Source organism: Ralstonia sp. Ralssp135, from assembly GCF_047304345.1.
GTDB lineage: Bacteria > Pseudomonadota > Gammaproteobacteria > Burkholderiales > Burkholderiaceae > Ralstonia > Ralstonia chuxiongensis.
This window is the reverse complement of sequence record NZ_JBGLYZ010000014.1, coordinates 1-57,671: the sequence shown is the minus strand read 5'-3', so window position 1 is coordinate 57,671 and position 57,671 is coordinate 1. Positions and strand designations below refer to the sequence as shown.

At 65.1% G+C, this 57,671-nt stretch carries 45 protein-coding genes and 1 riboswitch (1 of these 46 running past the window's edge); of the genes, 26 read left to right on the top strand and 19 right to left on the bottom strand.

The features are described 5' to 3' along the window. The 4 genes from cphA (ACCD03_RS12120) to ACCD03_RS12105 all read left to right on the top strand — a co-directional run. Nucleotides 1–2,228, top strand: partial view of a cyanophycin synthetase gene (cphA, locus tag ACCD03_RS12120; RefSeq protein WP_413411735.1) — the 3' portion only. Its footprint begins 445 nt before the window's first position; 2,228 of the gene's 2,673 nt are visible here — the last part of the coding sequence; its start codon lies beyond the left edge, outside the window; its stop codon occupies nucleotides 2,226–2,228. A 53-nt stretch (nucleotides 2,229–2,281) separates the two neighbouring features. Further along, complete coding sequence (gene cphA, locus ACCD03_RS12115) at nucleotides 2,282–4,849, top strand: cyanophycin synthetase (protein ID WP_253535286.1); 2,568 nt, start codon at nucleotides 2,282–2,284, stop codon at nucleotides 4,847–4,849. Nucleotides 4,850–5,456: 607 nt separating this feature from the next. Beyond that, a complete protein-coding gene (locus tag ACCD03_RS12110; protein WP_045202160.1) occupies nucleotides 5,457–6,071 on the top strand; it encodes a flavin reductase family protein in 615 nt (204 codons plus the stop codon). Then, nucleotides 6,068–6,580 carry an N-acetyltransferase family protein gene (locus ACCD03_RS12105; RefSeq protein ID WP_413411733.1) on the top strand — a complete coding sequence of 171 codons (513 nt, stop codon included), beginning with the start codon at nucleotides 6,068–6,070 and terminating at the stop codon, nucleotides 6,578–6,580. The genes ACCD03_RS12110 and ACCD03_RS12105 overlap by 4 nt, the downstream gene beginning before the upstream one ends. Nucleotides 6,581–6,584: 4 nt before the next feature. Here the strand turns inward: ACCD03_RS12105 and ACCD03_RS12100 are convergent, their stop codons facing one another. The 8 genes from ACCD03_RS12100 to ACCD03_RS12065 all read right to left on the bottom strand — a co-directional run bounded on the left by ACCD03_RS12100 (nucleotide 6,585) and on the right by ACCD03_RS12065 (nucleotide 15,597). Beyond that, the gene (locus ACCD03_RS12100; protein WP_413411731.1) at nucleotides 6,585–7,970 is read right to left on the bottom strand and encodes an amidohydrolase family protein; all 1,386 of its coding nucleotides are present in this window, start codon (nucleotides 7,968–7,970) and stop codon (nucleotides 6,585–6,587) included. Between the two features lie 19 nt (nucleotides 7,971–7,989). Then, on the bottom strand, nucleotides 7,990–9,333 hold the full coding sequence (locus ACCD03_RS12095) for a nucleobase:cation symporter-2 family protein (protein ID WP_413411729.1): 1,344 nt from the start codon (nucleotides 9,331–9,333) through the stop codon (nucleotides 7,990–7,992). 75 nt (nucleotides 9,334–9,408) lie between these two features. Further along, the gene (locus tag ACCD03_RS12090) at nucleotides 9,409–10,515 is read right to left on the bottom strand and encodes a CobW family GTP-binding protein (protein ID WP_413411727.1); all 1,107 of its coding nucleotides are present in this window, start codon (nucleotides 10,513–10,515) and stop codon (nucleotides 9,409–9,411) included. After that, complete coding sequence (locus tag ACCD03_RS12085; protein WP_413411725.1) at nucleotides 10,512–11,153, bottom strand: UbiX family flavin prenyltransferase; 642 nt, start codon at nucleotides 11,151–11,153, stop codon at nucleotides 10,512–10,514. Before ACCD03_RS12085 ends, ACCD03_RS12090 begins: the two co-directional genes overlap by 4 nt. Then, entirely contained in the window at nucleotides 11,150–12,541 is a 1,392-nt protein-coding gene (locus ACCD03_RS12080) for a UbiD family decarboxylase (RefSeq protein WP_413411723.1), read from the bottom strand. The genes ACCD03_RS12085 and ACCD03_RS12080 overlap by 4 nt, the downstream gene beginning before the upstream one ends. A 61-nt stretch (nucleotides 12,542–12,602) precedes the next feature. Beyond that, nucleotides 12,603–13,526 (bottom strand): amidohydrolase family protein, encoded by a 924-nt coding sequence (locus ACCD03_RS12075; RefSeq protein ID WP_316672965.1) that lies wholly within the window; start codon nucleotides 13,524–13,526, stop codon nucleotides 12,603–12,605. Nucleotides 13,527–13,554: 28 nt separating this feature from the next. Then, entirely contained in the window at nucleotides 13,555–14,466 is a 912-nt protein-coding gene (locus ACCD03_RS12070; protein ID WP_045202142.1) for an amidohydrolase family protein, read from the bottom strand. 237 nt (nucleotides 14,467–14,703) lie between these two features. Next, nucleotides 14,704–15,597 (bottom strand): LysR family transcriptional regulator, encoded by an 894-nt coding sequence (locus ACCD03_RS12065; protein WP_413411721.1) that lies wholly within the window; start codon nucleotides 15,595–15,597, stop codon nucleotides 14,704–14,706. A 134-nt stretch (nucleotides 15,598–15,731) separates the two neighbouring features. On the opposite strand from ACCD03_RS12065, the gene ACCD03_RS12060 reads away from it, so the two are divergent. Genes ACCD03_RS12060 through ACCD03_RS12050 form a run of 3 tightly spaced genes read left to right on the top strand, consistent with a single transcriptional unit; the run spans nucleotide 15,732 to nucleotide 19,333 of the window. Next, complete coding sequence (locus ACCD03_RS12060; protein ID WP_045202138.1) at nucleotides 15,732–16,196, top strand: (2Fe-2S)-binding protein; 465 nt, start codon at nucleotides 15,732–15,734, stop codon at nucleotides 16,194–16,196. Then, nucleotides 16,193–18,397 (top strand): molybdopterin cofactor-binding domain-containing protein, encoded by a 2,205-nt coding sequence (locus tag ACCD03_RS12055; RefSeq protein WP_413411719.1) that lies wholly within the window; start codon nucleotides 16,193–16,195, stop codon nucleotides 18,395–18,397. Before ACCD03_RS12060 ends, ACCD03_RS12055 begins: the two co-directional genes overlap by 4 nt. A gap of 6 nt (nucleotides 18,398–18,403) precedes the next feature. Continuing rightward, nucleotides 18,404–19,333, top strand: a complete 930-nt coding sequence (locus ACCD03_RS12050) for a LysR family transcriptional regulator (RefSeq protein ID WP_413411717.1) — start codon at nucleotides 18,404–18,406, stop codon at nucleotides 19,331–19,333. Here the strand turns inward: ACCD03_RS12050 and ACCD03_RS12045 are convergent. Next, complete coding sequence (locus ACCD03_RS12045) at nucleotides 19,309–20,325, bottom strand: AraC family transcriptional regulator (RefSeq protein WP_413411715.1); 1,017 nt, start codon at nucleotides 20,323–20,325, stop codon at nucleotides 19,309–19,311. The two genes, ACCD03_RS12050 and ACCD03_RS12045, sit on opposite strands and share 25 nt — an antisense overlap. Nucleotides 20,326–20,495: 170 nt before the next feature. Here ACCD03_RS12045 and ACCD03_RS12040 point away from each other — a divergent pair, with 170 nt between their 5' ends. The 7 genes from ACCD03_RS12040 (at nucleotide 20,496) to ACCD03_RS12010 (ending at nucleotide 29,818) form a co-directional block, all read left to right on the top strand. Next, nucleotides 20,496–21,629, top strand: coding sequence for an acyl-CoA dehydrogenase (locus ACCD03_RS12040; protein WP_045202132.1), 1,134 nt, complete (start codon nucleotides 20,496–20,498; stop codon nucleotides 21,627–21,629). 61 nt (nucleotides 21,630–21,690) lie between these two features. After that, on the top strand, nucleotides 21,691–23,385 hold the full coding sequence (locus tag ACCD03_RS12035) for an AMP-binding protein (protein ID WP_413411712.1): 1,695 nt from the start codon (nucleotides 21,691–21,693) through the stop codon (nucleotides 23,383–23,385). Between the two features lie 48 nt (nucleotides 23,386–23,433). After that, a complete protein-coding gene (locus tag ACCD03_RS12030) occupies nucleotides 23,434–24,981 on the top strand; it encodes a CoA-acylating methylmalonate-semialdehyde dehydrogenase (protein ID WP_413411710.1) in 1,548 nt (515 codons plus the stop codon). Between the two features lie 19 nt (nucleotides 24,982–25,000). Beyond that, complete coding sequence (gene mmsB, locus ACCD03_RS12025; RefSeq protein WP_413411709.1) at nucleotides 25,001–25,894, top strand: 3-hydroxyisobutyrate dehydrogenase; 894 nt, start codon at nucleotides 25,001–25,003, stop codon at nucleotides 25,892–25,894. Further along, on the top strand, nucleotides 25,894–26,691 hold the full coding sequence (locus ACCD03_RS12020) for an enoyl-CoA hydratase (RefSeq protein ID WP_413411707.1): 798 nt from the start codon (nucleotides 25,894–25,896) through the stop codon (nucleotides 26,689–26,691). The genes mmsB and ACCD03_RS12020 overlap by 1 nt, the downstream gene beginning before the upstream one ends. After that, nucleotides 26,688–27,839 carry an enoyl-CoA hydratase/isomerase family protein gene (locus ACCD03_RS12015; RefSeq protein ID WP_413411705.1) on the top strand — a complete coding sequence of 384 codons (1,152 nt, stop codon included), beginning with the start codon at nucleotides 26,688–26,690 and terminating at the stop codon, nucleotides 27,837–27,839. The genes ACCD03_RS12020 and ACCD03_RS12015 overlap by 4 nt, the downstream gene beginning before the upstream one ends. A 209-nt stretch (nucleotides 27,840–28,048) precedes the next feature. Beyond that, nucleotides 28,049–29,818, top strand: coding sequence for a phospholipase D-like domain-containing protein (locus ACCD03_RS12010; RefSeq protein WP_413411703.1), 1,770 nt, complete (start codon nucleotides 28,049–28,051; stop codon nucleotides 29,816–29,818). Nucleotides 29,819–29,843: 25 nt separating this feature from the next. Here the strand turns inward: ACCD03_RS12010 and ACCD03_RS12005 are convergent, their stop codons facing one another. After that, nucleotides 29,844–31,337 (bottom strand): acyl-CoA synthetase, encoded by a 1,494-nt coding sequence (locus ACCD03_RS12005; protein ID WP_413411701.1) that lies wholly within the window; start codon nucleotides 31,335–31,337, stop codon nucleotides 29,844–29,846. 818 nt (nucleotides 31,338–32,155) lie between these two features. On the opposite strand from ACCD03_RS12005, the gene ACCD03_RS12000 reads away from it, so the two are divergent. The 3 genes from ACCD03_RS12000 to ACCD03_RS11990 all read left to right on the top strand — a co-directional run bounded on the left by ACCD03_RS12000 (nucleotide 32,156) and on the right by ACCD03_RS11990 (nucleotide 35,612). Next, entirely contained in the window at nucleotides 32,156–33,331 is a 1,176-nt protein-coding gene (locus ACCD03_RS12000; RefSeq protein WP_413411699.1) for a hypothetical protein, read from the top strand. Between the two features lie 38 nt (nucleotides 33,332–33,369). Continuing rightward, nucleotides 33,370–34,104: a DsbA family protein gene (locus ACCD03_RS11995; protein ID WP_413411698.1), complete on the top strand. Its 735-nt coding sequence runs from the start codon at nucleotides 33,370–33,372 to the stop codon at nucleotides 34,102–34,104. A gap of 72 nt (nucleotides 34,105–34,176) precedes the next feature. Then, a riboswitch (Fluoride riboswitch) is annotated at nucleotides 34,177–34,254 on the top strand. 77 nt (nucleotides 34,255–34,331) lie between these two features. Further along, nucleotides 34,332–35,612, top strand: a complete 1,281-nt coding sequence (locus ACCD03_RS11990; RefSeq protein ID WP_413411697.1) for a voltage-gated chloride channel family protein — start codon at nucleotides 34,332–34,334, stop codon at nucleotides 35,610–35,612. Between the two features lie 39 nt (nucleotides 35,613–35,651). Here the strand turns inward: ACCD03_RS11990 and ACCD03_RS11985 are convergent, their stop codons facing one another. Further along, nucleotides 35,652–36,362, bottom strand: coding sequence for an IclR family transcriptional regulator (locus ACCD03_RS11985; RefSeq protein WP_413411696.1), 711 nt, complete (start codon nucleotides 36,360–36,362; stop codon nucleotides 35,652–35,654). Nucleotides 36,363–36,532: 170 nt separating this feature from the next. Here ACCD03_RS11985 and ACCD03_RS11980 point away from each other — a divergent pair, with 170 nt between their 5' ends. From ACCD03_RS11980 to ACCD03_RS11955, 6 genes are all read left to right on the top strand, one after another. After that, nucleotides 36,533–37,231 carry an RraA family protein gene (locus ACCD03_RS11980; RefSeq protein ID WP_413411695.1) on the top strand — a complete coding sequence of 233 codons (699 nt, stop codon included), beginning with the start codon at nucleotides 36,533–36,535 and terminating at the stop codon, nucleotides 37,229–37,231. Continuing rightward, on the top strand, nucleotides 37,231–38,178 hold the full coding sequence (locus ACCD03_RS11975; protein WP_253535244.1) for a hydroxyacid dehydrogenase: 948 nt from the start codon (nucleotides 37,231–37,233) through the stop codon (nucleotides 38,176–38,178). Before ACCD03_RS11980 ends, ACCD03_RS11975 begins: the two co-directional genes overlap by 1 nt. A 5-nt stretch (nucleotides 38,179–38,183) precedes the next feature. Continuing rightward, complete coding sequence (locus tag ACCD03_RS11970; RefSeq protein WP_253535683.1) at nucleotides 38,184–39,134, top strand: SMP-30/gluconolactonase/LRE family protein; 951 nt, start codon at nucleotides 38,184–38,186, stop codon at nucleotides 39,132–39,134. 50 nt (nucleotides 39,135–39,184) lie between these two features. Further along, complete coding sequence (locus ACCD03_RS11965) at nucleotides 39,185–40,555, top strand: MFS transporter (protein WP_413411694.1); 1,371 nt, start codon at nucleotides 39,185–39,187, stop codon at nucleotides 40,553–40,555. Between the two features lie 73 nt (nucleotides 40,556–40,628). Then, nucleotides 40,629–41,954, top strand: a complete 1,326-nt coding sequence (locus ACCD03_RS11960; RefSeq protein WP_253535240.1) for an MFS transporter — start codon at nucleotides 40,629–40,631, stop codon at nucleotides 41,952–41,954. Nucleotide 41,955: 1 nt separating this feature from the next. Further along, nucleotides 41,956–42,888: an amidohydrolase family protein gene (locus ACCD03_RS11955; RefSeq protein WP_253535230.1), complete on the top strand. Its 933-nt coding sequence runs from the start codon at nucleotides 41,956–41,958 to the stop codon at nucleotides 42,886–42,888. 34 nt (nucleotides 42,889–42,922) lie between these two features. On the opposite strand, the gene aspA is transcribed toward ACCD03_RS11955, so the two are convergent. From aspA to ACCD03_RS11935, 4 genes are all read right to left on the bottom strand, one after another. Then, nucleotides 42,923–44,338: an aspartate ammonia-lyase gene (gene aspA, locus ACCD03_RS11950; protein WP_253535228.1), complete on the bottom strand. Its 1,416-nt coding sequence runs from the start codon at nucleotides 44,336–44,338 to the stop codon at nucleotides 42,923–42,925. Further along, entirely contained in the window at nucleotides 44,335–45,816 is a 1,482-nt protein-coding gene (locus ACCD03_RS11945) for an amino acid racemase (RefSeq protein ID WP_413411693.1), read from the bottom strand. The genes aspA and ACCD03_RS11945 overlap by 4 nt, the downstream gene beginning before the upstream one ends. Then, the gene (locus ACCD03_RS11940; RefSeq protein ID WP_413411692.1) at nucleotides 45,813–47,120 is read right to left on the bottom strand and encodes a dicarboxylate/amino acid:cation symporter; all 1,308 of its coding nucleotides are present in this window, start codon (nucleotides 47,118–47,120) and stop codon (nucleotides 45,813–45,815) included. Before ACCD03_RS11940 ends, ACCD03_RS11945 begins: the two co-directional genes overlap by 4 nt. Nucleotides 47,121–47,328: 208 nt before the next feature. After that, the gene (locus ACCD03_RS11935; RefSeq protein WP_253535225.1) at nucleotides 47,329–48,228 is read right to left on the bottom strand and encodes a LysR substrate-binding domain-containing protein; all 900 of its coding nucleotides are present in this window, start codon (nucleotides 48,226–48,228) and stop codon (nucleotides 47,329–47,331) included. 212 nt (nucleotides 48,229–48,440) lie between these two features. Here ACCD03_RS11935 and ACCD03_RS11930 point away from each other — a divergent pair, with 212 nt between their 5' ends. Beyond that, a complete protein-coding gene (locus ACCD03_RS11930) occupies nucleotides 48,441–49,745 on the top strand; it encodes an O-acetylhomoserine aminocarboxypropyltransferase/cysteine synthase family protein (RefSeq protein ID WP_413411691.1) in 1,305 nt (434 codons plus the stop codon). Between the two features lie 22 nt (nucleotides 49,746–49,767). Here the strand turns inward: ACCD03_RS11930 and ACCD03_RS11925 are convergent, their stop codons facing one another. Further along, nucleotides 49,768–50,685, bottom strand: coding sequence for a LysR substrate-binding domain-containing protein (locus ACCD03_RS11925; RefSeq protein WP_045202094.1), 918 nt, complete (start codon nucleotides 50,683–50,685; stop codon nucleotides 49,768–49,770). A 255-nt stretch (nucleotides 50,686–50,940) separates the two neighbouring features. On the opposite strand from ACCD03_RS11925, the gene ACCD03_RS11920 reads away from it, so the two are divergent. Next, nucleotides 50,941–52,236: an MFS transporter gene (locus ACCD03_RS11920; protein WP_413411690.1), complete on the top strand. Its 1,296-nt coding sequence runs from the start codon at nucleotides 50,941–50,943 to the stop codon at nucleotides 52,234–52,236. Nucleotides 52,237–52,289: 53 nt separating this feature from the next. Beyond that, nucleotides 52,290–53,489, top strand: a complete 1,200-nt coding sequence (locus ACCD03_RS11915) for a M20 aminoacylase family protein (protein ID WP_413411689.1) — start codon at nucleotides 52,290–52,292, stop codon at nucleotides 53,487–53,489. Here ACCD03_RS11915 and ACCD03_RS11910 read toward each other — a convergent pair. From ACCD03_RS11910 to ACCD03_RS11900, 3 genes are all read right to left on the bottom strand, one after another. Beyond that, nucleotides 53,468–54,874 (bottom strand): amino acid permease, encoded by a 1,407-nt coding sequence (locus tag ACCD03_RS11910; RefSeq protein WP_413411688.1) that lies wholly within the window; start codon nucleotides 54,872–54,874, stop codon nucleotides 53,468–53,470. The two genes, ACCD03_RS11915 and ACCD03_RS11910, sit on opposite strands and share 22 nt — an antisense overlap. Nucleotides 54,875–54,974: 100 nt before the next feature. Continuing rightward, on the bottom strand, nucleotides 54,975–55,460 hold the full coding sequence (locus ACCD03_RS11905) for a hypothetical protein (RefSeq protein ID WP_413411687.1): 486 nt from the start codon (nucleotides 55,458–55,460) through the stop codon (nucleotides 54,975–54,977). Between the two features lie 22 nt (nucleotides 55,461–55,482). Continuing rightward, the gene (locus ACCD03_RS11900) at nucleotides 55,483–57,423 is read right to left on the bottom strand and encodes a S8 family serine peptidase (RefSeq protein ID WP_325654327.1); all 1,941 of its coding nucleotides are present in this window, start codon (nucleotides 57,421–57,423) and stop codon (nucleotides 55,483–55,485) included. Nucleotides 57,424–57,671 lie beyond the last annotated feature (248 nt).

Sequence of the window (57,671 nt, the reverse complement as noted above, 5' to 3'; positions counted from 1 at the left end):
CGGCCGTCGAAACGCTGCGCGACCTGGTGGACGAACATTGCCTCGGCCCCAGCACCGCCTGCATCGTCGATGCTGCCGATGATCGCAATATCCCGTCCATCCGCTTGTCGGACGGCAATCTCGTGCAGCTCGGCTACGGCGCACGCCAGCGCCGCATCTGGACGGCCGAGACGGACCGCACCAGCGCCATTGCAGAATCGATCTCGCGCGACAAGGACCTGACCAAGAGCCTGCTGCAGTCATGCGGCGTGCCTGTGCCGGAAGGCCGCATGGTCGATAACGCCGAAGACGCCTGGGACGCCGCCGAAGACATCGGCGTGCCGGTGGTGGTCAAACCGTACGACGGCAACCACGGCCGCGGCGTGTTCACGAACCTGATGACCCGCGAAGAGGTGGAAACGGCGTATGCCGTGGCCATCGAGGAAGGCAACGGCGTGATCGTCGAGCGCTTCGTCTCTGGTAACGAACACCGCCTGCTGGTCGTGGGCGGCCGCGTGGCGGCGGCGGCGATGGGCGAAACCGCGTCGGTGATCGGCGATGGCACCTCGACCATCGAAGAACTGATCGAATCGCAGATCAATTCCGACCCGCGCCGCGGCAGCACCGAAGAACACCCGCTGAACTGCGTGCGCCTGGACTCTGCCGCACTCCTCGAACTCAAGCGCCAGGGCTATGCCGACGGCAGCGCCGTACCGCCCGCGGGCCGCAGCGTGCTGATCCAGCGCAACGGCAACGTCGCCTTTGACGTGACCGATCGCGTGCACCCGAGCGTGGCCGCGCATGCGTCGCTGGCGGCGCGGGTGGTCGGGCTCGACATTGCCGGCGTGGATCTGGTGGCCGATGACATCTCGCGCCCGCTCGATGAACAGCGCGGCGCCATTGTGGAAGTCAACGCGGGGCCGGGCCTGCTGATGCACATTCGACCGGCCCAGGGCGAACCCCGCCCTGTGGGCCGCGCGATTGTGGATCACCTGTTTTCCGACAAGGACGGCGTGCAGGACGACGGCCGTATTCCCATCGTCGGCATCACGGGTACCAACGGCAAAACTGTCGTCGCGAAGCTGGTTGCGCAGTTGCTGCAGCTCTCGGGCAAGCACACGGGCCTGGGCTGCAGCGATGGCCTGTTCCTGGACCGCCGCCAAGTCGAGGCGAGCAACAACCGAGGCGGTCATGGCGACCGCGCTGCGTGGGACGCCTGCCACCGCATCCTGATGAATCGCGCGGTGGAAGCCGCTGTGTTCGAGAGCGACAGCGGCATGATCCTCTCGCAAGGATTGCCGTATGACCGTTGCCAGGTTGGCGTTGTCACCAACTTCGGCAAGCCCGATCACCTGGGCGACTTCTACGTCGAAGACGAAGACCGCATGTACAGCGTTCTGCGCACGCAGATTGACGTTGTGCTGAAGTCTGGCGTGGGCGTGCTCAATGCCGCCGATGCGCGCCTCGTTGAAATGGCCGACCTGTGCGACGGCGAAGTGATCTTCTTCGCGTTGTCGGGCGATCTGGAAGCCATTGCCGCGCACCGCGCCGCTGGCAAACGGGCCGTGTTCGTGCGTGACGGTAAGGTGGTGCTCGCCACCGGCGCGACCGAACTGGCGCTGGCCGATGTGTCGGCCATTCCGCTGACCTACGCCGGCCGCGTCCCGTTCCAACTTGAGAACGTGCTGGCCGCCGTGGCCACCGGCTGGGCGCTGGGCATTTCCAACGACCTGATGCGCGCCGGTATCGTCACCTTCGATGTGGGCCAGGTGGATGTACCGGGCCGCTTCACGCTGTTCCAGCACCACGGCGCCACCATCGTGGTGGATGACGCGCACAACGCCTCGGCGCTGGAAGCCCTGGCCGCTGCGCTGGACAACTTCCCCGCCCAACGCCGCACGCTCGTATTCGGTGCCGGCCTGCAACGCCGCGACGAAGACCTGATTGCGCAAGGCACCGTCATCGGCCAGACGTTCGATCGCGTGCTGCTATGCGAAGACGCCAGCGTCAAGCGCACCGATGCCGAGTTCGATCGCCAAGCACGCGCGCTGCTCAAACAAGGGCTGCAGGCGGGCGGTCGCGTGGCTGAAGTCGTCGTCGAAGGAGCCAAGCGCCGGGATGTCGTGGATGCGGCGCTCTCGCAGCTCACGGCAGGTGACCTGCTGGTCCTGCAATGCGACGAGTGCGCCATCGAGGGCACCGTCGAGCAGGTACACCAGTGGATGGGCCGCGCCGAATCCCAGAACTGACGATCGGGCCTGAATCCAAAAGAACGCCCAAAGCACAACGGAAAGCTGATTGCATGGAAGTCTCTCGTATCCGGGCCTTGCGCGGCCCAAACCTCTGGTGCCGCCATACGGCCATCGAAGCCATCGTGGCCTGCTCGGATCAATCCCAACTGCTGGCCGAACTGCCGGGCTTTGAAGACCGCCTGCGCGCGCGCTTTCCGGCGATTGGCCCGTTGCGCCCAGATGACGAAGCCGACGCGCCATCGATTGCGCACGCGCTGGAAGCTGCGGCGCTGGGCCTGCAAGCTGCAGCCGGTTGCCCGGTGACGTTCAGCCATACCGAGCCGACGCTCGAACCCGGCACATATCAGGTCGTCGTGGAATACAGCGAAGAGGAGGTGGGCCGACTGGCATTCGAGCTGGCCGGCCAACTTTGCCTGGCCGCACGCGACGACCAGCCGTTCGATCTGGACGACGCGCTGCACCGCCTGCGCGAGCTCGACGAAGACGTGCGCCTGGGCCCCAGCACCGGCTCCATCGTCTACGCCGCCGTGGCGCGCGGGATTCCGTACCGCCGTCTCACGCAGGGCTCGATGGTGCAGTTTGGTTGGGGCAGCAAGCAGCGCCGTATCCAAGCCGCCGAAACCGACATGACCAGCGCCGTGGCCGAATCCATTGCGCAGGACAAGGATCTGACGAAGACCCTGCTGCACGCGGCCGGCGTGCCGGTACCGCTGGGCCGCTCGGTGCGCAGCGCCGAAGAGGCGTGGGAAGCCGCGCAGGAAATCCACGGCCCGGTCGTGGTCAAGCCGCGCGACGGCAACCAGGGCAAGGGCGTGGCCGTGCGCATCCGCACGCGCGAAGAAGTGATGACAGCCTATGAGGTCGCGGCCGACATTTCGTCCGACGTGATCGTCGAGCGCTACATTCCGGGCCACGATTTCCGTCTGCTCGTGGTGGGCAAGCACCTGGTGGCCGCCGCACGCCGCGACCCGCCGCAAGTCATTGGCGACGGCAAGCACACCGTGCGTGAGCTTGTCGACGAAGTAAACCGCGACCCGCGACGCGGCGAAGGGCATGCCACGTCGCTCACGAAAATCCGATTTGACGACATTGCGCTGGCCACGCTCGCCAAGCAGGGCCTGAGCGCCGACGCCGTGCCGCCCAAGGGCACGCGCGTGGTGTTGCGCAACAACGCGAACCTCTCCACAGGCGGCACCGCCACCGACGTGACCGACGATGTGCACCCCGCTATTGCGGCGCGTGCCGTGGCGGCAGCGCAGATGGTCGGCCTCGACATCTGCGGCGTGGACGCCGTGTGCGAAACGATGCTCAAGCCGTTCGAGGACCAGGCCGGCGGCATTGTGGAAGTCAACGCCGCGCCGGGTTTGCGCATGCATTTGCAGCCGTCGTACGGCAAGGGCCGTGCCGTGGGCGAGGCGATCGTCTCCACGATGTTTGCCGACGGCGACGACGGGCGCATTCCCGTGGTGGCCGTGTCCGGCACCAACGGCAAGACGACGACGGTGCGCCTGATCACGCATCTGCTCGCCACCAGTGGCCTGCGCATGGGCATGACCGGCACCGACGGCGTGTACATCCAGGGCCAGCGCATCGACACCGGTGATTGCAGCGGCCCGCGCAGCGCGCGCAACGTGCTGCTGCATCCGGACGTCGACGCTGCCGTCTTCGAAACCGCGCGCGGCGGCCTGCTGCGCGAAGGCCTCGCGTTCGACCGCTGTGACGTGGCGGTCGTGACGAACGTGGGCGAAGGCGACCACCTGGGCCTGAACTACATCAGCACGGTGGAAGACCTGGCCGTGCTCAAGAGCGTGATCGTGCAGAACGTGGCGCCGCGCGGCATGGCGGTCCTGAACGCCGCCGACCCGATGGTCGCGCGCATGGCCGACGGCTGCCCCGGATCGGTCACGTTCTTCGCGCATGACGCCAGCCTGCCGACCATGGCCCTGCACCGCGCGCAGGGTAAGCGCGTGGTGTTTGTCGATGGCGCAGAGATTGTGGCCACCGAAGGCGCCAACGAAACGCGCATTGCACTGGCCGACATTCCGCTTACGCGCAACGGCACCATCGGCTTCCAGGTTGAAAACGCGATGTCGTCGATTGCTGCTGCATGGGCGCTTGGCATCGATTGGGCGATCATCCGCCGCGGCCTCGCGACCTTTGTGAACGACGCCGCCACCGCGCCCGGCCGCTTCAACGTATTCGATTACAAGGGCGCCACGCTCATCGCCGACTACGGCCACAATCCCGACGCCATCCAGGCGCTATGCAACGCCGTGGCCACCATGCCGGCCCAGCGCCGCTCGGTGGTGATCAGCGGGGCTGGCGATCGCCGCGACGAGGATATCCGTCGCCAGACGCAGATTCTGGGTGGCGTGTTTGACGACGTCGTGTTGTATGAGGATCAGTGTCAGCGTGGGCGTGAGGATGGCGAGGTGCTCGCGCTGCTACGTGAAGGGCTGCAGGGTGCATCGCGCACGAGCCGCGTTGATGAAATCCGTGGTGAATTCCTGGCGATCGACACGGCGCTGGGGCGGTTGCAGCCAGGTGATCTCTGCCTGATTTTGATTGATCAGGTGGAGGAGGCACTGGAGCATATTGCTAAGCGGGTTGGGGAGTGAGTTTTGGCCCGGTTGATGGGGTTCGCTGGGATTTGTTTTTTGTGGTCCATCCCCCTTTCGTTCCCTGCCGGGACCGACTTACTTTTCTTTGTCTTGCCAAAGAAAAGTAAGCAAAAGAAAGGCGCGCCCGAGATGGCGAAAGACTCCTTGAATTTGCGTAACCGGGCGGAGGCGGGGAAAACTCGCTTCGCTCAGACAGTTCCCCGCCTTTTTTCCGCCCGCTTACGAAAATTCAAGGCGCCATCAAGGGCTCAACGTCAAAAGAGAAAGGCCAACCCATCGCGCGGTTGGCTTTTTCGTTTGGGCTGGCGCCCCGAGGGCGTGGTCGTTGTCTTTGGCCTTTGACGTACCTGCCCTAGATGGCGCCTTGAATTTCTGTTGCAGGGAGGAAAAAGAGGGGAGGCCTGTTTGAGCGCAGCGAGTTTGCCTCTCCTCCCTCCCTGCGACATAAATTCAAGGAATCTTTCGCCATCTCGGGCGCGCATTTCTTTGCTTACTTTCTTTGGGCAAGACCAAAGAAAGTGAGTCAGCCCCGGCAGGGGATGAAACAAGGGATGCACCAACAACAAAAAAACCAACACCAAACCACCCTCAACATCGTTGGCCTATGATGACGCCTCACCTTAGTCCCCGCGCCATCATGCCCAATCCCCCCACACTCGCCCCGGTAGAACTGCCGAAGTGCTATCGCCTCCTAAACCACGGCCCGACCACGCTGGTCACCAGCGCCCACAACGGCGTGCGCAACGTCATGGCAGCCGCCTGGGCGATGCCGCTCGACTTTGACCCGCCCAAGGTGCTTGTCGTGGTCGACAGCCGCACTCTCACGCGCGAGCTGATCGAGGCTTCCGGTGTCTTTGCACTGAACATCCCCACCCGGGCCATCGCTGAGACCACGCTCGCGGTGGGCACGCTCTCGGGCCGCGATGGCGACAAGTTCGATGCGCTCGGCCTTGCCACCATGCCCGCCCGCACAATCGATGTGCCGCTGGTGGCCGGCTGCGCAGGATGGCTGGAATGCCGCGTCATTCCCGAGCCGCACAACGAGAAACGCTACGACCTTTTCATCGCAGAAGTGACGGCCGCCTGGGCGGACCCAGCGCTGTTCAGCAACGGCCGCTGGCACTTTACCGATGCGGGCAGCAAGACCGTGCATTACCTCGCAGGCGGTGCATTTTTTGAGACCGGCGATGCATTCACCGTGGAGGCCAAACAGCCATGAGCGACATCGCCATTCGCTCATTGAACGACGAGGACGCCGAGGCCTTCAAGGCGCTGCGTCTGAAAGCCATTCAAGACGCGCCCACCGCCATCTGGCCGACGCACGATGAAGAGTCGGCGCGCACGCTGGAGGAAACCCGCAACCGCATCCGGGCGACTGAGCATCAGATCGTGTTTGGTGCCTTTGCGGGGCGCGAACTGATCGGCATTGCCGGGTTGCGGCGTGAAGCGCTCGCGCAAGTCGCGCACAAGGCCGTGCTGTGGGGCGTATTTGTTGACCCTGCGCATCGGCGAGACGGTATTGCCGGCCGTCTGCTCAGCGCTGCCATTGCGCATGCGCGTGTTGCACGGGTGTTGCAAATCCATCTCTGCGTGAACGCCGAAAACCCGCGTGCGCAAGCGCTGTATCGCAACGCGGGTTTCGAGACCTTCGGCATCGAGCGCCGCGCCATGCGTGTCGGTAACCGCTTCTACGACGAAGAACACATGGCGCTGCGGCTCGACGTCTGACCCGTCAGGCGCATGCCATCAGGTCCGCCACACCCTGGCTGGCTTCAGCGCGGATGCGTGCCACATCCAGCCCGCACACCACACCTTCGTCCACCACGACACGGCCGCCGATGATGCTGGTGCGCACGGCAATGGGCTCGCCGGCCACCACGGGCGCGAGCGCCGGGTCGTGGAAGCCGTAGAAGCGCGGGTGGTTGATGTCGTAGAGCACAAGATCGGCCGCTTGCCCGACCTGCAGCGTGCCGACTTCACTCAAGCCAAGCACGCGCGCGCCGCCAGCGGTCGCCCAGTGAATGACATCTTCAGCGGTGGTGGCACTGGCGCCTTGGGTGGCACGGTGGATCAGCCAAGCGGTGTTGACCTCGCCGGTCATGCTGCCCGATTCGTTGGACGCCACGCCATCCAGGCCCAAAGACACCGGCACACCAGCCGCCGCCAGTTGCGGCACCGGCGCGATGCCGCTGCCCAGCCGGCTGTTGCTGACGGGGCAATGCGCGATGCCGCTGCCCGTTTGCGCGAGCATGCGAATCTCCGACGGCTGCAGGTGCACGAGGTGCGCGAACCAGACGTCCGGACCGAGCCACTCGTGCTCGGCTACGAACTCCACCGGCAGGCAGTTGTATTTCTCGCGGCAGAAGCGCACGTAGTTGTCGGTCTCTGACAGGTGCGTATGCATGCGCAGGTGCATGCCGCGCGCCGCATGGGCCAGTTCCACCAACAACGCCGGCGGCAACGAGAACGTCGGTGTGGTCGGTGCCACCACCACGCGGCGCATCGAATCGGGGGCGTCGTCGTGATAGCGGTGCTTGAGCCGCTCGATGTCGGCCAGCATCTGGTCGAGCGTCTCGGGCTGCAGCGCCGTCTTCGAGAAGCCCGGGTGGCTGCTGGCAGATTCGATGGCGCCGCCGCGGCACAGCACGAAGCGCATGCCGAATTCATCGGCAACGTTGAACAACATGTCGCCCGATTCGGTGCTGCCGCCTGCGTGATAGAGGTAGTGGTGGTCGGCGCAGGTGGTGGCGCCTGACAGCAGCAGCTCCGCCATGCCCAGCCGCGCAGCCGTGCGCATCAATTCCGGCGTGAAGAGCGGCAAGCGCGGATACGGCACGCTGGCCAGCCACCCTTGCAGGTCCTGGTTCATGCCTTCCGGCACGGCCTTGAGCAGGTTCTGGAACAGGTGGTGGTGCGTGTTGATCCAGCCCGGGTAGACGATGCAATCGCTGGCGTCGATAACCCGCTCGCCAGGGCGCGGCATGAGGTCCGCGCCCATCTCGGCGATGCGGCCGCCGGCGATGCGGATATCGACCGCACCGGCGCGGGCAGCGTCGCCGCGCAAGCCGGTCATGACGGCCATGGGGCGGCGAACGAGGATGTCTTGAGTGTTGTGCATGGAGTTGTCCAATGGATGATCAGGCGCGGCCCGCTGTGCGCACCACAGACGCTGGAACGTGCGCTTCTTCGGTGCCGTTGAGCAGCAGGTTCAACGCTACGGAGACCAGGCAGGCGATGACCACGCCGCTGTGCAGGAACGGTTGCGTCCAGTCGGGCAGGGCCTTGAACAGCGAGGGTGCGAGCACCGGCACCAGCGCGGCGGCAATCGTGAAACCCACGATGAGCACGTTGTAGCGGTTGTGTTCATAGTCGACGCGTGCCAGGGTCTGGATGCCCGCAGCGGCCACCACGCCGAACATGGCAATGCCGGCGCCGCCCAATGCGGCCGATGGCGTGGCCGCAATTACTGCGCCGGCCTTCGGCACGAGTGCTACGAGACACATCAGCACGCCGCTCACAGCCACCACCCAGCGGCTGCGCACACCGGTCAGCACCACGAGGCCGACGTTCTCCATGAACGCTATGAACGGGAAGGCCGCGAACATACCCGCAATGGCGCTGGCCAGGCCGTTGGCGCGCAGGCCGTTGATGGCTTCCTCTTCTTCGATCGGCTTTTCGACGATGTCGCCAATGGCCAGGAACAGGCCCATCGATTCCACCATCTGCACGATCATCACCACGATCATGGTGAGTGCGGGCACCACCGCAAATACGGGCACCCCAAAGTGGAACGGCACCGGCAGCGTGACCCACGGCGCTTCAGCCACCCCGTGGAAGTTGCCCATGCCCATGGCGCAGCCGAGCAACGTGCCGACGATCATGCCCACCAGCACAGCAAGGTTACGCAGCAGCGGGCTGCCGAAGCGGTTGATGAGCAGGATGGTGGCAACCACGACCACGGCCACCAGCAGAAACGACGGCGCACCGAAGTTGGCGGCGTTGCGTCCTCCGCCCACCCAGTCATACGCGACGGGAAAGAGCTGCAGGCCGATGACGGTCACGATGCAGCCCGTGACCACCGGTGGAAAAAATCGCCGCAGCCGCCCCACCAGCGGTGCGGCGAGCAGCGTAAACAGCCCGGCCGCAATGACCGCGCCGCACACGCCCGCGAAACCTACGGCAGGGTTGGTGCCGATGGCAATCACCGGCCCCACGCTGCTGAATGCCACCCCCTGCAGGATCGGCAACCGCACCCCGAACTTCCAGAATCCGATGGTCTGTAACAGCGTGGCAATGCCCGAGCAGAACAACGTGGTGCTGATGAGGACAATGGTGTCCGCCTGCGACATCTTCAGTGCTGATGCAATGATCATCGGCACCGCAATGGCGCCGATGTACGACACCGCCATATGCTGCAAGCCCAACGTCAACATCTGTCGGGTCGACAGAATCTGGTCGACCGGGTGTACGGCTGTTGTCATGGTTTGTCTCCTATCGTTGTCATGCCCGGGGCGTGCCAGGAGCCGCCCTCGGGTCAGGGGGATGTCATGGCATGCTCACGCCGCCAGACACGCGTTGAAACCGTCCTGCAGGGCCGCACGATCGAGGTCGCGGCCGATGAAGACGATCTTGCTGCTGCGCGCTTCGCTGCCCCAGGGCTGCGTTGCGCGAAAGTCGATGAGGCTGTGCACGCCCTGCAGCACGTAGCGCTGCGCCTGGCCCTTCACGGCCAGGATGCCCTTCATGCGGAACAGCGTTTCCGCCTGCTCGGTGCGCAAGTTGTCGATCCAGGTATGAAAGCGGACGAGGTCCACGTCGGCCGGTACGTCAAAGCCCACGGACGAGACGCTCGGATCGTGTTGGTGGTCGTGCTGGTGTTCGTATTCATGTTCGTGAGCCTCGGCGTGGGCATGCTCATGTTCATGGTTGTGTTCGTCATCGTCATGCTCGCCATGCCCAGCGTGCGCCCCGATCTCCAGCAGTTTCTGCGTGGCCTCGAACGCGCCCACGCCGATGATCTTGTCGAGATCGATTTCGGCATAGCTGGAGGTGACGATGTCGGCCGTGGCGTTCAACCCGCGGATGCGCCCGCGCAGCGCGTCGATGTCGTCTCTGTTCACGAGATCCACCTTGTTGATGACGATGCGGTCTGCGCAGACGATCTGGTCGACGGCCTGGTTGTCGACGCCGTCCAGGTGCAGGTCGTCCAGATGCGCGCCGATGTGCTTGGCATCGACCATGGTGACGATGGCGTCAAGCTCCACGTGTTCGGCAATCGGGTCGTCGATGAAGAACGACTGCGCCACCGGATACGGATCGGCCAGGCCGCTGGTTTCCACCAGGATGTGGTCGAGCCGTTCGGGGCGCGCGACAAGCTGGCGCACGATGCGCACGAGGTCTTCGCGCACCTCGGCCGTGCAGCACACGCAGCCGTTGACCATCTCGTAGATCTCTTCGTTTTCCGAGGCCATGACCAGGCCGCCGTCGATGCCGACCTCTCCGAACTCGTTTTCGATGACGGCGATCTTGCGACCGTGGTTTTCGCGCAGGATGAAGTTAAGCAGCGTGGTTTTGCCGGCGCCAAGAAAGCCGGTGAGGATCGTGACCGGAATCTTGGTGTTCGGGCCGGGAAGCGTGGCGTGGGCCGTGGCTTGGGGTTTCATGTTGTCTCCTTGTCGAGCGTGGGTGGGGTACGGACTAAGGCAGGTAAGGCGTGTTCGCCCCAGCGCAGGGCGGTGCCGGCATCGAGCCCGAAGAGATCGAGCACGCGGCCGAGGGTGTGGTCGATCATGTCGTCCAACGTATTGGGGCGCGCATAGAAGGCCGGCACGGGCGGCGCGACGATGGCGCCCATCTCCGTGACGGCCTGCATGTTGCGCAGGTGTGCCAGCGTGTATGGCGTCTCGCGCGCCATCAGTACGAGCGGCCGGCGCTCCTTGAGCGTGACGTCTGCCGCGCGGGTGAGCAGCGTCGATGAGACGCCGGTGGCAATCTCCGCGAGCGTCTTCATCGAGCACGGCGCCACGATCATGCCCAGCGCGCGGAATGATCCGCTGGCAATGCCGGCAGCCATGTCGTCAGCGCGGTGCGTGTGCGTGGCGCGGTCCGTCACGTCTGCCAGCTTGAATGGCGTCTCGTGCGTCATCGTCAAGACGGCGGAGCGCGTGACGACGAGGTGCGTTTCCACATCGAGCGCGCGCAGCAGTTCGAGCAGCCGCACGCCATAGATGAAGCCCGACGCACCGCTGATGCCGACCACCATGCGCGGACGGCTGGGAGCGCGAAGGTGGCGTGCACTCATGGCCGCACTCCGGCCTGGCGCAGGATGTCGCCCGCGCGGGCAATGGCCTGCGGATCGATGCGTGCGCGGATGCCTTCAAAGCCCGCACCGCGTGTGGCGTCAATGCCCATGCGCGAGGTCGTGCCGTGCACCGAAGACGATGGGTCGAGCGGGCTGCCGGGCAGGCCATCGACCATGAAGACGTCCTGATGCGGCTGGAAGTGCGTGGCCATGGCCCACAGCACCTGCTCGTCCTGCTGCAGATCGATATCCGAATCCACGGCAATCACGGTCTTGAGGTATGGGTCCCATCCGAGCAGCGCGAGCATGACTTGGCGGGCCTCGCCGTCGCGCGTTGGGTTGAGCGCCACGTAGCAATGAAAGTGCGTGCCGGAGTTCGGGTAGTGCAGCGCCGTCACTGAAGGGAAACGCGCCTTGAGCTTTTCGCTCATCTCGGCCTCGCGCGGCAGGCGGGCAAGCGTGAGGTGCTCCGCATACGGGCCGCCCACCACGTCGACCAGCCAGGCATCGCGCCGGCGCATCAGCGCATCGATGCGCAGCACGTTGTTGGTGGAGCGGTCCGACGAATAGCCGGTGAACTCGCCGAACGGGCCTTCCTCGGCATAGGCGGCAGGGTCGATGGTGCCTTCGAGCACGAACTCCGCCGCCGCGGGCACGCCAATGCCGTAGCGCGGCGTGCGGACGATATCGGGCGGTGCGCCAAGCAGGCCGCCAGCCACAGCGCGTTCATCGGCACCAAATGGCAGGCGGGCGGCGGCGGCCAGCATGAACAGCGGATGCGCGCCCACGACCATCGCTACGCGCAGCACGTCGCCGCGCTCGCGTGCGAGCTGCAGCATGCGCCACAGGTGGCCGCGCGAGTGCAGGCTCGTCGCCAGGGCGTTGCGTGCGTGGCGCATCGAGCGGTGATAGCTCATATTCGCCACGCCCGTCACCGGGTCTTCGGCCACGATGATGGCGTTGGTGATGTAGGGCGCGCGGTCGCTCTCGAAGTGCTTGATCATCGGCAGCAGCGCAACGTCCACTGCGTCGCCCTCGATCACTTCCTCGGTGATGGGCCCGTGCGAGACGACGCGCGGCGCGATGGGCGCATTGGCGCGCGCCTGGAACGCGTCGTGCAATTGATGGGGCAGCACGTCGAACAGCCGTGCCAGCCGTGTGCGCGAGGCAAAGACGTTGGTGACGAGCGGCACCTGCAGGCCGCTGACCTGCTCGCAGACCAGCATCGGGCTCTGGTTGCGCGCAGCAAGCTGGTCAATGACGGCAGTGACGTCCTGATCGGCAGAGATGCCGTTGTGCAGGGTCAGCACATCTTCCGGATACAGCTCGCGATAGAGATTGGCGAAGACGTGGAAATCCTGGCCTTCGCCAAGCCGGGTCATGCTCATGGCACACCTCGCTAAGGGCGGGCGCCCGACCACAGAGGCCGGACGCCTGCGGGATCGGCGCTCAGGCCGCTTCTGCTGTCTGGACGTAGGTCGACTTCAGGCGCAGCTCCGCCTCGGCCTGGTCCTTCGGCGGCTTGGTGGGCTCGATGCCGACCAGCCGCGCGATGTTGTTGCCCAGATAGTCTTCAAGGTGGTCTTCATCGATGCCCAATCCTTGCGGCGGCGCTGAGCACAGCACCTCCAGCTCGCGCAGCCACATGCCGGGCTCGTTGGGCGGCGAATCGGTGCCGAAGACGATCTTGTCGCGCGGCAACTGCTTGGCAAACTCGACGATGCGCGACTGGAAGCACCAGCCCGATTCGCAGTACACGTTGGGCGTGTCCATCGCCATCCAGAACGCTTCGAACGAGTAGTTGCCGCCCGTCTGGATGCCGAAGTGGCCAATGATGAAGTTCACCATCGGGAACTCGCGGATGATCGGATAGAACATCGTCGGGATCGTGTACGGGCCGTCGCCTGTGTGAATCAGCACCACGATGTTGTACTTGGCGCAGACCTTCATGGCCGGGCGCAGCCAGTCGAGTGCGCGGTCGGGCCGGTAGCCGTGCATGTTGGCGTGCAGCTTGACCATCTTGAAGCCGTATTCCTTGATGTGGAATTCCAGCTCCGCCGCGCCGTTCTCCGGGCCCCAGCGCGGGTTGTACGTGAAGTTGCCGATGAAGCGGTCGGGGTACTTCTGGGTCAGTTCAGCGATGTACGCCATGTAGTCGCGAATGCCTTCACGACCGCGGCGGTTGCCGTCGCGGTAGCCGGTGTTGCCCGGCGGCGGCTGGATGAAACCCATGTCGATGCGGCGCGGCTTGCCGTTGATCATGTAGGGGCCATCCATCAGCTGGATCATGCGCTCGCCGTTGAACGGCGTGCCGGTGTGGCGCCAGGCCTCGTCAACGAGGTTGGTCGGGTGCAGATGCGTATCGATAATCATGTGTGCGCTCCGTGCGTTCTGCGGTGGCTCAGGCGGCTGCCAGCGCGAGCTGCGCTTCGGCTTCGGCCACGGTCTTGGGCGGACGGGTCGGCTCCAGGCCGATCATGCGGGCGATGTTGTTGCCCAGGTAATCCTCGAGCGTGTCTTCATCGAGGTTCAGGCCCTGCGGCGGGTCCATGCACAACACTTCCAGCAGGCGCAGCCACATGCCGGGCTCGTTGGGCGGCGTGTCGGTGCCGAACAGGATCTTGTGCTTGGGCAGCACCTTGGCAAATTCGACGATGCGCGACTGCAGGCACCAGCCCGATTCGCAATACACGTTGGGCAGCTCCATCGCCCACTGCATCGGCTCGAACACGTAGACGCCGCCGGTCTGCACACCGAAGTGCGCCATGATGAAATCGACGTTCGGGAACCGCTTGATCATCGGAATCCATTCCGACGGAATGCTGTACGGGCCGTCGCCCGTATGCAGCTTGACGGGCACGCCCAGCTCGGCGCATTTCTCGAACGCGGGCATCACCCAGTCGAGCGCACGGTCAGGGCGGTACGCGTGCATGTTGGCCTGCATCTGGACCATCTTGAAGCCGTGCTCCTTGACGTAGCGCTCGATGGCCTCCACGCCGTTCTGCACGCCACAGCGCGGGTTGTAGACGAAGCACCCGATGAAGCGGTCGGGGTACGTCTGCACCATCTTGAGCGTGTACGCCATGTAGGCGTCGATGGATTCGCGGCCCGAAAGCTCGCCGTCCGTCCAGGTGTAGATGGTGTTGCCCTGCGGCGGCTGGATGAAGGCCTTGTCGATACGGCGCGGCTTGCCGTTGATCATGTAAGGGCCGTCCATCATTTCGAGCAGGCGCTCGCCGGTAAAGGGGTCGCCGTCGTGCCACCACGCGAGGTCCACCAGGTCGGTGGGGTAGCAGCTGATGTCGATGATCATCGTTGGATCTCCTGATGACTGGGAGGAAGCGTGTGATGGCTTCCCGGTGAGGGCAGGCACGTGCGGCAGCGTGGCGCTTTGCTAGGCATGTGCCTTCCCCTCGCCGGATCGCGTGATGCCGGATGCGTGCTGCTTGGGGCGCAGTATCGGAGTCGGGGCCGGGGGCCGGCCAATACTATTTGGCGGCGGTCTTGATACGTTGCCGATATCGGCAAGCCGCCGGAGGGAGAAGCGGCCTCAGCCGCCCAGCGTGTCGCGGGCGAGTTGTTGCACTGCGCTCACCACGGCCTGCGCACGCTGCCCCTGCCCGCGTTGACAGACGGCATACAGGTTGTAGTGCGCGGGGATGGCGACGTCCGTCAGCGGGACGAGGTGCCGATGCTGCAGCGCATCGGCCGCGAGCAGCCCCCGCACGAGCGCCACGCCAATGCCGGCCTCAGCCGCAGCGACCATGTTTGCGGCGTTGTCGAATGCCGCCACCACGGCGGGTTCCAGCGGCTCCAGGCCGGCGGCGTCAAGCCACGGAATCCACGAGCGCCGCGTGTAGCCCAGCAGCGGCAGTGCCATCGCGGCCGACGGCGCCAGCGGCGCCTGCACGCCATGCCGCTCCAGCAGCGCGGGCGCTGCCACCGCGGTGACGTGGTCGCCACAGATCAGCGCCATCTCGCAGTCATCCCATTCGCCATAGCCGTAGCGCAGCGAGACATCCACGCGCTCGAACGAGGGCCGCTCGCCGCGCGTGGTGGACAGGAACATCACCTGGTAGCCGGGCAGCGCCGCCAGCAGCTGCGGCAGCCGCGCATTGAGCCAGCCCTGCGCCAGTTCGCTATCTACATCGACGATGAGCGTTTGCGGCACGTGCCGGTTGCGCACGGAAGACAGCGCCCGGTCCACCTGCCCGAAGCCGTCGGTGAGCATGCTCGCGAAGAGCTGGCCCGCATCGGTCAGCACGATGCCGCCCGCCTCACGCAGGAACAGCGGCTGGCCGATGAACTCTTCCAGCGAACGGATCTGCTGGCTGATCGCGCTGTGCGTCAGGTCCAGTTGCTGCGCGGCCTTGGTAAAGCTGCCGGTGCGCGCGGCCTGCAGGAAGGCATGCATCGACTGGATCGACGGATAACGCTTGTACATGGCGGCGGTGGGTGAGCTGTTAGTTCGACTTACACGGGCTGGCAGAAATCGTCGCTGGCCGGGTGCCGGGGCGCGGCTTCATATTGCTGCCAGGCGCGGCCGCATGAGACGGCCCGATTCTGGAGGAGACAATGATGACGGAGATTATGGTCAATGGCGCGCCCCACGCGCTTGACGCCGCCGATGCCGACATGCCCCTGCTCTGGGTGCTGCGCGATCGGCTCAAACTGACGGGCACCAAGTTCGGCTGCGGTGGCGGCTTCTGCGGGGCCTGCACGGTCCATCTGGATGGTGCGCCGATCCGCGCGTGCATCACGCCGGCATCGGCAGCGGCCGGGCACAGCGTTACCACCATCGAAGGGCTGTCGAAAGACGGCACGCACCCGCTGCAACGTGCGTGGGTGGCGGAGGACGTACCGCAGTGCGGCTACTGTCAGTCCGGGCAGATCATGTCTGCAGCCGCGTTGCTGGCGGCAGGCACGCCCGTTAACGACGAAGCCATCACGAATGCCATGGCCGGCAACATCTGCCGCTGCGGCACCTACGGGCGCATCCGCCAAGCCATCAAGCGCGCTGCCGACGAGCGAGGCAAGGCATGAACGCGCCGCGTGATTTGCATGCACCTTCGCGCCGCCGCTTCCTGCAGCAAAGCGCGCTGCTGACGGCGGGGCTGGCAGTCGGCTTTCGCTTGCCCGATGCACTGGCCGCCGGCAAGGATGGTGCCGCGGGGGAATTCGAACCGAACGCCTGGGTGCGGGTGCTGGCCGACAACACCGTCAAGATCGTCGTCCACAAGCACGATTCCGGCACCGGCACGCAAACCGCGCTGGCGGCGTGCGTGGCCGAAGAGCTGGATGTCGACCCGATGCGCATTGCCGTCATCACGCCGGAAGACCCGTTCTTCCACGATTACATCCACCCGATCTGGAAGGTGTATTCCACCGGCGGCAGCACCAGCGTGTCGCTCGAATATGCGCGCCTGCGGCAAGCCGGCGCCACGGCGCGCGCGATGCTCATCAGCGCGGCGGCGCAACGCTGGGGCGTGGCCGCCGCCAACTGCAGCACGGCCGGCGGCACCGTCATCTGCAATGACGGCCGCCATGCCACCTACGGCGAATTGGCCGATGCGGCCGGCCGTCTGCCTGCACCTGCCAACGTGACGCTGAAGAATCCGGCGGACTTCAAGTACATCGGTAAGCTGCGGCACAAACGCGACGCGCTGGCCAAGGCCACAGGCCGGTTCCAATACGGCATCGATGTGTCGTTGCCGGGCATGCTGGTGGCGGTGGTGCAGCGTGCGCCCATGCCGGGTGCACGGGTGCGCCGCATCGACAGCGCCGGGGCATTGAAGGTGCGCGGCGTGCGCCAGGTCATCACTATCCCAATGCGGCCCGATGTGCTGGGCGGCAACCAGGAAGGCGTGGCCGTGCTGGCGGATGACTACTGGGCCGCCAACAAAGGGCGCGCCGCCCTCAAGGTGGAATGGGACGACAGCGCCTTCGCCGATTTCGACAGCGGCCACGTCGCTCAGCACCAGGCCGCATGGCTTGCCAGCGGCAAGGCGCGCGTGGTGCACACCGTGCAGAGCGGCAATACGGACGTGGCGATGGCTCACGGGGCAAAACGCATCAAGGCGGCCTACCGCATGCCCTACAAGCAGCAGAACCCGCTGGAGCCCGTCAACATCACCGCGTGGTTCAAGGACGGTGCCATCCAATACTGGGGCGGCATCCAGGTGCCGTCCACCGCCATGGAAGCGGCCGAGACGATCTGCAGCGTGCCGCGCGAAAAGGTGGCGCTGCACGAAATGGTGTCGGGCGGCAGCTTTGGTGCGCGCGAGAGCAAATACTGGCTGTTCGAGGCGAGCTACCTTGCCAAGAGGACCGGCGTACCGATCAAGCTGATGAACAGCCGCGAAGACGAGATGCGCGCGCTGTACGGACACCCCGCCACTTATCACCAGCTCGAAGGCGCGCTCGATGCGCAGGGCCGGCTCGATGCGCTGCGTATTCGCGCCGTGTCGCCTGCCTCGCCCGAACAATGGGAGCCGGGCTACTTCGACCGCCCCGACCGCATGGATTACAGCACCACCGAGGCCATCTCGAAGTGGGATTTTCCATACCGCGCCAACCACATGGACATCGGCTGGGTGCGCCACGAAACGGGCATCCCGACGGGCTGGTACCGGGCCGTCAGCTTCATCCCCAACGTGTTCGCCACTGAGAGCTTCATGGACGAACTGGCAGCGGCGGCGCGGCGTGATCCGGTTGAATTCCGCGTCGCCCACATGGCCGATCGGCCACGGCATGTGGACGTGCTACACACCGCCGCGCAGCGTGCCGGATGGGGGAAGACTGCTCGCGGGCATGCGCTGGGCGTGGCGACTCACCAGGCGTATGACAGCTACATCGCCGTGGTGGCGCAGGTGGCGCGTAAGGACGGCCGCGTCGTCGTCGAAAAGCTCACCTGCGTGGCCGACGTCGGCCTGGCCGTCTCGCGCACCGGCGTGGAAGAGCAGCTTTACGGTGGCCTGATGTGGGGCCTCGGCCATGCGCTGTTCGATCGCATCGACATCCAGGGCGGGGCGGTGCAGCAAAGCAATTTCCATGACTATCCCGTCATGCGCATGTCGGACATGCCGGCCATCGATATCGTCATCATCGAGGGCAATCGCGACAAGCCCGGCGGTGTGGGCGAGCTGGCCAACCCGCCGGTGGCGCCGGCCATTGCCAACGCCATCTTCCGGCTGACCGGCAAGCGCCAGCGCGAGACGCCGTTCAAGCTCGATCTGCAGGCTTAGCGCATCGTGGACATCCGCCTGCTGCGCTATTTCTCGGTGCTGGCCGACGAGCTGCATTTCGGGCGTGCGGCGGCGCGCCTGTTCATGTCGCAGCCGCCGCTAAGCCAGCAGATCCGGCTGCTGGAAGACGAGATCGGCACGCCGCTGTTTGTGCGCAGCCACCACCGCGTAGAACTGACGGGTGCCGGCCGGACGCTCAAGGAGCAAGTCCCGCTGGTGTTCGCGCAGCTCAACCGCGCGCTGGACCTCACGCGACAGGCGGGCCGTGGCCAGGTGGGCGAGCTGGAAATCGGCATGATCAGTTCGGTGATGGTGGGGCTGCTGCCCGAAGCGCTGCGCCAGTTTCGCGAGCGCTACCCCGGCGTTGAATGGCGGCTGCAAGAAATGACGCCCGCCGCGCAGGTGGCAGCGCTCAAGGAGCGCCGCATCGACGCATGCATCTTCCGGCTGGGCCACGAAGACCCCGCCGTGCGCAGCGAGCTGCTGCAGCACGAGCCGATCGTGATGGCGTTGCCGGCCACGCACCGCCTGGCCGGACAAACCAGCCTCGCGCTCGGCGATTTTGCCGGTGAGCCGTTCGTTGCATTTGAATCCAAACGCTCGCGCTTTGCCGATCACCTGCTGCATCTGTGCATCCAGGCCGGCTTTGCACCGCTGGTGCGCCAGCAAGTGACCGAAGTGCAGACGCTGCTGGCGCTGGTGAGCGCGGGCTTTGGTGTGGCGCTGCTGCCGGGCTCCACGGCCAATCTGGCGCCGCCGGGTGTGGTCTTCCGTCCGCTGGAGCCCGCGCTGCCGGCCGTGCCGCTGTACGTGCACTATCGCGTGGACGATCACTCGCCGGTGCTCAAGGCCTTTCTGGATACGCTGCGGGAACTGAGCGGCACGAGCGAAGGCGCCGTCGCGGCGCAGCCTCAGTCTGTGGCGGCCGGTCGATAGTCCGTCGGCCGCATGCCCGTCCATTTGCGGAAGGCGCGGTGGAAGGCGCTCGGTTCTGCAAAGCCGACAGCGATGGCAATGTCGGCGATCGTGCGGCGCGTGTCCTGCAACTGGCCGATGGCAATGTCACGCCGCAAGTCGTCTTTGATGGACTGATACGTGTGGCCTTCGAGCTTCAGACGCCGGCGCATCGTCGCTTCGGCCACGTTCAGCTTGAGCGCCATTGCGTCAGACGCGGGCCAACTTGCGACCGGCAGGTTGCGCAGCATTTTGCGCACGCGCGCCGCAAATGAATCCGGGTTGCGGTACTTGACGATGAAGTTGCCCGGCGCGTCGCGCAAAAAGGTCTTGATGGACGCTGCCGTCTGGATGACGGGCAGTTCCAGGAAAGCCGGTGAAAGATCGACGAACGACGCATCGTCCTTGAACGCCATGTCGTCGCAAAACATCAGGCGGTATTCCTGTGCGTCTTGCGGCGCCGCACAACGGAAGCGCGCGGCAATGAACGGAATGCGTCGCCCCACCAGCCAGCACACCAGGCCGTAGACCATGATGAGCCACGTGGCGTAGGTGAACATGGGCGGCATCCGCGTGCCCTTGCGGTGCAAGAAGACGAGGCGCACGCGGTCGTGGCTTTCTTCGATTTGCACATGCAGGTCGTCAAGCACCAGCCGCAGGAAACCGACGGCCCGCGTCAGCGCCTGCCGGCCGGTGCGCGCCGTGAGCGCCGCCTGCGTCATCGCTACGAAGCTGCCCCAGCGCATCGGGTGTGCGTCCTGCCCAAAGAACTCATCGTCCATGGCCCGCGCAATGCCGGCCCACAGCGTGCCGTACTGCGCGGACGACACGCGGCTGCGCGGCTGGGCCAGCATCTGCGGCGTGATGCCCGCAGCCGCCATGATGGGCTGCGTGTCGACGCCATGTGCGCGCGCACGCGTCACGGCCTCGTTGACGAGGCTGACAGAGACGGTTCCTTTTTCGTTGTTTTTCATCGGTATGGCAAATCCGCTCACGCAAGTTGATCGTGACGGGCATCGAAGCCGCCCAGCCGCGTGCCTACACTTTTCCCCATCGAACCCAAGCGCCGCGGGCTGCACAGTGTAAGGCGCCTGCACAGGCAGCGTCACGCGGCCCCGGTCAGCAAACAAGCAAGAGCCAAGCGATGGACGACTTCTATACCGAAGAGCAGCGGATGATCCACGACGCTGCGCGCGACTTTGCCACCGAACGCCTGGCGCCCAACGCCGCGCAGTGGGACCGCGATGCTGCACTGCCGGATGACGTGGTGCGCGAGATGGGCGAGCTTGGCCTGCTGGGCATGATCGTGCCGGCGGAGTGGGGCGGTTCGTATACCGACTACGTGGCCTATGCGCTCGCCCTGGAAGAGGTGGCCGCCGGGTGCGCTGCCAGCGCGACGATGATGAGCGTGCACAACTCGGTCGGCTGCGGCCCCATCCTGAAGTTCGGCACCGAGGCGCAGAAGGCGCGTTACCTGCCGGATCTGGCCACGGGCCGCGCGATTGGCGCGTTCTGCCTGACCGAGCCGCACGCCGGGTCGGAGGCCAACAACCTGCGCACCCGCGCCGTGCTGCGCGACGGCAAGTGGGTGCTCAACGGCAACAAGCAATTCGTGACCAACGGCGCGCGGGCGGACATCGCCATCGTGTTTGCCGTGACCGACCCCGAAGCCGGCAAGCGTGGCATTTCTGCCTTCATCGTGCCGACCGACACGCCAGGCTTCCACGTTGGGCGGCCGGAGCACAAGCTCGGCATTCGCGCGTCGGACACCTGCCCGATCACGTTCGAAGACTGCGCGGTGCCTGAAGAAAACCTCTTGGGTGAACGCGGCGAAGGCCTGAAGATCGCGCTGTCGAATCTGGAAGGCGGGCGCATCGGGATTGCCGCGCAAGCGGTGGGCATTGCCCGCGCCGCATTCGATGCCGCGCGCAACTACGCCAATGAGCGCATCCAGTTTGGCAAGGCGCTGCGCGAGCACCAGACCATCGCCAACATGCTGGCCGACATGGCTACGCGCCTGAATGCGGCGCGCTTGCTCGTTCACCACGCGGCGCGGCTGCGCAGCGCAGACAAGCCATGCCTGTCGGAAGCCTCGCAGGCCAAGCTCTATGCGTCGGAACTGGCCGAGGAAATCTGCTCCAACGCCATCCAGATCCACGGCGGCTACGGCTACCTGGCCGACTACGCCGTCGAACGTCACTACCGCGACGCGCGCATTACCCAGATCTACGAAGGCACCAGCGAAGTCCAACGGATGGTGATCGCGCGGCACGTCTAGCACGCACCGCGCACATCGACCGAACACGAAAGAGCGCAAACGCGCCGACCAGGAGACGACGATGAACGAAGCGGTATCTGCAGCACAGGGTTTTGTGGAAGCGCGCGATTTTCTGCTGCGCCATCGCACCGACTACGACCGCGCGTATCGCGAGTTCGCGTGGCCAACGCTGGACACGTTCAACTGGGCGCTCGATTACTTCGATGTGATGGCGCGCGGCAACGACAACCCGGCGCTGTGGATCGTCGATGACCCGCAAAGCGGTGGGTTGAAGCTTTCGTTTGCGCAGATGTCGGAGCGCTCGTCGCGCATGGCGAATTTCCTGCGCGGGCTGGGCATCGTGCGTGGCGATCGCCTGCTGCTGATGCTGCCCAACCGCGTCGAACTGTGGGACGTGATGCTCGCGGCGATGAAGCTGGGCGCGGTGGTGCTGCCGGCTACTACACAACTCTCGCCGGATGACGTGCGCGACCGTGTGGAACTCGGCGGTGCGAACTGCGTGGTCGTCGACGCGGCGGAGCTGCACAAGTTCGACGGTGTTGATGCGAGCGTCAAGCGCATCGCCGTGGGCGCGCAGCGTGATGGCTGGATCGATTTGGACGCAGCCTATGAGGCGCCCGCGCAGTTCATCCCCGATGGTCCGACGCGCGCAACCGACCCGCTGCTGCTGTACTTCACCTCGGGCACCACGTCCAAGCCGAAACTGGTGGAACACACGCACCAGAGCTATCCGGTCGGTCATCTGTCGACGATGTACTGGATCGGGCTGCAGCCCGGCGATGTCCACTGGAACATCAGCTCGCCCGGCTGGGCCAAGCATGCGTGGAGCTGCTTCTTCGCACCGTGGAATGCGCAGGCCTGCGTGTTCGTCTACAACTACGCGCGCTTTGTGCCGAAGGACACGCTGGACGTGCTGGTGCGCTTTAACGTGACCACGCTGTGCGCGCCGCCCACCGTGTGGCGCATGCTGGTGCAGGAGCCGCTGGCCTCGTACGCCGTCAAGCTGCGCGAGATCGTTGGTGCGGGCGAGCCGCTGAACCCGGAGATCATCGAGCGCGTGCGCAGCGCCTGGGGCGTGACCATTCGCGACGGCTTCGGCCAGACCGAGACCACCTGCCAGATCGGCAACACGCCCGGGCAGCCGGTCGTGCCCGGTTCGGTCGGGCGCCCGCTGCCGGGCTACCGCGTGGAGCTGGTCGACCACGACGATCAGCCGGCCAGCGAAGGCGAAATCGTGCTGCCGCTCTCGCACCGCCCGCTCGGCTTGATGCAGGGCTACGCCAACAACGCCAAAGCCACGGGCGAGGCGATGCGCAACGGCTACTACCACACCTCCGACGTGGCGATGCGCCGCGACGACGGCTACTTCGTCTACGTGGGCCGCACCGATGACGTGTTCAAGTCGTCCGACTACCGCCTGAGCCCGTTCGAGCTGGAAAGCGTGCTGATCGAGCACGAAGCCATTGCCGAGGCGGCCGTGGTGCCAAGTTCCGACCCGCTGCGCCTGTCGGTGCCCAAGGCGTTCGTGACGGTGCGCCAGGGCTACGAAGCCGGCCCTGAACTGGCGCGCGCCGTGTTCCTCTTCTCGCGCGAAAAGCTTGCGCCCTACAAGCGCATCCGGCGCCTGCAGTTCAGCGAGCTGCCCAAGACCATTTCCGGAAAGATCCGGCGCGTCGAACTGCGCCGCCTCGAACTTGAACGTACGCCCAATCCCGCCCGCTTACCCGGCGAGTACTGGGAAGAAGACTTCGCCTGATTCGCCCATCCCGCATTGAACCAGCTACCGATTCGCCAGGAGACTCTCATGAGCACCGTTGCCTCTCTCGCTTCCGCCAAGCCTGCCGCACAGCAGGACACCCCGCCCACCGTCAAGTTGCTGATTGGCGGCGAGTTTGTCGAATCGCAGTCGAAGGAATGGCGCGACATCGTCAACCCCGCCACACAGGAAGTGCTGGCGCGCGTGCCGTTTGCCACGGCGGACGAAGTGGACGCGGCCATCCGCTCTGCGCACGCCGCGTTCGCCACGTGGAAGAACACGCCGGTGGGCGCACGCATGCGCATCATGCTGAAGTTCCAGGCGCTGATTCGTGAGCACTCGCCGCGCATCGCGCGCACGCTCACGGCCGAGCAGGGCAAGACGCTGCCCGATGCTGAAGGCGACATCTTCCGCGGGCTGGAAGTGGTGGAGCACGCATGCTCGGTGGGCTCGCTGCAGCAAGGCGAGTTTCTGGAGAACGTGGCCGGCGCGGTCGATACCTACACGTTGCGCCAGCCGATTGGCGTGTGTGCCGGCATTACGCCGTTCAACTTCCCGGCGATGATTCCGCTGTGGATGTTCCCGATGGCGATCGTGTGCGGCAACACGTTCGTGCTCAAGCCGTCGGAGCAGGACCCGCTGTCAACCATGCAACTGGTGGAGCTGGCGCTCGAAGCCGGCGTGCCGCCCGGCGTGCTGAATGTCGTGCACGGCGGCAAGGACGTAGTGGATGCACTGTGCACGCACGAACACGTGAAGGCGATCTCGTTTGTGGGTTCCACGGCGGTCGGTACGCATGTGTATCGCCTTGGCAGCGAGCACGGCAAGCGCGTGCAATCGATGATGGGCGCGAAGAACCACGCCGTGGTTCTGCCGGATGCCAACCGCGAACAGGCGATCAATGCGCTGGTGGGCGCGGGCTTTGGCGCGGCTGGGCAGCGGTGCATGGCGACGTCTGTGGTTGTGCTGGTGGGTGCCGCGCAGCAGTGGCTGCCGGACCTGGTGCAGAAAGCCAAGGCGCTCAAGGTGAACGCCGGTGTAGAGCCTGGAACCGACGTCGGCCCGGTCGTCTCGCGCGCGGCCAAGCAGCGCATCCTCGGCCTGATCGAGTCGGGCGTGCAGCAGGGCGCCACGCTGGCGCTCGATGGCCGCAACGTGCGCGTGGCCGGTTACGAAGACGGCAACTTCATCGGCCCGACGATCTTCACCGATGTGAAGACCGACATGGACATCTACACCAATGAAATCTTCGGCCCCGTGCTGCTGGTGCTGACTGTGCCCACGCTGGACGACGCCATTGCGCTGGTCAACGCCAACCCGTTCGGCAACGGTGTGGGGCTGTTCACGCAGAGTGGCGCATCGGCACGCAAGTTCCAGAGCGAGATTGACGTCGGGCAGGTCGGTATCAACATTCCCATTCCGGTGCCCGTGCCGTACTTCAGCTTTACCGGCTCGCGCGGCTCCAAGCTGGGCGACCTGGGCCCATACGGCAAGCAGGTCGTGCAGTTCTACACGCAAACGAAGACGGTGACGGCGCGCTGGTTTGATGACGCGGTCGACGCCGGCGGCGTGAACACCACCATCAGCCTGCGCTGATTGCACCGGGAGCGTTGCCATGAAAATCGCATTCATCGGCCTGGGCAACATGGGCGCCCCGATGGCGCACAACCTGCTCAAGGCGGGCCACGCGCTGACCGTGTTTGATCTGAACACGCAAGCGGTGGGTGCGCTGGTGGAAGCCGGCGCCACGGCAGCAGCATCGCCCAAGGAGGCAGCGGCGGGTGCCGAAACCGTCATCACCATGCTGCCTGCCGCGGCGCATGTGCGCCATGTGTTGACGGCGGAAGACGGTGTGCTGGCCGGCATTGCCAAGGGCGTGCCGATCATCGATTCCAGCACCATCGACCCTGCCAGCGCCAAGGCGCTTGCCGCGCTGGCAGCCGAGCACGGCAACCCCTTCGTCGATGCACCAGTCTCGGGTGGAACGGGCGGTGCAGCGGCCGGCACGTTGACCTTCATGGTGGGCGGCAGCGCTACGGCGTTCGAGCAGGTGCGCCCCGTGCTTTCCGCCATGGGCAAGAACCTCGTGCATTGCGGCGACACCGGTGCAGGGCAGGGCGCGAAGATCTGCAACAACCTCGTGCTCGGCATCACCATGGCAGGCGTGGCCGAAGCCATGTCGCTGGGCGAGGCGCTCGGCATCGACCCGAAGGTGCTCGGCGGCATCATCAACACGTCGACGGGGCGCTGCTGGAGTTCGGATACATACAACCCGTTCCCGGGCGTGATCGAGACCGCGCCATCCTCGCGCGGCTACACGGGCGGCTTCGGCACCGACCTGATGCTCAAGGACCTGGGCTTGGCCGGCGACGCCGCCAAATCCGTCCGCCAACCGGTCTACCTTGGAGCGCTCGCACAGCAGCTTTATCAAACCGTGAGCAGCAAGGGCGATGGCAAGCTGGATTTCTCCGCCGTCATCAAGCTCTATCGGAAAGACGGAGCGGCGTGATGATCGAACTGGAAACGCTGCATCAGGGCGCCGTTGCACTGCTGACGCTCAAGCGTCCGCCGGCCAACGCGTTCACGCCGGAAGGTCTGCTGCAACTGCAATCCACCGTCGAACGATTGAACGCTGACGCACGCGTGCGCGCCATCGTCATCACCGGCGACGGCCCGAAGTTCTTCAGCGCGGGCGCTGATCTGAACACCTTTGCCGATGGCGACCGTGATGTGGCCCGCGAGGCCGCTGCACGTTTCGGTGCCGCGTTCGAAGCGCTGCAGAACGCGCGGCCCGTGGTGATCGCGGCCATCAACGGCTTTGCGATGGGTGGCGGCCTGGAGTGCGCGCTGGCATGCGACATCCGCATCGCCGAGGCCCACGCCAAGCTGGCGGTGCCCGAGACCGCTGTCGGCCTGCTGTGCTGCGGTTGCGGCACGCAGACGCTGCCCTGGCTTGTGGGTGAGGGTTGGGCCAAGCGCATGATCCTGACCGGCGAGCGCGTCGATGCGCAGACCGCCCTGCGTATCGGCTTGGTGGAAGAGGTCGTGGAAACCGGTGCGGCGCGCGAAGCGGCCATCGCCATGGCGCTGCGTGTGACGACGTTGAGCCCGCAGGCCGTTACTTTCAGCAAGCAACTCATCCACCAGGCGCGCGACGGCGTGCCGCGCGGTGCAGCGCTGGCTGTGGAGCGCGAGCGCTTTGTCGATCTGTTTGACCACCCGGACCAGCGCGAAGGCGTGAACGCCTTCCTTGAGAAACGCGCGCCGCGCTGGCATTCCGCACATGAATCGGAGACGCTGCAATGAGTGCCGTCCAACGTCAGGCGACGCTGCCCGAGGCTGGCGCTGCCGAACCCGAGGTGTTGATGCGCGTGGTGAACCGCGTGGCCGTCATCACCTTGAACCGGCCGGCGGCCCTGAATGCACTCTCGCACGGCATGGTGCGCCAGTTGGCGACGCTGCTGGAGCAATGCCGCCACGATGACGGCATCGTCGCGCTGGTGCTGCGCGGTGCAGGCCAGAAAGGCTTCTGCGCGGGCGGCGATGTGCGCTCGCTCTATCAGCTTGCGCAGCAAGGCCGCATGGATGGCGACGACGGCTGGCTGCAGTTCTTCGTCGACGAATACCGGCTCGACTACGCGCTGCATCAGTTTCCGAAGCCCATCGTTGCGCTGATGGATGGCATCACCATGGGCGGCGGCATGGGCCTGGGGCAGGCTGCACGCCTGCGTGTCGTGACCGAGCGCACGAAGATGGCGATGCCGGAGACGCGCATCGGCTTTCTGCCCGACGTGGGCGCCACGCGCTTTTTGAGCGTGATGTCGCCCGAGCTTGAGCTGTATGTCGGGCTGACGGGCGTGACGCTGACGGGCGCCGACGCGCTGCATTGCCACTTGGCCGATGTGTGCGTGCCCGCCGAATGGCTCGCCTCCTTCGAAGAGCGCCTGCAACGCATGCCGCACGACGGCGACCTCATGCAGGCACTGCGCCGCGTGTTCGAACCGCCATGCAACGTCGTGCCGCACGCGCCGCTTGCACAGGCGACGCCGTGGGTGCTGCGTTATTTCGATCGGCGTTCGTCGATCGATCGCATTGTCGCCACGCTGCGCGAGAGCCTGGAGCGCGAGCAGGCTCGCGAGCCACGCCAATGGCTGCAGGCCACGCTTGATGCAATGACTTCACACTCGCCGACGATGCTGCACGTGACGCGCGAAGCGCTGCTGCGCGGTCGGCAGCTGTCACTGGCCGAGTGCTTTCAGATGGAGTTGGGCGTCGTGGCGCGCGCGATCCAGGACGGCGATTTCTGTGAAGGCGTGCGCGCGCATCTCATAGACAAGGATCACCGCCCAGGCTGGGCGCCGGCAACGCTGCCGCAGGTGCGGCCGGAGCGGGTGCGGCATTTTCTGACGTCGCCTTGGCGGACGGAGGCGCATCCGTTGGCGGGGCTTGATTGAGCGTGGCGAGTGAAGGGGCGCATGGGCGACATGCGCCGCGCTGGAGACGGCGCATCAATTTGCAGACGCCTACGCAGATCGGGTTGAAGCCGGGTTGAATTCTCCGCCTGCCAACCCGCATGGCAGCTAGGCTTTGGTGCCTTGCGTCAGATAGTTGTCACAATCGCGGTGCTTACTGGACGGATGCTTTGCCACCCCAGGAGGCTCCCATGGCGACATCCGTCGATTCATTTCAGGTGAAGGTGTATCAGGGCGACAGCGCGGTGCTGTTCGCGTTTGATGTGGCCGATGCAGACCGCGCCGATCTGGCCGGTTTTGCCATCCAGTGCACCCCGCAGGGCGGGGCGCCATATTGGGTGCCCAACCGCTTGACGTTCGACACGCCCATCCACGCAGATGCGCCGCTGAAGGCCGGCAAGTATGCCGATTCCATCGACGCGCCGTTTCAGTCGTTCCACTGGGTCCACTTTCCGCCGCATGCGGCTGCGCAGCTCAGCTACACCGTGCACGCGCGCTACTTCGCGTTGGCGAACCCCGTGCAACTGGAGACGCGCGCCACGCGCACCGTGACCGTCACGCTGCAGCAGCCAATGAGCGATTGGGCCACCGTGGGCATGGTGCGTGGCTATGTGTCGTCGCAGGCATTCATCGATCACTACGGCGGCAACACGGCGCTGGCGCCAGAGAAACGCGCGCAGACAAAATCGCCGCTGCTGTACGACACGCAGCCGTATCAGAACAAGTACGCCTACCTGGGCGCCACGGGCCGCCGTCTCATCATCGATCTGCTGAACCAGTGCCGGGCGTCCGATGGATACGGCATCGACGTGCTGGCCTATGACCTGGACGAGCCGGACATCATCCGTGCCATTGCGTGGCTTGCGCAGAACGGCCGCAAGGTACGCGTGATTCAGGACAACTACGTCAGCACCGGCGCCAACCCGACGGGCCATGGCACTGACAACGCGTTTGAGACGCAGGCCACTGAATACTTCACGCAGGCTGGCGCGGAGGCCCGCCGCACGCACCTTGCACGCTTCCAGCACCACAAGGCGATTCTGCTGCGCGATGCCGCCGGCAAGCCGGTGCGCGTGCTGGCCGGTTCGGCCAACTTCTCGCTGCGCGGGCTGTATGTGCAGGCCAACAGCGTGCTGGTGTTCGAACAAGATGCCGCGCAGCTCTACGCGCAGGTGTTCGAACAGTTGTGGGGATTGATCAACCACTACGGTGAAGACGCCGGCGGCAGCCGCAAGGTGGCGGCTGCCTTCCGTGCCGATGCGCTGGCCGCCAACTGGCAGGCGGTGCCGCAAGGCAGCACGCCGCGTGCGCGCTTCGGCTTCTCGCCGCATCAGACCGATGCGTTGTTGACCGAGGCGGCTGACCGAGTGAAGGGCGCGCTGTCTTCCGTGCTGTTTGCGGTGATGGCCACCGATGGCGGCGGCGAGATGCTGACCACGCTCGAACAGGTGGTGCCGCACAAGGCTGGGTTGCTCTCGCTGGGCGTGATCGACAAACAGGGCGGTGTGGATGCTTTCGCCCCCGGCCGCGACGTGCCCTCTCAAACCGTGTCGTTCGCGTATTTGAAAGACGAAGCGCCTGCGCCGTTCAAGCAGGAAGTGGATGCCGGCACTGGCCAGCACATCCACCACAAGTTTGTCGTGTGCGATTTCAATGGCGACGAGCCGGTCGTGTTCTGCGGCTCGTCCAACCTGTCGAAGGGTGGCGAGGAGCAGAACGGCGACAGCCTGATCGCCATCTACGACCCCGCCATCGTCACGGCCTACGCGATCGAGGCCATTCGCTTGTTCGACCACTACCGCTTCCGCGCTGGCGAATCCAAGGCGACGGCCGACAAGCCGCTGGTGCTGAAGCAGACCAGCGCATGGGCCGACCCGTACTACGATCCGCAGAACATCAAGTTCACGGAGCGCACGCTGTTCGCCAAGTCCGGTACGGCCCAGGAGGCCGTCGTCGTGTGACCGATGCCGGCGGCGGCGTGCAGCTTTATACGCGCCGCTGCCGGTCGCGCCACCAGGCATCGCGCAGGCGGCGCTTGGCGATCTTGCCGTTGTCGTCGCGCGGCAGCGCTGTGGTGAATTCAATCTGGCGCGGGATCTTGAAGCCGGCAATCTGGTCACGCAGCCACTCGATCACGGGCTCGGCCTGCAGGTCTTTGCGTTCGGTCTGGACCACCGCGACAAGGCGCTCGCCGTACTCGTCGTCCGGCACGCCGAAGACAGCGCAGTCGACCACATCGGGGTGGCGCAGCAGCGCATGTTCGATCTCGGCCGGGTAGATGTTCACGCCGCCCGAGATGACCATGTCCGATGCGCGGTCGCACACATACAGATAACCGTCTGCATCGAGGTAGCCCATGTCGCCCAACGTGACGAGGCCATCGCGCTCGATCTTGCTGCGCGCTTCGTCGTTGCCGCGGTAGGTGAAATCGGGGTAAGCGGGCTGGTGGCTGTAGATCAGGCCGATCTCGCCGGTGGGGCAGGGCGTGCCGTCTTCACGCAGGATGCGCACGCGCGCGTCGCACACCGGGCGGCCGGCGCTGCCTGGGCGAGCGGCGGCGTCGCGCGGGTCCATCACGGTGATCATGCCGGTCTCGCTCGAAGCATACGTTTCGTAGATGACGGGGCCGAGCCAGTCGATCATCTTGCGCTTGATCTCCGGCGCGCAGGGTGCGCCGGTGGAGGCCACGAAGCGCAGTGAAGACAGGTCGTATCGGCTGCGTTCTTCGTCTGTCAGCTTGAGCAGGCGCACGTACATGATGGGCACGAGGTAGACGGTGTCGATGCGGTAGCGCTCGATCTGCTCCAGCACGCGTAGCGCGTCAAAACGCGCGTTCACCACCAGCACCTCCGCCATCTGCGCGGCTTGCTGAGCGAAGAGGCTCGGCGCGCTGTGATAGAGCGGCGCGGGCACCAGCGCGCGGCAGCCCGGCACGATACCGAACGTGGCGGCCACCACGGCACGCGCCTTCTGCAGATGCGCGTCGAGCTGATCGAGCGGCACGGCCTGGCGCACCACGCCCTTAGGCCGGCCGGTGGTGCCCGACGTATAGGCCATGTGCCCGCGCGGAGACACCATCGGCCCGTCGTACGGCGTCTGCAACGCGAGCCAGTTGGCATAGCCGTCGGCGCGGTCGGTGCCTTCGGCATCCACGCGCAGCAGTTGCACGTGGGCCGGCAGCAGCGGTTCCACCGCATCCACGAGGTCGCGATGGCCGATCAATACCTTGGCGCCAGAATCGCGCACGAGAAACTCCACCTCGGCCGGCGTGAAGTGCCAGTTGATCGGGCAGAAGTAGCATCCGGCGATGCGGCAGGCGTGCATCACGTCGATGTAGGCGGGCGCATTGCGCAGCAGCACGCCGATCACGTCGCCCTCCTGCACGCCCATGCGGCGCAGCCCACCGGCAAGGGCGGCGCCCCGCGCGAGCAGCGTGCCCGCATCGGTCGGGCGGTCGTCGAAGATCAGGCTGGCGGTCATGCGTGTCTCCTGTGGCGGGTCTCTATGTTGTGATGTTGCAGTCTGACGGCAGCTCAACCTGGGCAGCATGCCGGAACGCCCCACGTTGAACAATCCGCCCCCGATTGCGCACACTGGTGAATGCGATTGGACAACGGGGCCTGTTGGTGAATCCGCGCGGGCGCGACGCCCCCCGTTTTCCCGGTGAGATCCCCCTCCAGATATCCCTTGCGGCGGTGGGGTCGAATGTGTAGCCTATGCCACAAAATTACACATGCCTATAAGAAGAAGTCGATTGAAGACGGGGGAAGGCTGGCGTTGAAAGGGGGCTGACCGCTCCTCTCACCTCCGCCAAGCCGGGGGCCGGGCAGCCACACCGGGCGTGCTTCAGTAGATGCGCCTGACCGAGTTGGATGCGCTGCGGCACAACGGCCGTCATCCGCAAGTGCTGACGCGTTAGGTGGTGTCTCCAGGCGCTGCTTCTGGCGGCGAATTGGCGCCGTCTGTCGAGCCTCTCCAGGCCTCCTTTCAATGGCTTCCTTGTGGTCCATCCCCAACGGCGGACAGCCGCAGGCGGGATGTCGCCTTGCCACGCGCCGTGCATGTCGTCGCGGGCATCGTTCTGAATGCGGTCACCCGCTGGGCTCCAAATGAGCGTGTCGAAAAAGTTCTCAAGCAGGCTCCTGGCTTGCTGCTTCGTCCTGGGTCTTTCCGGTTGCGGCGGAGGGGATGGAGGCAGCACAACCGGCGCGGCTTCTGCAGGGCCTACGGGGCCTGCAGCACCTGCGGCGCAGGGTTACTCCATTGGCGGGGCGGTGACGGGCCTGTCCGGAGCCTTGGTGCTCCAGAACAATGCCACCGACGATCTGGCCATCGGCGCCAACGGCACCTTCACCTTTGCGACCAGCGTATCCAACGGCGCGGCGTATCACGTCACCGTATCAACGCAGCCGGCGACCCAGACGTGCACCGTGACCAATGGCGCCGGTACGGTTTCGGCCGCCAATGTCGGCAACGTGTCGGTGGTCTGTGCAACGAATGCGTTCAAGGTCGGCGGCTCGGTTTCGGGGCTGAACGGAACCGTCGTCCTGCAGAACAACGGCGCAGACAGCCTGAGCCGTTCCACCAACGGCGCTTTTGCTTTTCCTACGCCTGTGGCGGAAGGCGGCGGATTCTCGGTCACGGTGCAGAGCAATCCGGCCGGCCAGAGCTGCAGCATTGCCAACGGCGCCGGCACGATGGGCGCGGGCGACATCAGCACGATTGCGGTCACCTGCACAACCAACGCCTATACCGTTGGCGGAACGCTCTCGGGTTTGAGCAGCGGCACGGTCGTGCTCAAGAACAATGGCGGGGACAGCCTCTCGCGCAGCGTCAACGGCGTCTTCACGTTTCCATCGGCGGTGGCCTACGGCAATCCGTACCTCGTGACCGTATCGAGCCAGCCCGCCAATCTGAGCTGCCCGGTGGTGAATGGATCAGGAACCATCAGCGGCAACGTGACGAACGTGTCCGTGTCCTGTTCGTGTGCGTCGGGGTATAGCGCTTGCAGCGGTGCGTGCGTCGATACCGCTACGGATTCGAACAACTGCGGCGGTTGCGGCGTGGTCTGCCCCGCCAACTTCGCCTGCAGTTCCGGCGGCTGCGTTGCCGCAGCTTGCACGACGACTGCCGACTGCTCAGGCGGGGATGTCTGTCTGGGCGGTACATGCCAGGCGCCCACTTGCACCGATGGCGTGCGCGATGGTCAGGAAACCGACGTGGACTGTGGTGGCGGAACCTGCACAACGTGTGCGGCGGGGCAACACTGCGCCGCGCCAGGCGATTGTGCGTCAGGCGTGTGCACGTCGGGCATCTGCCAAGGGCCGACGTGTTTTGACGGCGTCAAGAACGGTGTCGAAACGGACGTGGATTGCGGCGGGGGCGGATCCTGCCAGAAGTGCGCCGCCGGCCAGACCTGCCTGGTTTCAAGCGACTGCCAGTCCGGCGTGTGTACGGCCGGGTTTTGCCAGTGACCCGCGAATTCTCTACCCATCTGCATCCAAGGAAAGACATGAAGTTCTGGTCAGCCATCCTCGTTTGCGTTGCCAGCGCGCTCCTCTCATGCGCGGCCTATGCCGACGCGCCCATGACCCAGCAACAAGGCGAGGCCATCCTCAACGAGTTGCGCGAGATTCGGCAGTTGCTGGCCCGCCAAGCCGTGCCCGCAGCGCCTGGCAACGCGGCACCGGCGCGCACGCTTGCCGTCAAGGCACCCACAGCGCATGTGATGGGCAAGGCAAATGCACCGATCACGTTGGTCGCCTTTACCGATTTTCAGTGCCCGTACTGCGCGCGCTTTGAAGCCACGACGTTTCCCGAGCTCAAGAAGAAGTACATCGATACGGGCAAGATGCGTTACGTCTTGCGAGACGTCCCGCTCGATTTCCATTCCTTCGCGATCAACGCCGCGCAGTCGGTGCGCTGCGCGGGCGATCAGAACAAGTATTGGGAAATGAAGGATCTGGTGTTCAAGAATCAGAGTCGGATCGATACCGCTGCACTGGCGTCATACGCGCAGGCCCTGGGGCTCGATGCGGGCCAGTATCAGAAGTGCATGGCGGACAACAAGTATCTTGCAGAGATCAACGCGGATAACCAGTACGCGCATTCCGTCGGCATTTCCGGCACACCGTCGTTTGTGGTCGGCAGGCTGGTCGACGGCATGGTGCAGGGGCGGCTGATCGTGGGAGCGCAAGGCCTGAGCGTGTTCGAGCATGCCATCGAGGAGATGCTTGCCAAGCCGTAAGGCGACAGTGGGCAGCACGCCACGCGAGGCCAGATCGGCTTGTGTCCGTAGGCCCCCTTCAGGCACAATGCGCAACCTTGTGGAGATGGCATTCCTCCCTTAACCGCCGGTCTGCGGATCAATAAACCGGCTGATGATGCCTACAAGTTCCTGAACGAAGGAAGTTGTAGGCACACGCCCAAACGACGTTCTGTCGCTCAGGTTTGAGTTCTTCGAATCTGGTCATCATGAAGAAGATGCTTACACGCTCCGAGCCGCTGCTCATGTTCGGGTATCTGCTGCGCTGGCTCTCGCTGGGCTCGCTCGTCGGCATGCTCGCCGGACTGGGCTCTGCGGTGTTGCTGCTGGCGCTGGATTGGGCGACCAACACGCGCACCGCCCACCCCTGGCTGCTGTGGTTCCTGCCCGTGGCCGGGCTTGCCGTCGGCTTGCTCTACCACTACACGGGGCGCTCGGTGGAAGGTGGCAACAACCTGCTGATCGACGAGATCCACGACCCGAAGCGTGTCGTGCCCAAGCGCATGGCGCCGCTCATCCTGCTGGGCACCGTTGTCACCCACATCTTTGGTGGTTCAGCGGGGCGTGAAGGCACAGCTGTCCAGATGGGCGGCAGCTTTGCGGATTATCTGACGCGGCTGTTTTCGCTGGCCCCGGCGGACCGGCGTATTTTGCTGATGGCGGGCATCAGCGCCGGTTTCGCATCGGTCTTCGGCACGCCGCTGGCCGGTGCCGTGTTCGGGCTGGAGGTGCTCGCGATCGGGCGTCTGCGTTATGACGCCATCCTGCCGTGCTTTATCGCGGCCATTTTGGGCGACCTGGTTCCTCCGCTGCTGGGCGTGCACCACACGCCGTACGCGATTCCTTTTGTGCCGCATCTCACGCCGGTCGCGATCGGCTTGGTGGTGGTGGCCGGCATCGTCTTCGGTCTAACGGGGATGACGTTCGCGGCGCTCACACACCGGCTCAGCCGACTGCTGAAGCACCACATTGCGTTTGGCCCGCTGCGCCCCGTGCTGGGCGGCAGCGTGGTCGTGGCTGCGGCCATGGCGCTGGGTACCGACAAGTACCTGGGCCTCGGCATTCCCGTCATCGTGGAGGCTTTCCACAACCCGCTGCCGGCCTACGACTTTGCCGGCAAGGCGGCTTTCACCATCGTGACGCTGGCCTCGGGTTTCAAAGGGGGCGAAGTCACGCCCCTGTTCTACATCGGTGCCACGTTGGGCAATGCGCTCGGTTACGTGCTGCCGCTGCCGTTCCCGTTGCTTGCAGGTCTTGGGTTCGTTGCGGTGTTTGCGGGGGCCGCCAATACGCCCATCGCCTCGACCCTCATGGCGATGGAACTCTTTGGCCCCGAAGTCGGCACGTTTGCCGGCATTGCGTGCGTGGTGAGCTATCTCTTCTCGGGCCACACCGGCATCTATCACGCGCAGCGCATCGGCCATGCGAAGCGCCCCGCCGACGCAGCGACGGCAGGGCAGGCTCCGGCTGAATCTGCCGAGCGGTCTTAGCCCGCAGGTGCGAGCTTGGCTTCAGGCAGCGCCTTCACATCAAACACCGTAGAGGCGTTCGCACAGCGCTGCACTGGCGCCGAGCTTGCGCGACAGGTCGGAAGCCGCCTGCAACTGCTTCGTGACGAAATCGCCAGTGGTGCGCGCCGCTTCGAGCCGGGACGCTGCACCCGATAGCGTGAGCGCGGCCATGAACTTGTCGCCGGAGCCGAAGATGGGCGTGGCAAATGCCGCCGTGTGTTGATCGCGCGCGCCGGAGGTGAACAGCGGCAACTCCGGTGTCTCGTCATACAGCGTTTCACCCAGGCCCCAGTAGCGCAGCACATGGCTGATGGCCGTGTCGTCCAGCGGAAGAGACGTGCCGGGCAGGCGCGTCTCGCGCAGGCCCTCCGACGGTTCAGCGCGAAATAGGCAGAGCCGCCGACCGTGGTCGATGACGTAGTACGATGCGCTCTCTCGCGTGGCTGCCGCCAGCGCGTGCAGCACCGGTTCCACCACGGAAGACAAGTGGAACGACTGCTCATAGAGTTTGCCGAGATACAGCAGGCGCGGCCCGAGCGAGTACGCACCAGACTCGGAGCGAATGACATAGCTCATGCGCTCCAGCGAGTTCATCAGCCGATACACCGTGGTCTTGTGCATGCCAGACGCCTGCGCCAGGGCCGCGAGTGAAAGAGCTTCCGCCCCCGGCTTGAAGCAATCCAGCAAAGCCAGCGCCTTTTCTACTGCGGCAACACCGTCATTCCCCATTTCCAACTCCCCGAACGCATGTGCGGCAGGATTGTACTATGTACAACGATGTTGTATCTGGCGGAAGGGTAAACGCTACTGGATCGCTCCGCTCGCCCTGGCTATAGTGATTTCACTGAGTACACCACAGTTGTACAGAGTAAAACATCACAGACTGAGGCTAGCTTTTCATGAGTACCCCTTCACACACCACTTCCGCCATCGTTCGCGATATCGAGCGGGTCTCGCCCGCGCTGGTCGAGGCGGCTGCCCGCTTTCAGGCAGCCATCCTTGCCGACGTTGCCGGCCGCCGCGGTACCCTGAATGGCCGCGTCAAACCGCTCGCTCCGACGATGAAGGTGGTCGGCCCCGCCGTGACGGTTGAAGTCCGCCCCGGCGACAACCTTGCCATCCACGCCGCGCTCGCGGTCGCCAAGCCCGGTGATGTGATCGTGGTGGACGGCAAGGGGGACCAGAGCTGCGCCCTGATCGGCGAAATCATGACGACGCAGGCGCACGCCACGGGTATTGCAGGGTTCGTCATCGATGGCGCAGTCCGCGACTCGCACGAACTGGCGCACGGCGCGTTTCCGATTTTCTCCGCCGGCTTGAACCCGTGCGGGCCGACCAAAAGCGTGGCAGGTCGCGTAAATCTGCCTGTGTCGGTCGCAGGCGCGACGGTGCATCCGGGTGACCTGGTGGTGGGCGATGCGGATGGCGTGGTCGTGATCCCGCGTGCCGATGTTGAGCGCATTCTCGTGCTCGCACAGAAAAAGGTGGACGCCGAAGCTGCCCGCATTGCCGCCATCCAGAAGGGCGACACGCGCCCCGGCTGGCTTGAGAAAGAACTGCGCGCCGCAGGCATGCTGGCAGAAGGCGAGGCACTGTAATGAGCACGACTGCGACCAAGCCTGTCCTGCTTGTCACGGCGGCTGATCTGGCGCCCCAGGCGTTGGACATGCTGGGCGATTTCGAAGTCGTGTTTGCTGGCAAGCAGCCCACCGAAGACGACATCGTCGCGCTCTGCGCCCGGCACAAGCCGGTGGCGATCATCGTGCGCTACGGCAAGATCAACGCCCGCATCATGGACGCTGCCGGCAATCTGCAGGTGATTTCCAAGCACGGCAGCGGTATCGACGTCATCGATCAGGACGCCGCTGCAGCGCGTGGCATTGCGGTGCGTGCCGCGGCGGGTGCCAACGCCGCAGCCGTGGCCGAGCATGCGTGGGCGCTGATCCTCGCGTGTGCAAAATCTGTCCCGCAGCTCGACGCGCGCATGCGTGCGGGGCATTGGGACAAGGCAACGCACAAGTCGATTGAACTGGATGGCCGCACGTTTGGCCTGGTCGGCCTGGGTGCGATCGGGCGTCGGGCTGCTGCCATCGGCCTGGCGTTCGGTATGCGCGTTCTCGCATTCGACCCGTACACAAAAGAGGCGCCGGCAGGCGTCAAGCTGGTGACGCTTGGTGAGTTGTACGCGCAGTCGGATGTGGTGTCGTTGCACTGCCCGTTGACCGCAGAGAACCGCAAGATGCTGAACCGCGACGCGTTCACCTGCTTCAAGCCGGGCGCGATTCTGGTCAACACGGCCCGCGGCGGCCTCATCGACGAACCGGCGCTGGTTGAAGCGCTGGCCAGCGGCCGGCTCCGTGCGGCTGGGCTTGACAGCTTCGACGTGGAGCCGATGACCACGCCGCACCCGTTCCAGGGTGTTGCGAACATCATCCTGTCACCGCACATCGGCGGCGTGAGCGACGCGGCCTACGTGAACATGGGCAAAGGCGCGGCGGCCAACGTGCTCGCGGTGATCGAAGAACGCACGCGCACGGCGGCGTGATGTCCATGTTCCTGCTCTCGCCACCGGCTGTGCGTGAAGCTGAAGTCTTCACACGCATGCCAGCCAGGTTCCGCAAGCCCGACGTCCAGACGGAATGGGCGCGCGCCAATCGCGGCGGGCAAGCCACCGATTCGTTCCTTGAAGGGCCGGTGTGGAGCCCGGATGGCCACGGCCACGGTCATCTGTACGTGACGGATATCCCGCACGGCCGCGTCTTCCGCATCTCGCCGGCGGGCGATTGGGAACTGGTGACCGAATACGACGGCGAGCCCAACGGCATGAAGTTCGTCGACGATGCGCACCTGCTCATCACCGACTACCGCAACGGGCTGATGCTGCTCGACATCAAGCGCGGCGAAGTCACGCCCTATCTGGAGCGCCGCAACTCGGAGCGCTTCAAGGGCGTGAACGATCTGACGTTCGATTCGCGCGGCAACCTGTACTTCACCGACCAGGGGCAGACCGGGCTGCATGACCCGACCGGGCGCGTCTATCGCCTGTCGGTGGAGGGCAAGCTCGACATGCTGCTCGGCAATTGCCCCAGCCCGAACGGGCTTGTGCTGTCGCCCGACGAGAAGGTGCTGTACGTCGCCATGACACGTGGCAACTGCGTATGGCGTGTGCCGTTGCAGGCAGATGGCTCCGTCAGCAAGGTCGGACAGTTCTTCACATCGCACGGCCCGAGCGGGCCCGATGGTTTGACGATCGACACGGCGGGGCGGCTGTTCGTGGCCAACCCCGGGCTCGGCCGCGCATGGGTGCTGAACCACCGTGCAGAGCCCGAGGTGATCGTGACCAGCCCCGAAGGTGCATCGCTTACGAACCTGTGCTTCGGTGGCCCTGAAATGAAGACGCTCTTCATGACCGAATCGGTGTCCGGCACGGTGCTCAAGACCGAGATGGACATCGCCGGCCCGCTGCCGCATCGGGCAAAACAGACAAAGCCCACGACTTAGCTCATCGATACGCAACCCCTAGCGCTCATAGAAGCGCGATGGAGGAGACCATGCAAATGTCCCAGACTCTGAGTGCCACCACGCCACCGCACGGCGCGGATGTGCGCACCGCCGCCACGCTGCCCGATGCCGACTACCAGGCGAGCGAACGCACGCTGGCCAAGGCGTTCCGCCGCATCCTGCCGTTCATCTTTGCCTGTTATGTGATCAGCTATCTCGATCGCACCAACGTGGGCTTTGCCGCGCTCACCATGAACAAGGACATTGGCCTGACGGCCGAGCAGTTCGGGTTCGGGGCGGGACTGTTCTTCATCGGCTATTTCCTGTTCGAGATCCCGAGCAACCTCATCATGCAGAAGGTCGGCGCGCGCATCTGGATCGCGCGGATCATGATCACGTGGGGCCTGTTCTCGATGGCCACCGCATTTGTGGTCGGGCCCAAGAGCTTTGCAGCAGCACGCTTTCTGTTGGGTCTTGCCGAAGCGGGCTTCACGCCTGGCATCTACCTGTATTTCACGCAGTGGTTTCCGGGCAAATGGCGCGCCAAGGTGACGGCTGCCTTCCTGGTTGGCATTCCGGTGGCGAACATGATCGGCTCACCCATTTCCGGCGCGCTGCTCGAACTCGGTGGCCTGCATGGGCTGCGCAGCTGGCAATGGCTGTTGCTGATCGAAGGGCTGCCGGCGGTGCTGCTTGGTATTGCGTGCCTGTTTGTTCTGGCAGACCGGCCGGAAAAGGCCACGTGGCTGAGCGACGATGAAAAGGCCGTGCTCGCGCGCCGCCTCGCCATGGAGCAACGCGACATCGCCAGCAAACACGGCTCGACCCTGCGCGATGCAATGACCAACTGGCGTGTCTTCGTGCTGGCGTTCATCAACTTTTGCGGCATCGTCGGCTCCATCGGCGTGGGCCTCTGGATGCCGCAGATCATCAAGCAGTTTGGTGTCGAGCACGCGGTGGTCGGCTGGCTGACGGCCATTCCGTACGCGATTGGGGCGGTGGTCATGCTGTGGTGGGCCCGCGTGGCGAACCGCGCGCAGAACCGCATCCCCTATGTGGCCGGGGCGCTGGTGGTTGCAGCGGTCGCGCTGGCGGCCAGCACCGCCGTTGATGTACCGGCACTCAAGCTGACGGCGCTGTGCCTGACGGTGAGCGGCATCCTGGCGTTCCAGGCCACGTACTGGGCGATTCCCTCCACCTTCCTCACGGGCCGCGCGGCCGCGGGCGGCCTGGCGCTGATCGTTTCCGTCGGCAATCTCGGAGGATTTGTCGGCCCATCGATGATCGGTGCCATCAAGCAGTTCTCGCATGGTTTTGCAGCGCCGCTGCTGGCGGTGTCGGCCGTGCTGCTTATCGGTGCGCTGTCCATCGCTTGGCTGGGCGATCCCGGCGCTGATGCCGGTGAAGCCACCCGCCGATGACGCGATAGCAGTACCTTTCTTCCTAGACATTCAAACAGCGCCGCACAGCATACGACGGCGCCAGGAGACAAACATGCAAGTGACGGCCAGTACCGGTGTCACCGAGATCGAGCAGCGGACCCTGCGCAAGGTGGTCTGGCGGCTCGTGCCGTTTCTTATGCTCTGCTACCTGCTGGCCTTCATCGACCGCGGCAACGTCGGCATGGCCTCGCTGCAGATGAATCATGACCTCGGGCTGACGGCCCGCGTGTTCGGGTTTGGCAGCAGCCTCTTCTTCGTGTCGTATTTCTTCTTCGAGGTGCCGAGCAATCTGGCGCTGCAACGCTACGGCGCGCGCATCTGGATTGCGCGCATCATGATCACGTGGGGGCTGATCTCGGCCGCGACGGCACTGGTGCAAGGCCCGGCATCCTTCTATGCGCTGCGCTTCCTGCTGGGCGCGGCGGAGGCCGGGTTCTTTCCCGGCGTGCTGCTGTATCTGTCGTATTGGATTCCGGCAACGCACCGCGCCCGCATTGTGGCGACGTTCATGGTCGCGATTCCCGCGGCAAGCTTCATCGGCTCGCCCATCTCGGCTGCGCTGCTGCAGATGGATGGGTTTGGCGGCCTGCGCGGCTGGCATTGGCTGTTCATCCTAGAAGGCATTCCCACGGTACTGCTCGGCATCGCCTGCCTGCGCCTGCTGACCGATCGGCCCGAAGAAGCCAAGTGGCTGTCGAATGACGAGCGCCAGTGGCTCACGAATACGTTGGCCGGTGAAGCGCGCGGGCCCAAGAAAGTTGCGCAGATGCCGCTGGCGAAGCTGTTCCGCAATCGCTACGTGCTGTGCCTCGCCCTGGTGGACGTGTGCGCGTCGGCCGCCGGCAGCACGCTGTCGGTATGGCAGCCGCAACTCCTCAAATCGTTTGGGTTGACCGTCATGCAGACGGGGCTGCTCAACTCGGTGCCGTATGCAGTGGCTTCGGTGTTGATGGTGTTCTGGGGTCGCCGGTCCGACCGACTGAAGGAGCGCCGCTGGCACACCGCCATTCCCATGCTGCTGATCGGGCTGGGCCTGTTCGGCACATCGCTGAGCGGATCTTTGGTGCCAACCATGGTGATGCTGTGCGCGGTGCTGGTGGGCGCGTATTCGTTCAAGGGACCGTTCTGGGCGCTGGCCTCCGGCATGCTCTCGAACAGCGCGGCCGCTGCGGGGCTTGCCACCATCAACGCGATTGCCAACCTCATTGGCGGCGGCCTGATGGTGAACGTGTACGGCTGGGTCAAGCAGGCCACCGGCAGCTACGCGCTGGCGCTGATGCCGCTGGCGCTGCTGACGCTGGTGAGCGTGATGACGCTGCTGCTGTTGAGCCGCTCGACGCCGGAAGCGCAGGTGCTGAACAAGACGGAGACCGCCTGACATGAGCGCACTCAATAGAAGGCAGTTCCTGCAGATGGCGGGGGCAAGTGCCGTGGCAGCCGCTGTACCGGCTCTCGCCGGGGCGGAAGAGTTGTGGTCCAGCGGTAGCGACTCACCCACGTTCAACTTGCCGGCCGGCGCGGTGGATTGCCACATGCATATCTACGATGACCGATTCCCCAGTGCCCCGGGCACCACGCTACGGCCGCCCAACGCGAGCATCGAGCAGTACCGCAAGGTGCAGGCGCGCTTGGGCGTGCGGCGCAACGTGGTCGTCACGCCGTCGACGTACGGAACGGACAACCGCTGCACGTTGGATGCGCTGAAGCGCTTCGGGCCAAATGCCCGCGGCGTCGCGGTGGTCGATACTTCCGTGACGGATGCCCAGCTTGCGGAGATGCACGCGGCAGGTGTGCGGGCCATCCGCTTCAACCTGAGCTATCCGGGCGCCACCACCGTCGACATGCTTGCGCCGCTGGCGTCTCGCATCGGCGCACTTGGGTGGCATATCGAGCTTGTCGTGCAAGGCGCGAAGCTGCCCGCGCTGGAGCCGCATCTGCTTGCGCTGCCGTGTCCGCTGGTCATCGACCACATTGCACATGTTCCGCAGCCGGGCGGCATGCAGTCCGACGCCATGCGCACAGCGCAACGCCTGGTCGACAAGGGAAACACGTGGATCACGCTGTCCGGTCCATATGTCGATACCAAAACAGGTGCACCAGCCTATGCGGACGTAGAGCCCGTGGCCAAGACATTCATCAACATGGCGCCCGAGCGCATGCTCTGGGGCACCGACTGGCCGCATCCGACCGAGAAGACGCACAAGCCCGACGATGCCGCGCTGGTCGATACGATTGCCGCGTGGATCGGGCGTGCGGATTGGCAACAGATGATCTTTGCCGCCAATCCGGTGAAGCTTTACGGCTTCGGTTGACCGTTCCCTTTTCGGCTCTGCGGCCTCGGTTCGGTCAAATAGCCCGGGCCGCTGTCACCGCACGCGGCTGGGCCAGCATGTCCGGCTGCAGAATCTCATCCAGCGCCTCGCGGCTGAGCAGGCGTTTGTCCAGCACGAGCTGATACACGCTGGTGCCACTGACGAGCGCCTCCTGCGCAATCGCCGTCGCATTCGCATAGCCGATATGCGGATTGAGCGCGGTGACGATGCCGATCGAGTGCTCCACATTGGCGCGCAGGTGCGCTTCGTTGGCGGTAATGCCGTCGACGCACTTTTCCGCCAGCGTCAGGCACCCGTTGCGCAGGTGCGAGACGCTCTTGAACAGGCTGTGCGCAATGATGGGCTCGAAGGCGTTGAGCTGAAGCTGCCCGGCCTCGGCAGCAAAGGTGACGGTCAGGTCATTGCCGATCACTTCGAACGCAATCTGATTGACGACTTCCGGAATCACCGGGTTCACCTTGCCGGGCATGATGCTCGACCCCGCTTGCATGGGGGGAAGGTTGATCTCGCCCAGCCCCGCACGCGGGCCGCTGGAGAGCAGTCGCAGGTCGTTGCAGGTCTTCGAAAGCTTGACCGCCGTCCGCTTGAGCACGCCCGAGAGCTGAACGAACGCGCCCACATCCTGCGTGGCCTCCACCAGGTTGTGCGACGTCACCAGCGGAATGCCCGTGATTCGCGCCAGATGCCGGCAGACCGCGGCCGCATAGTCCGGATGCGTGTTGATGCCCGTGCCGATCGCCGTGGCACCCAGGTTGATCTCGCGCATCAATGCCGCTGCTTCGGCCAGGCGCTCCTGGTCTTCGCCCAGCATGACGGCATAGGCGCTGAACTCCTGGCCGAGTGTCATCGGTACGGCGTCCTGGAGCTGCGTGCGGCCCATCTTGAGCACACCGCGGAATGCTTCGGCCTTGCGCTCGAATGCTTGCCGCAACACGCCCATGGCATCGATCAGGGCCAGGACGCCCTCGTGCGCGGCAATCCGCAGCGCGGTCGGATAGACGTCGTTCGTGCTCTGGCTCAGGTTGACGTGTTCGTTCGGGTGCAGGTGCTGGTAATCGCCGCGCGCGTGGCCAAGAGACTCCAGCGCCAGGTTGGCAATGACCTCGTTGGCGTTCATGTTGGTGGACGTGCCTGCGCCACCCTGGATGACATCGACGACGAAATGCGCGTGGGCCTCGCCCGCCCGCACACGCTCGCATGCGTGGACGATCGCGTTGGCATGAAGGCTGTCCAGCAGCCCCAGCTCATGGTTGGCCAGCGCTGCGGCAGCCTTCACGCTGGCCAGTGCGCAGAGCAACTGCGGATAGACAGAAATGGGGGTGCCGGTAATCGGAAAGTTCTCCAGCGCGCGCAGCGTGTGAACGCCGTAGTAGGCGTCGCTGGGGACTTCGCGGTCGCCGAGCAGGTCGTGTTCGATACGGTGGGTCATGTCGTTTGTAGTGAAGCGTTGGAATGCGATGGAGAAGGGTGGGCGAGGGCGCGCGCAACGCAGTGCTGCGCCAGGACATCGGTCGGGTCGATCAGCGTGACGAGCCGGCCTTGCGGCGTGTTGACGCTGGCGTGCGGCAGCAGCAGCGGCAGTTCCGTGCAACCAAGAATCACCACCTCGACGCCGCTCGCAGCCAACTCGTCAATGGCGGCCATCAGATCGTCAACGCAGGCGCCTGTGGTGCAGCCCGCTTTCACGCCCTGCGGGCCATAGATGGCGTTCATCACACGGGCTTGCTGCTCGGTGCTGGGCACCACTTGCTCAAGGCCGGCCGCCTCCAGCGCCTTGCGGTACACACGGCTGGCCACCGTGCCGGAGGTTGCCAGCAGGCCGACCTTGCGCAAGGCCGGAAACGTGTTGCGGATATGCTCGGCCGTCACGGTCAGCATGTTGACGATCGGAATGCCGAGATACGGCTGTACGCGCTCAACGTACGCATGTGCCGTGTTGCACGGAATGGCGATGATGTCGGCGTCGCCCGCCTCCAGCTTGCGGCAGGTGGCGTACAGCGAGACGGTCGGGTCCGGACCTTCGCCGATGAGGTTTTCGGTGCGGTCGGGAATCTGCGGGTTTTGCTCGACCATCAGCTTGATGTGGTCCTGATCGCGCGTGGCCGGCGTGTTGCGCACAATTTTCTGCATGAAGTCGACTGTGGCGGCGGGCCCCACGCCGCCCACCACACCCACCTTGAACAGCTTGCCAGGCGCATCGTGTTGCCCCGACACCACGTACTGCGCGTAGGCCAGGTTGGAATCGACGATGGGCACGCCAAGGGGCCCAAGCTCGTCGAGCACCAGGGCGATCTCGGTCAGTCCCGGCAGGATCACGTCGACACCCTGGTCAACAAGGTCCGCGCAGGCGTCGCGCAACAGCCCGATGGGGCGCCCGCGCAGGTTGCCGCTTTTGATCCCGTCGGGGGCGTACACCGCTTCGGTCACACGGTCGATGCCGTCAACGCGCGGGTGGACGACGTCGAACTCGGGCGCATTGAAGTAGCGCTCGAACAAACGCTTGCTGCGCGTGGTGTCCGAAGCGAGTACCCCGATGCGGCGCGCGGCCGGAAACTTGCGCCGCACGTGGCTGCGTAGCCCCGCCATCATGTCGACGATCGGCAACGGCGAATTGGCGGTCAGCTCGTCGATGAAGGTGTGGCTCAAAAAGCAGGGCAGCACCACCGCTCCGATGCCGCGCCGCTGGAAGTCGCGGATCAGATCGAAGATGTAGAGCTTGCGCTCCGTGGTGGCTGCCGTTGTGTGGCCCGCCTGAGAAAACGGATGCTGCTCGAACACGATGTCGAGATGCTCGGCATCGGTGCTGGCCGGGGTGGACTGGATCAGCTTGAAGAACACGTCTGCGCTGGCCAGCGCCCCCAGCCCACCAATCACGCCCAGCGAGCGACGCGCGTGCGGTGTTGTCATTTCACTTCGCCCGGAATACCAGAAATGCCCGAAACGTTGGAGATGCCGGCGAAATCCTGCGTCTGCTCACGTGCGGCGCGGCGCGCTTCCCACTTGGCGATGGCCGTGGTGGCGATGCTGTTGCCGACCACGTTGGTGGCCGTGCGGCCCATGTCCAGGATCTGATCGATGGCCAGGATCAGCACCACGCCCGAGGGCGGCAGATGGAACATCGGCGCCACCGCTGCCACCACCACCACCGAGCCGCGTGCCACGCCTGCCATCCCCTTGCTGCTGAGCATCAGTACCAGCAGCATGAGGATCTGCTGCGACAGCGACATCTCCACGCCAAACGCCTGTGCGATGAAGAGGGCAGCAAACGTCTGATACATCATCGAGCCATCAAGGTTGAACGCGTAGCCCAGCGGCAGCGTGAAACCGACGACCTTCTTGTCGACGCCAAAGGCCTCGAGTTTTTCGGTCAGGCGCGGGTAGGCCGCCTCGCTGCTGGCGGTGGAGAACGCCAGCATGGCCGGCTCGCGAATCGCCTTGAGCAGTGCCCACGTCTGGCGCCCCAGGAAGATGTGGCCGATGCCGATCAGGATGGTCAGCAGCAGCGCCAGCCCCAGGTAGAAGCTGCCGACCAGCTTGCCGTAAGTTGCCAGCACATCCAGGCCATGCAGCGTAATGGCCGAGGCAATGGCGCCGAACACGCCGATGGGCGCCAGCGCCATGACGTAGTCGGTCAGCTTGAGCATGGCCGGCACGAGGGCATCGATGGCGCGCGACAGTGGCGCGACACGTTCGTCGCCCTTGAGCACGCCCAGCACCACGCCAAAGAACACCGAGAACACCAGGATCTGCAGGATGTCGTTGCGTGCCATGGCATCCAGCACGCTGGTGGGGAACGCGTGGGTGATGAAATCCTTGAAGTTCAGGCCGGCGGTGTTCAGGCCGGTGGCAACATCAGCGGCGTTGGGCGTCATGTTCAGCCCCGCCCCCGGCTGCAGCACGTTGGCCAGCACAAGCCCTAGCGCCAACGAGATCAACGACGCGCAAAGAAACCACGCGATGGAGCGCAAGCCGATGCGCCGCACGGCCTGCGTGCCCTCCATGCCGGCCAGGCCCGAGACCAGCGTGGCGAATACCAGCGGCGCGATGATCATCTTGATCAGCCGCAGGAAGATGTCCGTGATGATGGAGAAATAGCCGGCGATGGCTTTGGCGGCATTGGCGTCGGGTGCGAGCTTGTGGCACGCATAACCCACGGCGATGCCCAGCAGCATGCCTGCCAGGATAGTTGCGGTAAGGCGATTCTTTTTCATGGTGCTCCGTCCAGTGAGGTCTCTTGCCGGAATCGGAGAACACCGAATCCGTGGCCTTTCGCATGACGCCGGCCGGTTATTCGGCTCGGCTTTCATTGCGTGGACGGAGTGTAGGAACGGCAGCGTGCGCCGTGATGCGGCTCCCGCAAGGGCTCATGCGAGCGCCGCATAGTTCGGGTAAACGAGCAAACGGCCCGCCGAGGCAGGTTCAGGGCAGGCTCAGATGGCGCCAGAGCTTTTCCAGCAGCTCATTGCGCGTGTACTGGTTGCGATACACACGCAGGTCCAGATCGAGCGACCAGGTTGGGCCGCCCGCCGGCACCAATACGCCGGCGGCAAGCTCCGCCTCGATCGAACTCTTTGGCAGCCAGGCAATGCCTTCACCGGCGAGCAGCATCTTCTTGAGCATTTCGGCCATGTCGGATTCATAGTCGAGCCGCAGGAATGGTTGCGCATCGGCCTGGCTCAACAGCAGCGCCAGGCAACGGCCGAAATAGCTCGTTGGGGTGTAAGAGATGAGCGGCAGGGGCCGGTTGGCCGTGCCGGGCAGGCGGTGCATCGGCCCTAGCCGCGCATTGGGCTTGCTGACCGGCATGAAGGTGTCGCGCCCGACTGTCAGACTGGGGTACTTGATCGGGTCAAGATGCAGCGGCAGGCTGGGATGGTCGTACGCAAACATCAGGTCGCAGGAGCCGTTGACCAGCATGAGCACCGAGTCGTGCACATTGCCCGGAATGACACGCGCGCGCAGGTTGCCGATGTGCTTGCCCACCATCGCCAACCAGGTTGGCAGGCAGTTCAATGAGATGGTGTGACCCGCCGCAATCTGCAGCCCCGGCCCGGGCATGCGGTGCTCGGAGCGGATGATGGCGCGTGTGTCGATCAGCTTGCTCAGCACGTCGTCCGCGGCTTCTTCAAACAGGCGCCCGGCTGCCGTCAATGTGGGCGGATAGGTGCTGCGATCCACCAGCTCGGCGCCCACCCACTGCTCAAGCGCCTGGATACGCCGGCTGAAGCCGGACTGGGTGACATTGCGGATTTCCGCCGCCCGCGAAAAGCTCTGGTGCTGCGTGAGGGCAATAAAGTCCTCGATCCATTTGACTTCCATGACCCCTCCGGCGCGGTGCGTTCAATGCTGTGGAGGCTATCCGTTCGGCTCACGCGAGGTGGCACGTGTTTACCCTAGGTATGCGATATCCGCATGACCGCATGCGGCCTCCGCATCGTGCCGCTTCACGCATAACCAAAGATAAAAACGGTCGTTCCCTCAACCGCAGGGCTGCCCATATGCTCGCCGGACCAACCTTCCGGAGACGCACCATGACGCAGCCGTCCTTGAGCACCGCCCCCGCCTGGAAACCCGACACCGTGGCTGTCCATGGCGGCTACAGCGCAGACCCGACCACTCGCGCGGTGGCGGTACCGATCTACCAGACCGTTGCATTTGCGTTTGACGACACACAGCACGGCGCCGATCTGTTCGACCTGAAGGTGCCGGGCAACATCTACTCGCGCATCATGAACCCGACCAACGATGTGCTGGAGAAGCGCATTGCCGCGCTTGAAGGCGGCATCGGGGCGCTGGCGCTGGCGTCGGGGCAGGCGGCCGTGACATACGCGATCCAGACGATTGCGGAAGCGGGCGACAACATCGTCTCGGCCAGCACGCTATACGGCGGCACCTACAACCTGTTTGCGCACACGCTGCCGCAGTCGGGCATCACCACGCGGTTTGCCGATCCGCGTGACCCTGCATCGTTCGAAGCGCTGATCGACGACCGCACCAAAGCCGTCTTTGCAGAGACGGTCGGCAACCCGCTAGGCAACATCACGGACATTGCCGCGCTGGCCGAGATCGCGCACCGCCACGGCGTGCCGCTCATCGTCGACAACACTGTGCCCACGCCATACCTGACGCGGCCCTTCGAGCACGGCGCCGACATCGTTGTGCATTCGCTGACGAAGTATCTGGGCGGCCACGGCACAAGCCTGGGCGGTGCGATCGTCGATTCCGGCAAGTTTCCGTGGGCCAAGCACAAGGCGCGCTTCAAGCGGCTGAACGAACCTGACGTGAGCTACCACGGCGTCGTCTATACGGAAGCCCTGGGCGACGCGGCGTACATTGGCCGTGCCCGGGTGGTGCCGCTGCGCAATACCGGCGCGGCGCTGTCGCCGTTCAACGCATTCCTGATCCTGCAGGGCATCGAAACGCTGGGCCTGCGCATCGACCGCATCACGCAGAACGCCGCGCACATCGCCCGGCATCTGCGCGGCCACGCCAAGGTGGAGTGGGTCAATCACGCCAGCCTGGACGATCACCCCGACCACGCGCTCGTGCGCAAGTACCTCTCGGGCAAGGCGCCGGGGCTGCTTACGTTTGGCGTTAAGGGCGGCTTTGCCGCTGGCGCGCGCTTTCAGGATGCGCTGCAGTTGTTCACGCGGCTGGTGAACATTGGCGACGCGAAGTCGTTGGCCACGCATCCGGCATCGACCACGCATCGCCAGCTCTCGGAAGCCGAGCTGGCCAAGGCTGGCGTGCGGCAGGAGACGATCCGGTTGTCGATCGGTATCGAGCACATCGATGATCTGCTCGCCGATCTGGATCAGGCGCTGGCGCGCGCCTGATCGGGCGCAGAACCGCGCTGGTTTACGGCTGCGTTGGCCGCTCCGGATACGCCTGCCGCAGCGCCTGTGCCAGCGCGTCATGCAAGCGCGCGCCGAGCGCTGTCAGAACGTGGCGGTCTCGCGTGAGCAGCGAGATGACGCGCTCGGGCATTGGCTGATCGGTCTCGATAAAGTCGATCGTCTGACGGATGATGGGCGAGCGCGTCGATTCGCTCGACAGCAGAAGCAGGGCGTCCGATTTCCAGCACAGCTCGAGCAGCAGCGTCATGGAGTTGCATTCGACCACGCGTTCGGGCGGAGCGAGACCGGCATCGGCAAACAGTCGGTACAGCGGCGAGTGCTCGTCAGTAAGCGAATCGGGGGCAAGCCACTCTTCTTGCTGCAAGGCACGCAGGGGCTGGTGGCCGCGCAACGGGTGGCCCTTGCGTACGCCGATCAGCGTCTGCGCGCGGCAGACCACGGTGTGGTCGAACCCGCGTTCGCCCGTCTGCAACTGAGACGTCAGCGCAAAGTCGATGGCGCCCTCGCGCAGCAGTTCCAGCAATTGGCCCGGACGTGCCTCCAGGATGCGCAACCGCGCATTGGGAAATTCGCGCCGGAAGGTTACGAGGCAGTCAGCCACCGGCCCGATGAGCGCGGTGACGGGGGTGACGCCCACCGTCAATTCGCTCGTCACCGCCCCTTTCATGTCTTCCAGGTCTTCTCGTGCGCGCTTGACACTTTCGTTGATCAAGCGTGCATGCCCGACCAGGCGCTGGCCATACGGCGTAAGCCGGATGCCCTTGCTGGAGCGTACGAACAGCGTTGCGCCCACGCTCGTTTCCAGCTCCTTGATGGCCTTGCTGAGCGCGGGCTGCGTGATGTGAAGCAGGCGCGAAGCCTCCTGGATGCTGCCCGTCTCGGCAACGGTGACCAGTGCGCGTAGCTGGTTGAGCTTCATAGGTGTCCTTGATACACGGCGCAGCGAAGAGCTGGCATGCCGCACCGCCAGCCAGCAACTGTACTGCGGAATTCTCCCGGGGCGACCGTTGGACTAGCCGGGCAGGCTGGGATGCGCGCTCCGGCCATAGCCAACAGCTATAGCCATGAAAAAAAGCGAGAGGCGGAATCGGCCCGACCGCTCCTACTATTGCCCTTCAATCCAGCGCATTGCGGGACGCTCATAGAAGCCCGCCCGACTGGAGGAGACATCAAGATGGATGCCCAGATCGCCGTGCCCGCTGGCGCCCCGCGCCAAGGCACCACCACCGTGACCCCACATTCGAGCCGCGCTGTCGTTGCCGCCGCCATCGGCAACGGGCTCGAAATGTACGACTTCACGGTCTACAGCTTTTTTGCCGCCACCATCGGGCGATTGTTCTTTCCGTCGAGCAGCCCGCTGGCCTCGTTGCTGTTGTCATTCGCCACCTTTGGCGCGGGCTTTGTCATGCGGCCGCTGGGTGCCGTGCTGATCGGCAACATGGCTGATCGGCGTGGCCGCAAGGCAGCACTCACACTGACGATTGCATTGATGACGGCCGGCACCGCGCTGATCGCCTTCACACCGAGCCACGCGACGATCGGCGTGACGGCAACGGTGCTGGTGGTGCTCGGGCGCTTGCTGCAGGGGCTGTCGGCCGGTGGGGAAATCGGCGCGGCGTCGGCGCTGCTGCTGGAATCGGCCAGCAAGGGCCGGCGCTGCTTCCTGGTGAGCTGGCAGGCGGCCACGCAGGGCGCGGCGGCGCTGCTCGGCGCGTTGAGTGCGGCCGGTGTGAGCGCCGTGCTCAGCCCCGAGGCACTGCAGAGCTGGGGATGGCGGCTGCCGTTCTTGCTGGGCTTGTTGATCGCGCCGGTTGGCATGTACATCCGCCGGCATCTGAAGGAGACGCACGAGGCCGCCCCGCACGGCAGCGTGGTCGACGTGCTTCGCCAGCATGCGCGCACGCTGGTGCTGGGCATGCTGCTGATGACAGGGGCCACTGCGTCCATGTACATCCTGATCTTCTACATGCCCACGTATCTGATCCACTCGTTGCACATGCCGCCGGTCACGGCATTTCTCACGGCGTGCGTGGCGGGGGCAACCATGCTGGTCATGTCGCCGTTGTTTGGCTTGTTGGCCGATCGCTTGCCGACGCGCAAGCCGATGCTGTATGTCGCGTCTGCGGTCAGCCTGTCGTGCACGTACCCCGGCTTCGTGCTGCTGTCTTCCGGCGCGGGGTTGGCTCTCACCATGGGGTTGATCGCGCTAGGCGTGACGTTCATGTCGGTCAGCAATGGCGCGGGCGCGGCGCTGCTGATGGAAGCCTTCCCGCGCCAGCATCGCGCGACCGGCATGTCGGTGATGTACAGCCTGGGTGTGACCGTGTTCGGCGGCTTTGCGCCGCTCATCGTTACGTGGTTGCTGGGCGTAACCGGCAACCCGATGGCACCGGCCTGGTATCTGCTGGCCAGCAGTGCAATCAGCCTGGGCGCGCTCACGCTGTTCCCGACCTATCCCGGCCGCGATTGAGATTGACGTCGCGCCATCGTTGCCTCCACCCAGTCCGCCTCTGACCTCGCACCATGTACCTCGATCCGAATTCACCCAGTATTCCCCAGGCCCTGCACGTGGGTGCTGACCGCTTTGCCGAACTGCGTCATCGCATCCATGCCAATCCGGAATTGGGTGCCGACGTGCCGCACACCTCCCAGCTCGTCGCCGGTCTGCTGCGTGAATGGGGCTATGACGTGCACAGCGTTGGCGGTCACGGCCTGGTGGGGCAGTTGAAGGTCGGCAACGGCACGCGCACGATCGGCCTGCGCGCTGATATGGACGCCCTGCCCATGCAGGAGCGCACAGGCTTGCCCTACGCCAGCCAGGTGGCCGGTCGCATGCATGCGTGTGGCCACGATGGCCATACCGCCACGTTGCTTGCCGCCGCCGAGCACCTGGCAGCCACGCGCAACTTCAACGGCACCCTGAACCTCATCTTCCAGCCCGATGAAGAGGGCCTGTCCGGCGCCGTGGCCATGATGGAGGATGGTCTGTTCGAGCGCTTCCCCTGCGATGGCATCTACGCTTTCCACAACGCGCCCGGCTTGCCGCTGGGCGTGGCAGTCGTGCAGAGCGGCCCACTGGGCGGTTCGTCAGATCGTGTGACGGTGACTTTCAGCGGGCGCGGTGGCCATGGCGCCATGCCTAACCTGGCTGTGGACCCGACGCTGGCTTTGGCGGCAACGGTCGTGGCGTTGCAGGGTATCGTCTCGCGCAACGTCGCGCCTGTGGATGCGGCCGTCATCAGCGTTGGGCAGATGCAGGCCGGGACGACTCACAACATCATCCCCGAAACGGCCATGCTCAAGTTGAGCGTGCGCGCCACCAAGCCGGAGGTGCGCGAGCTGCTGGAGACGCGCATCCGCGAGGTCATTACGCACCAGGCCGCATCCTATGGCGTGCGCGCGGAGATCGTCTACGAGCGGTTGGTGCCGGCCATCTGCAATACACCCGAGCAGACCGCTATCGCGCGCCGTGCCGTGGCGAGCGTGGTGGGCGAGGAGCGCGTCATCCAGGTGCCGCCGTCTTCGCAGATGGGCAGTGAAGACTTTGCCTGGATGCTGGAGAAGCGCCCTGGCTGCTACTTCGCGCTGGGCAACGGTTTGGGCGGCCAGTGGGTCGGCTGCTCGTTGCACAACGACGGCTACGATTTCAACGACAAGCTGATTCCGATCGGGGCGGCATGCTGGGTAGCGCTGGTGGAGGATCAGTTGCGCGCAGAGGGCTGACGCGCAGGCGACTCCCCCAGCCGCGCCTGCCGGAATACCAGAGCCATCACCAGCAGGAACGGCACGCCCACCACCAGCGTCATGCGGAAATCCGCCATCCAAGCCGTACTGACGATGATGACCGCCATTGCGACGGCTCCGATGACGGTCAGCACCGGAAAGCCCCACATGCGGAACCGCAGCGTGCGCCCTTCGCGTTCCGCTGCGAGGCGAAAGCGCAGGTGCGTGATGAAGATGACGAGCCACGTAAAGAGCGCGCCGAACATCGCCAGCGCCATCATCAGAAGAAACGAGTGCCCCGGCAGCACCACGCTGAGCACGGCCGCGAGCGCTGCACCGGAACTGGACACGGCCAGCGCGCGCAAGGGCACGCCGCGCTGGCTCACCACACCGAGCGCCCTGGGGGCCTGCCCGCCACGCGCCAGGCTGAACAGCATGCGCGTCGACACATACAACTGCGCGTTCATCGACGACAGCGCTGCCGTGAGCACCACGAAGTTCATCACGCCCGCACCGCCGGCAATGCCGAGGATTTCCATCACCCGCACGAAGGGGCTTTTGCCTGTGCCGGCCTGCTGCCACGGCACCACGGCCAGCATCAGTGCGAGCGTGCAGAGGTAGAAGAACACCAGCCGGAACAGCGTGGAGCGGAATGCGCGGGTGGCGGCTGCTTCGGGCTCGCGCGCTTCACCGGCGGCCACGGCAATCAGCTCGATACCGAAGAAGCTGAAGATGCTGACCACCGCGCCGAACCACACGCCATTCCAGCCGTGCGGCACAAAGCCGCCCGCGCTCACGTAGTTGTGAAAGCCGATCGGCCCGCCTGCGGGTGCGCGGTGAATGGCATAGCTCGCCACTGCCAGAAACGCGACGATCGCCACCACCTTGATCATCGAGCACCAGTATTCGGCCACGCCGAATACCTCGACACTGCTGGCGTTGATCCACACGAGCACGGCGGAGAACCCCACGATCCATACCCACGCCGGCACGCCCGGAAACCAGTACGCCATGTATACCGCCACCGCCGTCACCTCCGCACCGATCACGAAGACGACCGCCGCCCAATACGCATAACGCACCAGGAAGCCGGCGAGCGGGCTGATGTAATGCTCGGCATAGGCCCCAAAAGAGCCGGTGGTCGGGTGGGCCACAACCATCTCGGCCAGGCAGCCCATGAGCAGCAGCGCAATGAGCGCACCGATGGCGTAGCTTGCAATCACGCCCGGGCCGGCCAACTGGATGGCCGCGCCACTACCCAGGAACAGGCCGGTGCCGATCGCGCTGCCGATGGCGATCATGGCGAGTTGCGCAGAAGAAAGACGGTGCTGCAGGCCGCCTTCGCGTGCGGCCAGCGCTTCGAAGCTGCCTGTGGCCTTGGTCATGGTGTTGTCCTGACTGGGGAAAAGGCCGGGATGATACGCCGCTCCATGAAAAACGCCCCGCACGGAGGCGGGGCGTCTTGTGTGACCGGACGGAGGTTGATCAGCGCGCCACGGGTTTGGCGTACTGGATCGGAACGTCCACCCGCGCCTGCGGCAGCGTCTTCTTGAGTTGCGCACGCGCATTCACGGCATCCTGGAACGAAGCAAAACGCAGGGTGCTGATGTTCAGGTGCCCGTAATACTCCGCCGATACCGGCGTTGCCGGCAGGCTGCTCACTGCCTGGCGCACGCTGTCGACCGACACCTGCGAGACGACCACCTCGTTGCGGCTCTCGCCCACCACGCCACGCTCATTGACCACCTGCGTGACGGCTGAGGATGCCACGCCCGCTGCCTTGGTGCGCGTGCCGCTGGAGAGCACCTTGAACGACTGCGATTCGATCTGCACCGTCGGCGCGCTTGCGTATTGCGTCAGTTCCTGCGTGCTCAGGTGTTTGCCCACCGTCAGGTCGGCCGCCTGGCACGCCGAAGCCATCGAGAGGAGCGCCGCCAGCGCCACGGTCTTCATCAGGGTTGTATTGATCATGTTGAATGGTCTCCGAACGGGCTCACTTGGCAGCAATCACGCGATACTCCACGGCCAGCGGCGTGGCGAGGGTCACGGTGTGGGTACCGCCCTGGGGCTGGTATGTCGAACAGGCGTTGGTCGGCACGCCGCTTACGGCGTAGACCTCCCACGTGCCGGCTGCGTTCTCGCCATAGAAGGCGTAGCTGCCCAGACCGTACTTGTTCACGGTATCGACGCCGTTGTTGTAATAGCCGTTGTAGGGCAGGGACAACGCCGACACCGTGCCCGAGGGCGACTTCACAAAGAAGCCGACACTGCCCACGCACACCGAGCCCGATACGCGCAATTGCAGGGCGTCGACCTTGTCGGTGCCCGACACGTTGAACTGGCCGAGCTTTTGCACCGCGCCGTAGTTCAGCTGGTTCACGTTAGCAAAGGCCGCCGCGAAGTCCGGCACCGACAGAGCGGCCGGCTTGTAGGTGACAGTGGCCTTGGCCATCTTCACCGCCGCTGATGCATCGACCAGACCGAAGCCGTACCACGTGGAATATGCATAGCCGGCGGCATTGGTCTGCCAGCCGTAGTCCAGCCGCGCGGTGGTCGCGCCGTCAGTCAGCGCGGCGCTGGTATCGCCCGTGGCGGCACCGGTGAGCAGGTCGATTCGCGCGTTACGGCCGTCACGGCTGCCGTAGTCGGCGTCGATCTTGCGGGCCGTCGCACGCAGGATTTCGCGAACATCGCGCCACGTCAGATTCGGATTGGCCGCCAGCATCAGCGCAACCACGCCGGACAGCGTGGGCGTTGCCGCCGACGTGCCGTTCATGCTCGAGTAGTCGCACTTAGCGTTGTCTTTCAGGTTGGTAGCGGTGCCTGCAATCGCAAAGTCATAGGTGTCGTCCGGATTGGCTCGGCTGTAGCCGCGTGCGCAGCCGCTGAGGTCGGTGGAGAAAATCTTTGGGCCGCTGCCCGTTTCACCATATTTGCCGCCGTTGCCGTATTCGCCGCCCAAGCCTGTGATCCAGTTGACCGATCCGGCGTTGGAGTAGCTCGACTTGATGCCTTGCGCGTTTGCCGCGCCGACAACGATCACGCCAGGCTCCAGGGCTTCCGGATCATTGGCGGGATTCTCGCAGCCGATCATGCCGGCGGTGCCGCCCACGGTCGGGCACGTGCGCGGCGGAACGCTGGCGCCATCGTTGATGTATTCATATTCATTGCCCGACGCCTTGAGCATGACCAGCCCGCGGCCGCCACGCAGGTTCGGGAAGGCGCGTACCGCTGCCTGTGTCGAGGTGGACGTGTCGTATTCCAGCGGTGCCTGCGGGTTCGCGCCGTACGAGGCATTGATGATGTGGCCGTTCTTCGACCAGTCGGCGCCGCCGTAGGCCGCGGTGATGTCGGGGTTCGCCGCGCCGATAAAGCGCGCCCCGCCCAGCGTCGCGCGCGGAGCAATCCCCATGACGCCCTTGCCGTTCTGCGCCGCGGCGATGATGCCGGCCACGTTGGTGCCATGCGCGTCTTTGATGTTCGCGGGAATGTCTGCCGGTGTCGGATCGTTCGAGCCATCGTCGAAGTTGTGCGTCATGTCCGAGTTGGCATTGGCGAACAGATCTTCGTTGTGCACGTCGATGCCGTCGTCCAGCACGAGCACGTTCACGCCCTGGCCCTTGACGCCGGCCTTGTGCGCGTCTTCCACGTCGATGTCGGTCGTGCCGTTGGCCACCAGGCCGAACGCCGCGAAGAAGCTGGTTGCCTGCTTGAGCGCCCATTGGTAGGCGTACAGCGGCTCGGTGCTGCCGGTCTGGCAGGCGTACTTGGCATCGACGCCGGTTTCTGCGCACGTGGATGCGGGCGGCGTGTTGCCGCCGGTGTTGCCGCCGTTGCTGGCGGTGTTGCTTCCCGAGTCCCCACCGCCGCACGCGGCCAGGGCCACGGTGGCGAACAGCGTCAAGGCAAGCGATTTTCCCGTAATGTCTTTCACGAGACCCCCGTTTTGTCGTTGTGTGTTGTGCAAAGCGCGGGATGTCCGCACCGCTTCGACCTGTTCGACGAAGAGAGGGCACGTCGCACGTGCCCGCCGCGAGCGCATGGGCGCTCATCAGGTCGGGCCGGATGCTCGCATGCACGCCAGTGGGGATTCAACGACGAAAGCGCCTGTGCCCGCGAACCGGTTCGGCCGTCGCGCGAACCTGTCAGCGCGTCTCAGTCTTTGGGGCGGCTGCGCGGGGG

Excerpts from the sequence above, each read along its gene's own strand:
- cphA (WP_253535286.1), top strand. The coding sequence starts at position 2,282 with ATGGAAGTCTCTCGTATCCGGGCCTTGCGCGGCCCAAACCTCTGGTGC.
- ACCD03_RS12110 (WP_045202160.1), top strand. The coding sequence starts at position 5,457 with ATGATGACGCCTCACCTTAGTCCCCGCGCCATCATGCCCAATCCCCCC.
- ACCD03_RS12105 (WP_413411733.1), top strand. The coding sequence starts at position 6,068 with ATGAGCGACATCGCCATTCGCTCATTGAACGACGAGGACGCCGAGGCC.
- ACCD03_RS12100 (WP_413411731.1), bottom strand. The coding sequence starts at position 7,970 with ATGCACAACACTCAAGACATCCTCGTTCGCCGCCCCATGGCCGTCATG.
- ACCD03_RS12095 (WP_413411729.1), bottom strand. The coding sequence starts at position 9,333 with ATGACAACAGCCGTACACCCGGTCGACCAGATTCTGTCGACCCGACAG.
- ACCD03_RS12090 (WP_413411727.1), bottom strand. The coding sequence starts at position 10,515 with ATGAAACCCCAAGCCACGGCCCACGCCACGCTTCCCGGCCCGAACACC.
- ACCD03_RS12085 (WP_413411725.1), bottom strand. The coding sequence starts at position 11,153 with ATGAGTGCACGCCACCTTCGCGCTCCCAGCCGTCCGCGCATGGTGGTC.
- ACCD03_RS12080 (WP_413411723.1), bottom strand. The coding sequence starts at position 12,541 with ATGAGCATGACCCGGCTTGGCGAAGGCCAGGATTTCCACGTCTTCGCC.
- ACCD03_RS12075 (WP_316672965.1), bottom strand. The coding sequence starts at position 13,526 with ATGATTATCGATACGCATCTGCACCCGACCAACCTCGTTGACGAGGCC.
- ACCD03_RS12070 (WP_045202142.1), bottom strand. The coding sequence starts at position 14,466 with ATGATCATCGACATCAGCTGCTACCCCACCGACCTGGTGGACCTCGCG.
- ACCD03_RS12065 (WP_413411721.1), bottom strand. The coding sequence starts at position 15,597 with ATGTACAAGCGTTATCCGTCGATCCAGTCGATGCATGCCTTCCTGCAG.
- ACCD03_RS12060 (WP_045202138.1), top strand. The coding sequence starts at position 15,732 with ATGACGGAGATTATGGTCAATGGCGCGCCCCACGCGCTTGACGCCGCC.
- ACCD03_RS12055 (WP_413411719.1), top strand. The coding sequence starts at position 16,193 with ATGAACGCGCCGCGTGATTTGCATGCACCTTCGCGCCGCCGCTTCCTG.
- ACCD03_RS12045 (WP_413411715.1), bottom strand. The coding sequence starts at position 20,325 with ATGAAAAACAACGAAAAAGGAACCGTCTCTGTCAGCCTCGTCAACGAG.
- ACCD03_RS12040 (WP_045202132.1), top strand. The coding sequence starts at position 20,496 with ATGGACGACTTCTATACCGAAGAGCAGCGGATGATCCACGACGCTGCG.
- ACCD03_RS12035 (WP_413411712.1), top strand. The coding sequence starts at position 21,691 with ATGAACGAAGCGGTATCTGCAGCACAGGGTTTTGTGGAAGCGCGCGAT.
- ACCD03_RS12030 (WP_413411710.1), top strand. The coding sequence starts at position 23,434 with ATGAGCACCGTTGCCTCTCTCGCTTCCGCCAAGCCTGCCGCACAGCAG.
- mmsB (WP_413411709.1), top strand. The coding sequence starts at position 25,001 with ATGAAAATCGCATTCATCGGCCTGGGCAACATGGGCGCCCCGATGGCG.
- ACCD03_RS12020 (WP_413411707.1), top strand. The coding sequence starts at position 25,894 with ATGATCGAACTGGAAACGCTGCATCAGGGCGCCGTTGCACTGCTGACG.
- ACCD03_RS12015 (WP_413411705.1), top strand. The coding sequence starts at position 26,688 with ATGAGTGCCGTCCAACGTCAGGCGACGCTGCCCGAGGCTGGCGCTGCC.
- ACCD03_RS12010 (WP_413411703.1), top strand. The coding sequence starts at position 28,049 with ATGGCGACATCCGTCGATTCATTTCAGGTGAAGGTGTATCAGGGCGAC.
- ACCD03_RS12005 (WP_413411701.1), bottom strand. The coding sequence starts at position 31,337 with ATGACCGCCAGCCTGATCTTCGACGACCGCCCGACCGATGCGGGCACG.
- ACCD03_RS11995 (WP_413411698.1), top strand. The coding sequence starts at position 33,370 with ATGAAGTTCTGGTCAGCCATCCTCGTTTGCGTTGCCAGCGCGCTCCTC.
- ACCD03_RS11990 (WP_413411697.1), top strand. The coding sequence starts at position 34,332 with ATGAAGAAGATGCTTACACGCTCCGAGCCGCTGCTCATGTTCGGGTAT.
- ACCD03_RS11985 (WP_413411696.1), bottom strand. The coding sequence starts at position 36,362 with ATGGGGAATGACGGTGTTGCCGCAGTAGAAAAGGCGCTGGCTTTGCTG.
- ACCD03_RS11980 (WP_413411695.1), top strand. The coding sequence starts at position 36,533 with ATGAGTACCCCTTCACACACCACTTCCGCCATCGTTCGCGATATCGAG.
- ACCD03_RS11975 (WP_253535244.1), top strand. The coding sequence starts at position 37,231 with ATGAGCACGACTGCGACCAAGCCTGTCCTGCTTGTCACGGCGGCTGAT.
- ACCD03_RS11970 (WP_253535683.1), top strand. The coding sequence starts at position 38,184 with ATGTTCCTGCTCTCGCCACCGGCTGTGCGTGAAGCTGAAGTCTTCACA.
- ACCD03_RS11965 (WP_413411694.1), top strand. The coding sequence starts at position 39,185 with ATGCAAATGTCCCAGACTCTGAGTGCCACCACGCCACCGCACGGCGCG.
- ACCD03_RS11960 (WP_253535240.1), top strand. The coding sequence starts at position 40,629 with ATGCAAGTGACGGCCAGTACCGGTGTCACCGAGATCGAGCAGCGGACC.
- ACCD03_RS11955 (WP_253535230.1), top strand. The coding sequence starts at position 41,956 with ATGAGCGCACTCAATAGAAGGCAGTTCCTGCAGATGGCGGGGGCAAGT.
- aspA (WP_253535228.1), bottom strand. The coding sequence starts at position 44,338 with ATGACCCACCGTATCGAACACGACCTGCTCGGCGACCGCGAAGTCCCC.
- ACCD03_RS11945 (WP_413411693.1), bottom strand. The coding sequence starts at position 45,816 with ATGACAACACCGCACGCGCGTCGCTCGCTGGGCGTGATTGGTGGGCTG.
- ACCD03_RS11940 (WP_413411692.1), bottom strand. The coding sequence starts at position 47,120 with ATGAAAAAGAATCGCCTTACCGCAACTATCCTGGCAGGCATGCTGCTG.
- ACCD03_RS11935 (WP_253535225.1), bottom strand. The coding sequence starts at position 48,228 with ATGGAAGTCAAATGGATCGAGGACTTTATTGCCCTCACGCAGCACCAG.
- ACCD03_RS11930 (WP_413411691.1), top strand. The coding sequence starts at position 48,441 with ATGACGCAGCCGTCCTTGAGCACCGCCCCCGCCTGGAAACCCGACACC.
- ACCD03_RS11925 (WP_045202094.1), bottom strand. The coding sequence starts at position 50,685 with ATGAAGCTCAACCAGCTACGCGCACTGGTCACCGTTGCCGAGACGGGC.
- ACCD03_RS11920 (WP_413411690.1), top strand. The coding sequence starts at position 50,941 with ATGGATGCCCAGATCGCCGTGCCCGCTGGCGCCCCGCGCCAAGGCACC.
- ACCD03_RS11915 (WP_413411689.1), top strand. The coding sequence starts at position 52,290 with ATGTACCTCGATCCGAATTCACCCAGTATTCCCCAGGCCCTGCACGTG.
- ACCD03_RS11910 (WP_413411688.1), bottom strand. The coding sequence starts at position 54,874 with ATGACCAAGGCCACAGGCAGCTTCGAAGCGCTGGCCGCACGCGAAGGC.
- ACCD03_RS11905 (WP_413411687.1), bottom strand. The coding sequence starts at position 55,460 with ATGATCAATACAACCCTGATGAAGACCGTGGCGCTGGCGGCGCTCCTC.